The 54,540-nt window shown below is 58.0% G+C and carries 58 protein-coding genes, 2 tRNA genes, 1 pseudogene, 1 riboswitch and 1 other annotated feature (1 of these 63 only partly in view); of the genes and pseudogenes, 26 read left to right on the top strand and 35 right to left on the bottom strand.

Features of this window, described 5'->3' with window-relative positions:
* The 9 genes from I6E39_RS01640 to I6E39_RS01600 all read right to left on the bottom strand — a co-directional run.
* Positions 1–929 carry the 5' portion of an S-layer homology domain-containing protein gene (locus tag I6E39_RS01640; protein ID WP_235379566.1) on the bottom strand. Its footprint begins 2,269 nt before the window's first position, so 929 of the gene's 3,198 nt are visible here — the first part of the coding sequence; the start codon lies at positions 927–929; its stop codon lies beyond the left edge, outside the window.
* Positions 930–1,088: 159 nt separating this feature from the next.
* A riboswitch (cobalamin riboswitch) is annotated at positions 1,089–1,313 on the bottom strand.
* Positions 1,314–1,383: 70 nt separating this feature from the next.
* Positions 1,384–2,391: an aldo/keto reductase gene (locus I6E39_RS01635; protein ID WP_235379565.1), complete on the bottom strand. Its 1,008-nt coding sequence runs from the start codon at positions 2,389–2,391 to the stop codon at positions 1,384–1,386.
* Positions 2,392–2,633: 242 nt separating this feature from the next.
* Entirely contained in the window at positions 2,634–3,437 is an 804-nt protein-coding gene (locus tag I6E39_RS01630; protein ID WP_235379564.1) for an ABC transporter ATP-binding protein, read from the bottom strand.
* A complete protein-coding gene (locus I6E39_RS01625) occupies positions 3,431–4,363 on the bottom strand; it encodes an ABC transporter permease (protein ID WP_235379563.1) in 933 nt (310 codons plus the stop codon). Before I6E39_RS01625 ends, I6E39_RS01630 begins: the two co-directional genes overlap by 7 nt.
* A 70-nt stretch (positions 4,364–4,433) precedes the next feature.
* Positions 4,434–5,543, bottom strand: a complete 1,110-nt coding sequence (locus I6E39_RS01620) for an ABC transporter substrate-binding protein (RefSeq protein WP_235379562.1) — start codon at positions 5,541–5,543, stop codon at positions 4,434–4,436.
* A 113-nt stretch (positions 5,544–5,656) separates the two neighbouring features.
* Positions 5,657–5,901, bottom strand: a binding site (T-box leader).
* Positions 5,902–6,032: 131 nt separating this feature from the next.
* Positions 6,033–7,229, bottom strand: a complete 1,197-nt coding sequence (gene coaBC, locus I6E39_RS01615; RefSeq protein WP_235379561.1) for a bifunctional phosphopantothenoylcysteine decarboxylase/phosphopantothenate--cysteine ligase CoaBC — start codon at positions 7,227–7,229, stop codon at positions 6,033–6,035.
* Positions 7,230–7,390: 161 nt separating this feature from the next.
* Complete coding sequence (gene udp, locus I6E39_RS01610) at positions 7,391–8,170, bottom strand: uridine phosphorylase (RefSeq protein WP_235379560.1); 780 nt, start codon at positions 8,168–8,170, stop codon at positions 7,391–7,393.
* 136 nt (positions 8,171–8,306) lie between these two features.
* Entirely contained in the window at positions 8,307–9,617 is a 1,311-nt protein-coding gene (locus I6E39_RS01605; RefSeq protein WP_235379559.1) for an alpha-amylase family glycosyl hydrolase, read from the bottom strand.
* Positions 9,618–9,790: 173 nt separating this feature from the next.
* Complete coding sequence (locus tag I6E39_RS01600; protein WP_235379558.1) at positions 9,791–10,696, bottom strand: LysR family transcriptional regulator; 906 nt, start codon at positions 10,694–10,696, stop codon at positions 9,791–9,793.
* Positions 10,697–10,808: 112 nt separating this feature from the next.
* Here I6E39_RS01600 and I6E39_RS01595 point away from each other — a divergent pair, with 112 nt between their 5' ends.
* Positions 10,809–12,146, top strand: coding sequence for an MATE family efflux transporter (locus tag I6E39_RS01595; protein ID WP_235379557.1), 1,338 nt, complete (start codon positions 10,809–10,811; stop codon positions 12,144–12,146).
* 30 nt (positions 12,147–12,176) lie between these two features.
* On the opposite strand, the gene I6E39_RS01590 is transcribed toward I6E39_RS01595, so the two are convergent.
* The 6 genes from I6E39_RS01590 to I6E39_RS01565 all read right to left on the bottom strand — a co-directional run bounded on the left by I6E39_RS01590 (position 12,177) and on the right by I6E39_RS01565 (position 17,075).
* On the bottom strand, positions 12,177–12,545 hold the full coding sequence (locus tag I6E39_RS01590) for a sulfite exporter TauE/SafE family protein (protein ID WP_235379556.1): 369 nt from the start codon (positions 12,543–12,545) through the stop codon (positions 12,177–12,179).
* Positions 12,542–12,898 (bottom strand): sulfite exporter TauE/SafE family protein, encoded by a 357-nt coding sequence (locus tag I6E39_RS01585; protein ID WP_235379555.1) that lies wholly within the window; start codon positions 12,896–12,898, stop codon positions 12,542–12,544. The genes I6E39_RS01590 and I6E39_RS01585 overlap by 4 nt, the downstream gene beginning before the upstream one ends.
* An 87-nt stretch (positions 12,899–12,985) precedes the next feature.
* Positions 12,986–13,249, bottom strand: coding sequence for a metal-sensing transcriptional repressor (locus tag I6E39_RS01580; protein WP_235379554.1), 264 nt, complete (start codon positions 13,247–13,249; stop codon positions 12,986–12,988).
* A complete protein-coding gene (locus I6E39_RS01575) occupies positions 13,246–15,831 on the bottom strand; it encodes a heavy metal translocating P-type ATPase (RefSeq protein WP_235379553.1) in 2,586 nt (861 codons plus the stop codon). The genes I6E39_RS01580 and I6E39_RS01575 overlap by 4 nt, the downstream gene beginning before the upstream one ends.
* A gap of 232 nt (positions 15,832–16,063) precedes the next feature.
* Positions 16,064–16,138: transfer RNA gene (locus I6E39_RS01570), tRNA-Thr, on the bottom strand.
* A 163-nt stretch (positions 16,139–16,301) separates the two neighbouring features.
* Entirely contained in the window at positions 16,302–17,075 is a 774-nt protein-coding gene (locus tag I6E39_RS01565; protein WP_235379552.1) for a phosphoenolpyruvate-utilizing N-terminal domain-containing protein, read from the bottom strand.
* A 267-nt stretch (positions 17,076–17,342) separates the two neighbouring features.
* Here I6E39_RS01565 and I6E39_RS01560 point away from each other — a divergent pair, with 267 nt between their 5' ends.
* The 7 genes from I6E39_RS01560 to I6E39_RS01530 all read left to right on the top strand — a co-directional run bounded on the left by I6E39_RS01560 (position 17,343) and on the right by I6E39_RS01530 (position 25,803).
* Positions 17,343–18,524: a pyridoxal phosphate-dependent aminotransferase gene (locus I6E39_RS01560; protein ID WP_235379551.1), complete on the top strand. Its 1,182-nt coding sequence runs from the start codon at positions 17,343–17,345 to the stop codon at positions 18,522–18,524.
* A 418-nt stretch (positions 18,525–18,942) separates the two neighbouring features.
* A complete protein-coding gene (locus I6E39_RS01555; RefSeq protein ID WP_235379550.1) occupies positions 18,943–19,638 on the top strand; it encodes a hypothetical protein in 696 nt (231 codons plus the stop codon).
* 87 nt (positions 19,639–19,725) lie between these two features.
* Positions 19,726–21,123 (top strand): Trk system potassium transporter TrkA, encoded by a 1,398-nt coding sequence (gene trkA / locus I6E39_RS01550; RefSeq protein ID WP_235379549.1) that lies wholly within the window; start codon positions 19,726–19,728, stop codon positions 21,121–21,123.
* Positions 21,120–22,556, top strand: a complete 1,437-nt coding sequence (locus tag I6E39_RS01545; protein ID WP_235379548.1) for a TrkH family potassium uptake protein — start codon at positions 21,120–21,122, stop codon at positions 22,554–22,556. Before trkA ends, I6E39_RS01545 begins: the two co-directional genes overlap by 4 nt.
* A 203-nt stretch (positions 22,557–22,759) precedes the next feature.
* Complete coding sequence (locus I6E39_RS01540; RefSeq protein WP_268842145.1) at positions 22,760–24,853, top strand: sodium-translocating pyrophosphatase; 2,094 nt, start codon at positions 22,760–22,762, stop codon at positions 24,851–24,853.
* Positions 24,854–25,042: 189 nt separating this feature from the next.
* Positions 25,043–25,492 (top strand): helix-turn-helix domain-containing protein, encoded by a 450-nt coding sequence (locus tag I6E39_RS01535; RefSeq protein ID WP_268842144.1) that lies wholly within the window; start codon positions 25,043–25,045, stop codon positions 25,490–25,492.
* Positions 25,493–25,494: 2 nt separating this feature from the next.
* Positions 25,495–25,803, top strand: a complete 309-nt coding sequence (locus I6E39_RS01530) for a sporulation initiation factor Spo0A C-terminal domain-containing protein (protein WP_235379545.1) — start codon at positions 25,495–25,497, stop codon at positions 25,801–25,803.
* A 9-nt stretch (positions 25,804–25,812) separates the two neighbouring features.
* Here I6E39_RS01530 and I6E39_RS01525 read toward each other — a convergent pair whose 3' ends face one another.
* Positions 25,813–26,703: a tocopherol cyclase family protein gene (locus I6E39_RS01525; protein WP_235379544.1), complete on the bottom strand. Its 891-nt coding sequence runs from the start codon at positions 26,701–26,703 to the stop codon at positions 25,813–25,815.
* Between the two features lie 118 nt (positions 26,704–26,821).
* On the opposite strand from I6E39_RS01525, the gene I6E39_RS01520 reads away from it, so the two are divergent.
* A complete protein-coding gene (locus tag I6E39_RS01520; RefSeq protein ID WP_235379543.1) occupies positions 26,822–26,989 on the top strand; it encodes a hypothetical protein in 168 nt (55 codons plus the stop codon).
* A gap of 155 nt (positions 26,990–27,144) precedes the next feature.
* Complete coding sequence (locus I6E39_RS01515; RefSeq protein ID WP_235379542.1) at positions 27,145–28,698, top strand: helicase HerA-like domain-containing protein; 1,554 nt, start codon at positions 27,145–27,147, stop codon at positions 28,696–28,698.
* A 259-nt stretch (positions 28,699–28,957) separates the two neighbouring features.
* Here the strand turns inward: I6E39_RS01515 and I6E39_RS01510 are convergent, their stop codons facing one another.
* Positions 28,958–29,410, bottom strand: a complete 453-nt coding sequence (locus I6E39_RS01510; RefSeq protein WP_235379541.1) for a DUF3842 family protein — start codon at positions 29,408–29,410, stop codon at positions 28,958–28,960.
* A 206-nt stretch (positions 29,411–29,616) separates the two neighbouring features.
* Between I6E39_RS01510 and I6E39_RS01505 the strand changes: the two genes are divergently transcribed.
* Entirely contained in the window at positions 29,617–30,660 is a 1,044-nt protein-coding gene (locus tag I6E39_RS01505) for a LacI family DNA-binding transcriptional regulator (protein WP_235379540.1), read from the top strand.
* A gap of 291 nt (positions 30,661–30,951) precedes the next feature.
* Here I6E39_RS01505 and I6E39_RS01500 read toward each other — a convergent pair whose 3' ends face one another.
* Positions 30,952–31,683: a sulfatase-like hydrolase/transferase gene (locus I6E39_RS01500; RefSeq protein WP_235379539.1), complete on the bottom strand. Its 732-nt coding sequence runs from the start codon at positions 31,681–31,683 to the stop codon at positions 30,952–30,954.
* Positions 31,684–31,859: 176 nt separating this feature from the next.
* Between I6E39_RS01500 and I6E39_RS01495 the strand changes: the two genes are divergently transcribed.
* The gene (locus I6E39_RS01495) at positions 31,860–32,276 is read left to right on the top strand and encodes a hypothetical protein (protein ID WP_235379538.1); all 417 of its coding nucleotides are present in this window, start codon (positions 31,860–31,862) and stop codon (positions 32,274–32,276) included.
* 1 nt (position 32,277) lies between these two features.
* Positions 32,278–32,487, top strand: coding sequence for a helix-turn-helix transcriptional regulator (locus tag I6E39_RS01490; protein WP_118445563.1), 210 nt, complete (start codon positions 32,278–32,280; stop codon positions 32,485–32,487).
* A gap of 388 nt (positions 32,488–32,875) precedes the next feature.
* Here the strand turns inward: I6E39_RS01490 and I6E39_RS01485 are convergent, their stop codons facing one another.
* The 4 genes from I6E39_RS01485 to I6E39_RS01470 form a co-directional block, all read right to left on the bottom strand.
* On the bottom strand, positions 32,876–33,031 hold the full coding sequence (locus I6E39_RS01485) for a hypothetical protein (RefSeq protein ID WP_235379537.1): 156 nt from the start codon (positions 33,029–33,031) through the stop codon (positions 32,876–32,878).
* A gap of 209 nt (positions 33,032–33,240) precedes the next feature.
* Positions 33,241–34,002, bottom strand: coding sequence for a rolling circle replication-associated protein (locus I6E39_RS01480; RefSeq protein WP_235379536.1), 762 nt, complete (start codon positions 34,000–34,002; stop codon positions 33,241–33,243).
* A gap of 208 nt (positions 34,003–34,210) precedes the next feature.
* Positions 34,211–34,591: a coiled-coil domain-containing protein 124 gene (locus I6E39_RS01475; RefSeq protein ID WP_235379535.1), complete on the bottom strand. Its 381-nt coding sequence runs from the start codon at positions 34,589–34,591 to the stop codon at positions 34,211–34,213.
* The gene (locus tag I6E39_RS01470; RefSeq protein ID WP_235379534.1) at positions 34,588–35,091 is read right to left on the bottom strand and encodes a hypothetical protein; all 504 of its coding nucleotides are present in this window, start codon (positions 35,089–35,091) and stop codon (positions 34,588–34,590) included. Before I6E39_RS01470 ends, I6E39_RS01475 begins: the two co-directional genes overlap by 4 nt.
* 106 nt (positions 35,092–35,197) lie before the next feature.
* On the opposite strand from I6E39_RS01470, the gene I6E39_RS01465 reads away from it, so the two are divergent.
* Entirely contained in the window at positions 35,198–35,485 is a 288-nt protein-coding gene (locus I6E39_RS01465; protein WP_235379533.1) for a tyrosine-type recombinase/integrase, read from the top strand.
* 459 nt (positions 35,486–35,944) lie between these two features.
* On the opposite strand, the gene I6E39_RS01460 is transcribed toward I6E39_RS01465, so the two are convergent.
* The 7 genes from I6E39_RS01460 to I6E39_RS01430 form a co-directional block, all read right to left on the bottom strand.
* Positions 35,945–36,031 (bottom strand) — tRNA-Leu (locus I6E39_RS01460).
* Between the two features lie 85 nt (positions 36,032–36,116).
* A complete protein-coding gene (locus I6E39_RS01455; protein WP_235379532.1) occupies positions 36,117–36,494 on the bottom strand; it encodes a DUF3783 domain-containing protein in 378 nt (125 codons plus the stop codon).
* Between the two features lie 66 nt (positions 36,495–36,560).
* On the bottom strand, positions 36,561–37,844 hold the full coding sequence (locus I6E39_RS01450; protein WP_235379531.1) for an O-acetylhomoserine aminocarboxypropyltransferase/cysteine synthase family protein: 1,284 nt from the start codon (positions 37,842–37,844) through the stop codon (positions 36,561–36,563).
* Positions 37,845–37,988: 144 nt separating this feature from the next.
* Positions 37,989–38,516, bottom strand: a complete 528-nt coding sequence (locus tag I6E39_RS01445) for a GerMN domain-containing protein (protein ID WP_235379530.1) — start codon at positions 38,514–38,516, stop codon at positions 37,989–37,991.
* A complete protein-coding gene (locus I6E39_RS01440) occupies positions 38,513–40,006 on the bottom strand; it encodes a sensor histidine kinase (protein ID WP_235379529.1) in 1,494 nt (497 codons plus the stop codon). Before I6E39_RS01440 ends, I6E39_RS01445 begins: the two co-directional genes overlap by 4 nt.
* Before the next feature lie 27 nt (positions 40,007–40,033).
* The gene (locus I6E39_RS01435; protein ID WP_235379528.1) at positions 40,034–40,738 is read right to left on the bottom strand and encodes a response regulator transcription factor; all 705 of its coding nucleotides are present in this window, start codon (positions 40,736–40,738) and stop codon (positions 40,034–40,036) included.
* 19 nt (positions 40,739–40,757) lie between these two features.
* Positions 40,758–41,159 (bottom strand): ComEA family DNA-binding protein, encoded by a 402-nt coding sequence (locus I6E39_RS01430; protein WP_235379527.1) that lies wholly within the window; start codon positions 41,157–41,159, stop codon positions 40,758–40,760.
* A gap of 117 nt (positions 41,160–41,276) precedes the next feature.
* Between I6E39_RS01430 and I6E39_RS01425 the strand changes: the two genes are divergently transcribed.
* Positions 41,277–42,641, top strand: coding sequence for a D-alanyl-D-alanine carboxypeptidase family protein (locus I6E39_RS01425; protein WP_235379526.1), 1,365 nt, complete (start codon positions 41,277–41,279; stop codon positions 42,639–42,641).
* Positions 42,642–42,809: 168 nt separating this feature from the next.
* Here the strand turns inward: I6E39_RS01425 and I6E39_RS01420 are convergent, their stop codons facing one another.
* The 4 genes and pseudogenes from I6E39_RS01420 to I6E39_RS01405 form a co-directional block, all read right to left on the bottom strand.
* Complete coding sequence (locus I6E39_RS01420; protein WP_235379525.1) at positions 42,810–44,825, bottom strand: TRAP transporter permease; 2,016 nt, start codon at positions 44,823–44,825, stop codon at positions 42,810–42,812.
* Positions 44,826–45,000: 175 nt separating this feature from the next.
* Entirely contained in the window at positions 45,001–46,056 is a 1,056-nt protein-coding gene (locus I6E39_RS01415) for a TAXI family TRAP transporter solute-binding subunit (protein WP_235379524.1), read from the bottom strand.
* A 440-nt stretch (positions 46,057–46,496) separates the two neighbouring features.
* Positions 46,497–46,739 carry a TIGR03905 family TSCPD domain-containing protein gene (locus tag I6E39_RS01410; protein WP_235379523.1) on the bottom strand — a complete coding sequence of 81 codons (243 nt, stop codon included), beginning with the start codon at positions 46,737–46,739 and terminating at the stop codon, positions 46,497–46,499.
* An 84-nt stretch (positions 46,740–46,823) separates the two neighbouring features.
* Positions 46,824–46,988: pseudogene (locus I6E39_RS01405) on the bottom strand (sporulation initiation factor Spo0A C-terminal domain-containing protein); the annotation flags it as partial.
* Between the two features lie 486 nt (positions 46,989–47,474).
* Between I6E39_RS01405 and I6E39_RS01400 the strand changes: the two are divergent.
* From I6E39_RS01400 to I6E39_RS01365, 8 genes are all read left to right on the top strand, one after another.
* Positions 47,475–47,735 (top strand): hypothetical protein, encoded by a 261-nt coding sequence (locus tag I6E39_RS01400; RefSeq protein ID WP_235379522.1) that lies wholly within the window; start codon positions 47,475–47,477, stop codon positions 47,733–47,735.
* Positions 47,736–47,784: 49 nt separating this feature from the next.
* Positions 47,785–47,967, top strand: a complete 183-nt coding sequence (locus I6E39_RS01395; protein WP_235379521.1) for a hypothetical protein — start codon at positions 47,785–47,787, stop codon at positions 47,965–47,967.
* 160 nt (positions 47,968–48,127) lie between these two features.
* Positions 48,128–48,565 (top strand): hypothetical protein, encoded by a 438-nt coding sequence (locus I6E39_RS01390; RefSeq protein ID WP_235379520.1) that lies wholly within the window; start codon positions 48,128–48,130, stop codon positions 48,563–48,565.
* A gap of 45 nt (positions 48,566–48,610) precedes the next feature.
* The gene (locus I6E39_RS01385; RefSeq protein ID WP_235379519.1) at positions 48,611–49,075 is read left to right on the top strand and encodes a hypothetical protein; all 465 of its coding nucleotides are present in this window, start codon (positions 48,611–48,613) and stop codon (positions 49,073–49,075) included.
* Between the two features lie 105 nt (positions 49,076–49,180).
* The gene (locus tag I6E39_RS01380; protein ID WP_235379518.1) at positions 49,181–49,786 is read left to right on the top strand and encodes a hypothetical protein; all 606 of its coding nucleotides are present in this window, start codon (positions 49,181–49,183) and stop codon (positions 49,784–49,786) included.
* Positions 49,786–49,992 (top strand): GIY-YIG nuclease family protein, encoded by a 207-nt coding sequence (locus tag I6E39_RS01375; protein ID WP_235379517.1) that lies wholly within the window; start codon positions 49,786–49,788, stop codon positions 49,990–49,992. The genes I6E39_RS01380 and I6E39_RS01375 overlap by 1 nt, the downstream gene beginning before the upstream one ends.
* A 492-nt stretch (positions 49,993–50,484) precedes the next feature.
* A complete protein-coding gene (locus I6E39_RS01370; RefSeq protein WP_235379516.1) occupies positions 50,485–50,625 on the top strand; it encodes a hypothetical protein in 141 nt (46 codons plus the stop codon).
* 193 nt (positions 50,626–50,818) lie between these two features.
* Positions 50,819–51,508, top strand: a complete 690-nt coding sequence (locus I6E39_RS01365; RefSeq protein WP_235379515.1) for a DUF1281 family ferredoxin-like fold protein — start codon at positions 50,819–50,821, stop codon at positions 51,506–51,508.
* 252 nt (positions 51,509–51,760) lie between these two features.
* On the opposite strand, the gene I6E39_RS01360 is transcribed toward I6E39_RS01365, so the two are convergent.
* Positions 51,761–51,973, bottom strand: coding sequence for a helix-turn-helix domain-containing protein (locus I6E39_RS01360; protein ID WP_235379514.1), 213 nt, complete (start codon positions 51,971–51,973; stop codon positions 51,761–51,763).
* Between the two features lie 244 nt (positions 51,974–52,217).
* On the opposite strand from I6E39_RS01360, the gene I6E39_RS01355 reads away from it, so the two are divergent.
* The 3 genes from I6E39_RS01355 (at position 52,218) to I6E39_RS01345 (ending at position 53,573) form a co-directional block, all read left to right on the top strand.
* Positions 52,218–52,496, top strand: coding sequence for a hypothetical protein (locus I6E39_RS01355; protein ID WP_235222425.1), 279 nt, complete (start codon positions 52,218–52,220; stop codon positions 52,494–52,496).
* A 61-nt stretch (positions 52,497–52,557) separates the two neighbouring features.
* The gene (locus tag I6E39_RS01350; RefSeq protein WP_235379513.1) at positions 52,558–52,866 is read left to right on the top strand and encodes a DUF6809 family protein; all 309 of its coding nucleotides are present in this window, start codon (positions 52,558–52,560) and stop codon (positions 52,864–52,866) included.
* Positions 52,867–53,009: 143 nt separating this feature from the next.
* Positions 53,010–53,573 (top strand): tyrosine-type recombinase/integrase, encoded by a 564-nt coding sequence (locus I6E39_RS01345; protein WP_235379512.1) that lies wholly within the window; start codon positions 53,010–53,012, stop codon positions 53,571–53,573.
* A 62-nt stretch (positions 53,574–53,635) separates the two neighbouring features.
* On the opposite strand, the gene I6E39_RS01340 is transcribed toward I6E39_RS01345, so the two are convergent.
* Positions 53,636–54,540, bottom strand: a 905-nt coding sequence (locus I6E39_RS01340; protein WP_235379511.1) for an S-layer homology domain-containing protein, incomplete at its 5' end; no start/stop codon positions are given.

Genomic DNA, 54,540 nt, shown 5'->3' with positions numbered 1-54,540 from the left:
TTCTCTGTCACCGCCCGGCTGTCTGTGTTGGCGCCCTTGATGCTGTCCCAGGTCAGCAGTTCTTTGGCCTGTTCCAGCACCAGCTGATCTTGATAGGCCGCGTAGTCCTCGTCGGACAGGACAGTGACCACACAGACCGGCGGCACCAGACGGTTCGGACGGGCCTGGCCAGACGAGTCATAGGTAATATAGTTGCTTGAGTCAAACTGGGCCGTCAGCGTGTAGGTGCCCGGAGTCACAATGGACAGCTTTGCCGTTCCGTCCGCCCCGGTAGCCGCCTGGGCGTAAGTCTCCTCAAACAAACGCTCTCCGCGGATCTCTTCCGAGACCGCAAAGGTCCCATCCTTGGCATACACCCCGATGGGCGCGGTGGCCACCGGCTCCTCCGTCAGCAGCCAATTCTCGTCATATCCGCTTCCCATCAGCTTCAGTTCAAACTCCTCATCCACGCAGACCGTCTGACTGTTCCGGGTGAAATAGGAATACCGGTCGGTATACAGCTCCTGATCGCTGTACACAAAGGCCGTGATCCGGTCTCCTTCCGCCAGATATTCCTCTCCCACTGCGGCGGTGACGGCGTCATTGCGGTAGAAGCCGGTGGCCGAGGTCTCCTCGCCCCAAAGCTTGGTGACAAAGCCATCGGCGCCGTCCAGCCCATAGCCGTCCTCGCCGTCCGGGTAATAGGCGGCATGTGCCGCAGCCAGCGCCTCATCCAGGCTGTAATTTCCATCTTCATTCCGGTCCTCCACCGTGACCGGACGCTGCAGCATCAAGGCTCCGTCCTCACAGGTCCCCGGAATACCCTGGTCAAAAATGGACAGGGACACGGTGATCCCCGTCTTCGACGCCCAGACCGTCCCCGGCAGCAGGCCAAGCACCATGACCAGCGCCAGCAACAGGCTGAGCGCCCGCGTACTTTTTTTCCTCATAAAACACATCTTCCTTTCCCGGCGGCTCCGCCGCCAATCTACTCCGGCCAACCGCCAGGAAGGGCGAAAGCAAAAAGGCCGCGGCAGTCCATGACAACTGCCGCGGCCTTTTTCCGCGTTCCATTTGGTCGTACCGTTCCGCCCCTATCCCGGGGGCTCGGGTACAGTCTCCTTTGAGCAGGTCTTCTGACTTGGCGCGCTGGGAGCATTCTCTTCCCCTCCCGGCCGCGCTCTGCCTTCTCAGGTCTCCCCAATGGCCGGCTTTCGCCACGAGCGCGGCATCACGCGCTGACAGCGGCGGTACCGTCCGGGCTTCTCACCCGGTTTCCTATTCTCCTCCCCGGGCCGGACGCCCGGAAAGGCACTCAAAAGAGGTATTAGATTGTACAAGGGAAATTGTAGAAAAAATTTTTCTCCTTGTCAACCTCTCCCCGGGATTTTTCGTTCCGGTGCATTACAGGAAGGTCTGGTAGTCCCGATAATTCTCCTCCAGCAGACGGGGGGTATCCAGCCCGTAGGGGCATTTGGACTTGCAGCTGCCGCAGTGGCGGCAGTCCTTGATCTTCTCCATCTTGGTCTGCCACTCCGGCGTAAGCCAGGCCTGGGCGGGAGCCCGGCGCAGCATCAGCGACATGCGGGCACAGTTGTTGATCTCAATGCCGGCGGGGCACGGCATACAGTAGCCGCAGCCACGGCAGAACTCCCCAGCCAGTTCCTTCCGGTCCCGGCGGATGATCTCCCGGTACTCCTCCGTCATGGCGGGCGGCTCCCGGACAGCGCTCAGGAACTGGTCCAGCTCCCACTCATGCTGAACGCCCCAGATGGGCACCACATGGGGCTGCCCGGCCATAAACGCCGCGGCGGCCAGACCGTTCCGGATCAGGCCTCCCGCCAGCCCCTTCATGGCCACAAAGCCCATTCCGGCCTTGACGCAGTCGTCCAGCAGCATCTCCTCCTGGACTCCAGACAGATAGCTGAAGGGGAACTGGAGTAATGCATACAGTCCGGAATCAATGGCTTCCTGCGCCACCGCCAGGCGGTGGTTGGTAATGGCGATGCAGCGGATCTTTCCCTGGGCCCGGGCCTCCAGCGCCGCGTCGTACAGTCCGTCCTCTCCGCCGGGTCTGGGGCAGAAGGAGGGATTATGGAACTGGTACACGTCGATGTAATCGGTGTTCAAAGCCCGCAGGCTGGCCTCCAGGTGCTCCCGCATCTCTGCGCCGGTCCGGGCGTGGCTCTTGGTGGCGATGACCACCTTGTCCCGGATGCCTGCGAAGGCATAGCCCACCTTCTCCTCACTGTCGCTGTAGGCCCGGGCGGTATCAAAGTAGTTGATGCCTCCGTCCACCGCTTTCCGCAGCAGATAGGCGGCCTCGGTGCGGGAAATACGCTGGATGGGCAGACAGCCAAAGCCGTTTTTCTCCACGGTGATCCCGGTATTCCCCAGTGCGATCTTTGTCATGATTTTCCCTCCTCAAGGGTGGTTTTCTCTTATATTAAAAAGCCTGGACCGGCCCCTGTCAATAGTCCCCGGCGGAGAAATTCCCATTTCGTCCCCTGCCGGCGTCCCGCGGCCCATAAAACAGGCAGGTACTGGGAAACCGCAAACAGACCCTGCCATTTGAAGGTCTTGAATGGATGGATCGTTTGAACGGAAACGGTCAGGGCCGCCGCGGCATCCCGCGGCGGCCCTCAGCTTTCAGATCATTCCGACAGCAGGATCCGGTCGTTGTCCAGGTCCTTGCCCGCTCCGGCACGGAACCGCTCCAACAGGCCGCCTACCGTCATGCCGGCCCGCTCCTCCCCGCTGACGTCCAGCACGATGCGGCCTCCGTCCATCATCAGGGTGCGGTTGCCCAGTTCCAGGGCCTGGTTCATGTTGTGGGTCACCATCAGGGTGGTGATCTTGTTTCGGGCCACCACGTCCTTGGTGATATTCAGCACCTTTTCCGCCGTGCCCGGGTCCAGAGCGGCGGTATGCTCATCCAGCAGCAGCACCTTGGGCGGCACCATGGTGGCCATCAGCAGCGTCAGCGCCTGCCGCTGACCGCCGGAGAGCAGACCCACCGGCTGCTTCATCCGGTCCTCCAGTCCCATGTCCAGCAGAGCCAGCTGATCCTGAAAAAACCGCCGCTCCGCCTTGGAGGTGCGGCTGAAAAAGGCGTTCTGCTTCTTGGCGGTACGCAGATAGGCCAGAGCCAGATTCTCCTCAATGGTCATATGGGGCGCGGTGCCCCGCATGGGGTCCTGGAACAGCCGGCCCATCTCCCGGCTGCGCCGGTACTCCGGCTTGAATGTGATATCCTCCCCCGCCAGCACCACCGAGCCCTCGTCCACGTAGAAGCCTCCGGCGATGGCATTGAACAGAGTGGACTTGCCCGCCCCGTTGGAGCCCACGATGGTGACGAAATCTCCCGGCGCCAAATGGAGGGATACATGGTCCAGGGCCCGCTTTTCGTTGATGGTGCCGGAATTAAAGGTCTTGGAAATATCGTTCAGCTTCAGCATTGCTGGGTTCCTCCTTTTCTGCGGGCGGCCATCTTCTGGCGCTGGAGGGCGATCAGCTTCCGCCCCTGGGGTGTGGCAATGGCCACCGCCACGATCAGGGCGGACACCAGTTTGAAGCATTCCGTGGGGATATTGGCTCCAATAGCCACCGCCATAATCAGGCGGTAGAGGCAGGCCCCCAGCACCACGCCGAAGATCCGCTTGGGGATAGAGCCCCTGCCCATCAGGCTCTCCCCGATGACCAGACTGGCCAGGGCCACCGTCACCATGCCGGTACCCAGATTGATGTCACAGCCCGTATTCAGCAGGCCGTACAGGCAGCCGGCCAGAGCAGTGAGAGAGTTGGCCAGACACAGGCCCACGGTGATGGTAAACGCCGGATTGATCGAGGAGGCCCGGATCATGTCGGCATTGTCGCCGGTGGCCCGGATGGACAGACCCAGGCGGGTGCGGAAGAAAAAGGCGACGAACAGGCAGATCAGCAGCAGGATGGCCGCGGGAACGATGACCTTATACCAATTTCTCCACCACTCCGCGTCACTCAACCCCTTGGCCAGGGAAAAGAGGCTGTCGCTGCCATAGATGGACAAGTTGGAGGACCAGCCCATCACGGCCAAGTTTACGGTGTACAGGCCGGTATTGACGATGATTCCGGCCAAAATGCTCTCCACCCCCAGCTTGGTCTGGAGAAAGGCGGTGACAAACCCCGAACAGGCCCCCGCGGCCATGGCGGCGGGGAGGGCCAGGAAAGGATGGCCGGCCAGGGTGACGGTAGCGCCCACCGCAAAGCCCAGGGTGTAACAGCCGTCTGTGGACAGGTCGGCGATGTTCAGGATGGAGAAGCTGATGAACAGCGCCAGCGCCACGAGAGAGTAGATGGCACCCACCGCCAAAGCGGTCTGTATGGTCGTAATGGATAGCAGCATGGGAGTTCCTCCTTACGCGCAAGGGCGGGGTGTCGCGGTACGCGGCGCCCCAGACCCATCATGTTCCGATTCAGCTGAAGCTCTTGGCGGTGGTGATCTCCACCACGCCGATACCCAGGGTAGCGAAGGCCGCCTTCACGTCGTCCAGGCTCAGTCCGATGGCCTCACAGGTCTCGGTGTTGATGGTGGCGGCCTGGTGGGCCAGGATGACCACGGGAGTGGTGGCGGGATCGGCGCCGTTGACCAGCAGGTTCACCACCATGTCGGCGGTCTCAGCGCCCAGATCGTCGTAATCCACGCCGTAGCCGAAGAAGGCGCCGTTCAGAGCGAAGGAGTTGGCGCCGGTGTAGTGGGGGATCTTGGCGTCGTTGAGCTTCTCAAAAATGGACAGCTCGGCGCTCATCACGGTGTTGTCAGTGGGGGTGAAGATGGCCTCCACGCCTTCAGCAATCAGGGAGTCCACGGCGGAGTTGATCTCATCGGTGTTGGTGCCGGTCTTTTCCACATAGGCGATATTGTGCTCGTCCAGATAGGCCTTGGCCTCTTCAATGGGCTTCTTGGAGGAGTCCTCGGACTTGGAGTACAGCAGGCCAACCTTCTGGATGTCGGGGTCCACGGCCACCATCATGTCCATGATCATGGGGGTGTTCAGCGCGTCGCTGACGCCGGTGATGAGGCCGCCGGGGGCGTCCATATCGTCTACCAGCTTGGCGGTGACGGGGTCGGAGACAGCGGCGAAGATGACGGGGATCCCTTCCTCAACCACCACGGACTGCATGGCCTGGGCGGCCGGGGTGGCAATGGGAACCACCACGTCCACGCCGTCGGCTACCATCTGGGCGGCGATCTGGTTCAGGGTGGTGCGGTCGCCCTGGCCGTTGGCGGTGTAGTCCTTATAGTTGAAATTCACACCCAGCTCGGCGCTCTTGGCGTCCAGCTCTTTCTGGATGTTCTTTTCGATCTGATCCAGAGAGGCATGGTCCATAAACTTGACGATACCCACCTTGTACTCCTTGACCGCTTCGCTGCTGGAGCTGGAAGCATCCTGGGGCTGGGAGGAGGCGGAGCCGCCGGCGGAAGAGGTGCCGGAGCCGCTGCCGCCGCAGGCGGCCAGGGACAGGACCAGGGACAGGGACAGGGCGGCGCTCAGGATCTTCTTGACGATGTTGGTGTTTTTCATGGTGTTTACCTCCATATTCGGCCTCATTGGGCCCAGTTTTGTTTGGGTGGGTGATGGAGGGGCCGGTGCCGGCGGCCTGGCTTTCGGAGTATAAAAAAACAGCCCCTTATCCCACATGGGACAAGAGCTGCACTCCTGCGATACCACCCAAATTGACGTTAAAAACGTCCGCTCGCTTCACGCGCCATCACGCGTGCCCGATGGATAACGGGTGGGTCCCCGTCGGCATCTACTTGGCAAAGCCGTTCAAGCCGCCCTCGGAAGTCCATTCGCCTGACCGCTCCCCACCCTGATCCCACCATCCAGGGCTCTCTGAAGGTTTGCCGCGTCGGCTACTACTCTTCCTCATAGGTTTCAACTGCTCTTCAGTTGTTGGGCTAATTATAGCCGCCTGATCTTCCTTTGTCAAGGGCTTCCAGAGAAAAAATTTTCAGCACGATAACGTGATAAAGTGTAAAACAGGCCGTGGAACACTCCACGGCCTGTTTCTTACCTGTGACTTTGTTCAATGGCCCGGTCCAAAATGCGCCCGGCAGCTTCCTCTTTGGACATCAGAGGCAGTTCCTCCACACTGTCGGCGGTGATCAGGGTGAGCACGTTGGTGTCCACCCCAAAGCCCGCGCCGGCCACCTTCAGGTTATTGGCGCAGATCATGTCCACCTTCTTCTTGGCCAGCTTGGCCCGGCTGTTCTCCACCATGTCCCGGGTCTCCATGGAGAAGCCGCAGATGACCTGTCCCTCCCGCCGGTGTTCTCCCAGATACTTCAGAATGTCCTGGGTCCGCTTCAAGGGGATTGCAAGATCGGCGTCCTTCTTTTTGATCTTATCGTCGCTGTAATCAGCGGGGGTATAGTCCGCCACCGCGGCGGCCTTGAAGATGAAATCCGCCTGCTGACAGCGGCTGGCCACCGCCTCAAACATCTCCTGGGCAGAGCGAATGTCCACCACCTCTACAAAGGGGGGCTTTTCCAGGGCGGTGGGGCCGGAGATCAGGGTCACCTCCGCGCCGCGGAGCATGGCCATCTTCGCGATGGCATAGCCCATCTTGCCGGTGGAATGGTTGGTCAGGTAGCGCACCGGGTCCAGAGACTCCTGGGTCGGCCCCGCCGTGACCAGTACCTTCTTTCCCGCCAGATCGTGGGGCAGCGCTGCCGCACGCAGGATATGCTGGACCAGCAGGTCGGGCTCCGGCAGCTTGCCGGGGCCCACCGCTCCGCAGGCCAGGCGGCCGGAGGCGGGGGCAATGACCTCCCAGCCGTAGCGGGCCAGGGTGTCCAGGTTGTCCTGGGTCACCGGATTCTCATACATATGGGTGTTCATGGCAGGCGCGATCAGCTTGGGACAGCGGCAGGCCAGCACCGTGGTGGTCAGCATATCGTCGGCCAGGCCATGGGCCAGCTTGGCGCACACATTGGCGGTGGCCGGTGCGATGATCACCAAATCGGTCCGGTCCGCCAGGGCGATATGCTCCACCTGGTGGACAAAATTCCGGTCAAAGGTGTCCACCATGCACCGGTTGCCCGTTAACTGTTCAAAGGTCAGAGGGGCAATAAACTGGGTGGCATGCTCGGTCATGACCACCTCCACAGTGGCGTGAAGCTTGACCAGCGCGGACGTCAAATAGGCCGCTTTATAGGCGGCGATCCCGCCCGTCACCCCCAGCAGGATCGTTTTTCCCTTGAGCACAGTCATTCCTCCTTGGAGCATACCGCCCCATTATTGTTTTTATTATATAAAGTTCTTTGTCCGCTGTAAAGAGAAAGGTTGCATCATGGGATGCAGAAAGGAGCCCCCTGGCATAGCCAGGGGGCAACCAGCCATAACATGCCTACCGCGGGCCGGAGCGGTCAGTTCTCCCCCTTCCGGTCCTCCAGGATCAGCAGCTTCAGGGCCTCCACTCCCACCTGGATGGCGGCGGAGGTATCGTGAGATTCCTTTTGGTCCAGTCCGGCGGCTTCCCGCTCCTGGTTCCAGATCACATGGAACACCGAGCCGCAGCGCACCCGGCGGGAAGCCGCCACGGCAAACAGTGCGGCGGACTCCATCTCTGAGGCCAGCACACCAAGACGCTTCCATGCCTCCCACTTCTGCTCCAGCTCATAGGCCACAGGCATCCGGCCGGGGGAGTGCTGGCCATAGAAGGAATCCTTGCACTGGACCACCCCCGCGTGCCAGGGCTTCCCCAGATTCTTGCAGCCCTGGACCAGGGCCTGCACCGCCTGGTAGTGGGGGACGGCGGGCCACTCGATGGGGGCGTACTCCCGGCTGGTCCCCTCCATACGGACCGCGCCGGTGGCCACTACCACGTCGCCGCTCTGGACCTCCAGGGCGATCCCCCCGCAGGTACCCACCCGGATAAAGGTGTGGACCCCCAGATTGGCCAGTTCCTCCATGGCGATGGCCGCCGAGGGGCCTCCGATCCCGGTAGAGACCACGCTCACCCGTTCCCCAAGAAGGGTCCCGGTCCAGGTTTCGTACTCCCGGTTGGTCCGGACATGGACCGGATCGTCAAAGGCTTGGGCGATGGCACGGCAACGCCCCGGGTCCCCGGGGAGGATGCAGTAATTCCCCACATCTCCCGGCCCACACTGGATATGGAATTGTACCTGTCTCTCCTGCTCGTTCACTGCGGTAACCTCCCTTTAATCCAGCGGAGAAGCCCTCCGCCGTTCTCTGTTTCCTGACGTGCTCTCATGTTCTGCATTATGGGACATTATAGCAGATGCCCCTGTTCCCTTCAACCGGCTGTCTGGGTGTCCGCTTTTACCGCTCCATCTTCCAGAAAAATGCGCTGTAGGGCGGCAGTTCGCTGCCCCCGCCGAAGTCGTGGGGCTGGTCGGAGATCAGGTCCACGGCGGTGCCGCAGCCTGCGTCGAAATGGGCCCAGTAGGGCTGGCTGTCGGCATTGACCGCCACCAGCACCCGCTCCTCCTCCGTCTTCCGCTCGAAGATGGCCTGCTTGTTGGTGAGGACCACGTTCCGGTAGGAGCCCCAGCACAGAGCGGGGCTGTTTTTGCGGGCGGCGGCCAGCTTGGCGATCCAGTCGGTAAGTGCATTCCACTCCGGCCTCTCCAGGGCGGGCCGCAGGGCGTCGTCCCCCTCCCGCTTGTCCCCATGGGTGCCCCACTCGCTGCCGTAGTAGACCGCCGGCACCCCGGGCATCCCGAAGAGCATGGCGTAGGCCAGGGGCAGGTGGTTGGGGTCGGTCAGCTGGGTGGCGATGCGGGTCACGTCGTGGTTGTCCAGGAAGGACAGCAGGTGCGCTCCCTTATACAGGGTCCACTGCTCCGGCCCGAACTGCCGGGCCAGAGAGTGGCAGATCTCAAAGAGGTTCATGGAATTGAAGCTGGACCACAGCCCCTTGTAGCACTCGTAGTTGGTCACCGAATGGCACAGCTCCGGCCCCATCCAACGGTTGTAGTCCCCGTGGAGGGTCTCCCCCATGAGAACGAAGTCGGGCTTCAGCCCGTTGACAAAGGCCCGCAGCTGCTTCAGATACTCCGGCGGCAGGCAATAGGCCACGTCCAGCCGCAGGCCGTCGATGCCGAACTGGTCCACCCAGGCTCGAATGGCCTGGAACTGGTGGTCCACCACCGCCGGGTTCCACAGATTCAGCTTGACCAGCTCGTTGTGACCCTCCCAGGCCTCGTACCAGAAGCCGTCGTTCCGGTCGGTATTGCCGTCGAAGCTGATGTGGAACCAGTCCTTGTAGGGGCTGTCCCACTTCTTCTCCCGAACGTCCCGGAAGGCCCAGAAGCCCCGGCCCACATGGTTGAACACCCCGTCCAGCATCACCCGCAGGCCCGCGTCGTGGAAGGCTTTACACACCCGGGCCAAGTCCTCGTTGGTCCCCAGCCTGGGGTCCACCTTGAAATAATCGCGGGTATCATAGCCGTGGCAGTCACTGTCGAACACCGGGTTCAGCAGCACCGTGTCCGCTCCCGTCTTTTTGATATGGTCCACCCAGTCCAGCAGCTTCAGGATACGGTGGTCCTGTACTTCGTCGTTGTCCCTGGGCGCGCCGCACAGGCCCAGGGGATAGATTTGATAAATCACCGCTTGGTCAAACCACATATGACTTCTCCTTCCGCCCCGCCCAGACTCTGGCGCGGAACTACTCTTTACATAATCAAATACCATGTATTTCACATGTGGGCAGGCAAAGCCCGCCCGAGAAATAACTTTGCTATTTCGTAAGTTATTTGACTATATCATACCTGATATGACCCTGGGTGGCAAATGAAAAATTATTTCAAATAAGATTCCAACCGGGGATGCCGCCCCAGTTCCCGGTCCAGGCAGGCTAGAAAGGCCCGGATCAGCTCCGGCTTCCGCCGGCGGCCCAGCAAGTAGTAAATGATCTCGTCTGGCGGCCCCTCCTCCAGGGACCTGACCTCCGCCCCGGTGCGTTTTCCCAGGGCCTGGGCCACCAGGGCCGGAGCAATGGCCCAGCTGTCCGCCCAGCCCTCCCGCCAGCGGAAAAAGTCCTCCAACAGGGACATCTGGTCCAGAACCGCCCGGGGCTGGGCCCCGCCGGAAAACCAGAAGGAGTGCCACAGGTCGTACTCGGGGTTCCAGGGCAGCCGCAGTTCCCGGGCGGGATCCAGCTGGGAGGGATGCACCTTGGCGGGAAGGGGACTGCCCGGCCCGGTGACCAGCACCATAGGCTCCCGAAAGGCGGGGACGGTCTCCACCTGGGGATGGTACATGTCATCGGAGATCAGGGCCAGGTCCACCAGTCCCTGGGCCACATAATCGTAGGCCTCCTGGGAGTGGTAGTTGTGGAAGGTCAGGGCCCGCCCCGGGACCTCCTCCAGAAAATCACGGAACACCGGGGGCAGCAGGTAGGTGCTGACGCTGCCCACCGAGGCCACGTTCAGCGTCCGCTCCCGGTTCCGGCCCGCCACCTCCCGGGCCTCCTGCCATACCTGCCGCCATTTTTCCGCGACCTGGATAAAATCCCGTCCCTGGTCGGTCAGTTCCACCCGGCGCACTCCCCGCCCCCGGATTAGGAGGGGACAGCCCAGTTCCCGCTCCAGGGTCCGGATGTGCCGGCTGACCGCCGGCTGGGTGATGTACAAAGCCTGGGCCGCCCCGGACACGCTGCCCGTTTTGACCACGGCCAGGAACACCTCTATCTCCTGCTGCGTCATATTCTCCCTCCAAAATATAATCTATACATTATATTTTATCAGAAAAATCGGCATTTTACAAGAAGCCTCTCCCCCGCTATACTGGGACCACCAAACCCAAGGAGGTCCCGCCATGACGACCGCCCCCAATCTGACCCGGGGTCCTATCCGGCGCCAGCTCATCGCCCTGTCCCTGCCCCTTCTGGCCGGAAACATCATGCAGCAGCTTTACAACACGGTGGACGCCGTGATCGTGGGCCGTGTGGTAGGCGACGGCGCCTTTGCCGCCGCAGGGGTGGCCGGCTCGGTGATGAACCTGTTCCTCTTTCTCATCAGCGGCGGCTGCTCCGGGGTGGGCATCCTCCTCTCCCAGCTTCACGGGGCGGGGGACGACTCCTCCTTCCGCCGGGACTTCTTCCTGTCCTCCCTGTTCGGGGCCTTGCTCACCGTCGGATTGACCGGGGCGGCCCTGGCCGTTCTCTCTCCCCTGCTGGCCCTGCTCCAGACTCCGGCGTCTATCCTGGGCTACGCCCGGGACTACCTGCGGATCATCTTTCTTGGCTTTCTGGCCGCCTTCGCCTTCCACCAGGGGTCCGCCGTCCTCCGTGCCGTGGGCAACACAGGGGCGGCATTGGTCTTTCTGATGATCTCCATGGGGGTGAATCTGGCACTGGACCTGGCCTTTTTGGCCGGACTGGGCTGGGGGATCACCGGGGCTGCCTGGGCCACCGTCTTGTCCCAGGCTTTGGCCGCCGGGCTGTGTCTGGCCTATCTGGCTCTGTGCTTTCCGCAGCTCATGTTCCGCCGGGCGGACATGGTCTATGACGGCCCCCTGCTCCGGCGCACCGCCCACTTCAGTCTGGTGTCCGCCCTCCACATGTGCAACCTCTACATCGGTAAGCTGCTGGTCCAGGGGACGGTGAACAGCCTGGGCACCGGGGCCATCTCCGCCTATACCGCCGCCACCCGCATCGAGGGCTTCGCCAACTCCTTCGGGGACAGCGGACACACCGCCGTGTCCGTCTTTATCGGCCAGAACACCGGAGCCGGAGACCAAAAACGGGTCCGGGAGGGCTTTTTCACCGGGCAGCGGCTGCTGGCTGCTCTGGGCCTGTTCATGTCGTTGTTGATGCTGGTGGGCGCGGTCCCCTGTCTGAAACTGGTGCTCCCCTGCAACAGCGGGGCCAGCCTGGGCCCGGCGGTGGGCTATCTGCGGCTGGTGGCCTGCTTCTACCTGTTCAACTTCCTGGGCAGCGGCCTGGCCGGGTATTTCCAGGGACGGGGGCGGGTGAACATCCCCGTGATCGGGGCCACCGGACACATCACCTTCCGGGTCATTGTGTCCTTCCTGCTGGCCCCCGTTCTGGGCCTGCCCGCCATCGCTCTGGCCACCGGCCTGGGCTGGGTGGGCGTGGTGACCTTCTGGTCCCTGCTGTTCCGGCGGGCAAACGTGTCCGCCAAGCCTGCATGACCGTTTGCGGTGTCGGGGCAAGCCCCGGTCCTACTTCTCCTGATCCTTCCCGAACAGCTCCGTTACCCCCACCAGGACCAGAAAGCCGCCAAAGCATTTCCGCAGCAGCTCCACCTCCATCCCGGTGGCCAGCCAGGCGGCCAGGGCGGCGCAGACCAGCCCCCCTCCGATGGCGGGCAGCAGCACCGGCTTCTCGATGCAGCCGTTTTTGATATGGGCTGGCAGGGCCATCAGGCCGGCGGGCAGAAAATAGAGCAGGTTGATCCCCTGGGCCAGCCGCTGGTCCAGCCCGGCGAAGGCGGTCATATAGACCAACAGCAGGGTTCCGCCCCCCACGCCAAAGCCGGACAGCACTCCGGTAGCCGCCCCTACCGCCAGAGGCAACATCCAATCCCTCACAGAAAGCACCTCACTCCCCCATAGATCAGCAGCAGGCCAAAGGCGCGCCGCAGCCAGTCCATCCGCATTCCCCGGAACCACCGGCCTCCCGCCCATCCTCCCGCCGCGCCCCCGATCAGGTAGGGCAGGGCGGTCATCAGATCCAGCCCGCCCCGGAAAAAGTAGATGGCAACCGACAGGACGCACAGGGGCAGGATCACAGCCACCGAGGTGGCGAAGGCCTTTCTCTGGCTGAGGCCGCAGTACCGGGTGAGGAGGGGCACCAGCACCGATCCGCCGCCCCCTCCAAACAGGCCGTTGGTCAGTCCCGCCAATGCCCCGGCCAAAAGATAACGAAGCTTCGATTTTTGCAAAAAACCGCCCCCTTGTCCGGCTTAGTTTTCCGGTCTGGGGGCGGTTTATGTCATGGTGTGAAAAAGTCTTTTTTGTCTGCGGCGGGGTCAGTCGGCCAGCTTGTCCAGCAGGGCGGCCAGCTCGTCCAGCTTTTGGTCTGGTTGTCCGCTCTCCACCGCCTCCCGGACGCAGCAGTCCATGTGGGCCCGGAGCACCATGCGGTTGGCTTTTTTCAGAATGGACTGGGTGGCCATGAGCTGGTTGGACACGTCCAGACAGTAGCGGTCCTCCTCCACCATCTTCAGAATGCCGTCGATCTGGCCCCGGGCGGTCTTCAGCAGCCGGGTGACCTGGGCGTGGTCGGCCTTCACTGGACGGACACCACCTCATAGCCCGCCTGAGTGACGGCGTCGGTGAGGACCTGGTCCTCCACAGCCTTGGACAGGGTCAGGGTGGCGGACTTGCCCTCCAGGCTCATCTCCACGGCGGTCACCCCGTCAACGGCGGCCAGGGCCTTCTCCACCCGGCCAGTGCAGTGGGTACACATCATGCCCTCGATGATCATGGTCTTTTTCATAGGTTCATTTCCTCCTTGTATCGTTTCTTCCATCTTGGCTGGAGGGACGCGGGATACGTCCGCTCCGGTATCGTCACCGGTCTTTTCGCCGGGGACCTCTGACTTGAATTTACTCTTGAACAGCCGCAGCCGCAGGGCGTTGGACACCACAGTGACGGAGCTGAGACTCATGGCCGCGGCGGCGAACATGGGGTTGAGCTGCCAGTTCAGGGCTGCATAGAACACCCCCGCGGCCAGGGGGATACCCAGAGAGTTATAGAAGAAAGCCCAGAACAGGTTCTGCTTGATGTTCCGGATAGTGGCCCGGCTGAGCTCCACCGCGGCGGCGGCGTCCAGCAGGTCGGACTTCATCAGGACGATGTCGGCGGACTCGATAGCCACGTCGGTACCCGCCCCAATGGCCAGTCCCACATCGGCCCGGGCCAGAGCGGGGGCGTCGTTGATGCCGTCCCCCACCATGGCCACCTTGCCGCCCTCCTCCTGAAGCTGACGGACCACCCGCTCCTTGTCCTGAGGCAGCACCTCGGCCATGACCCGGGTGACCCCCAGTTCCCTGCCGATGGCCTCGGCGGTGCGCCGGTTGTCGCCGGTGAGCATGACCACCTCCAGACCCAGCTGGCGGAAGGCCGCCACGGCGGCGGCGCTGGTGGGCTTGGGGGTATCGGCCACAGCGATGAGTCCCAGCACCTTTTTCTCATCGGCAAAGTACAAAGGAGTCTTGCCCTGGGCGGCCAGTGCCTCGGCCTTGGCAGGGAAATCCCCCAGTTCCACCCCGGACTCCTCCATCATAGCCCGGTTGCCGCCCATACAGGTCCGGTCCCCCAGAGTCGCCCGGACGCCCCGGCCGTGGACGGCGGTAAAACCGCCCACTGAGGTGATGGGCAGCTTCCGCCTCCCGCTCTCCTCCACGATGGCGGCGGCCAGGGGGTGCTCCGAGGGCCCCTCCAGGCAGGCGGCCAGGATGAGCAACCCCTCCTCGTCCATATCGTCGGCGGGCAGGATGTCGGTGACCACCGGTTTTCCTTGGGTCAGGGTGCCCGTCTTGTCCAGTACCACCGTGTCCACGGCGTGGAGGGCCTCCAGCGCCTCGGCGGATTTGATGAGGATGCCGTTTTCCGCCCCCTTGCCCGTGCCCACCATGATGGCCACTGGGGTGGCAAGGCCCAGGGCGCAGGGGCAGGAGATGACCAGCACCGCCACCCCGGCGGTGAGGGCCTGAGTGACGCCGTGTCCAGTCAATAACCAGGCGGCGGCGGAGACCAGGGCGATGGCCATAACCACGGGGACGAAGACTCCGGCCACCTTGTCGGCCAGTTTGGCGATGGGCGCTTTGGAAGCGGAGGCCTCCTCCACCAGGCGGATCATTTGGGCCAGGGTGGTGTCCTCCCCCACCCGGCTGGCCTCAAAGGTGAAAAAGCCCGACTTGTTGATGGAGGCGGCGGCCACCTTGTCCCCCGGGCCCTTGTCCACGGGGAGGGACTCGCCGGTAAGGGCGGACTCGTCCACGGCGGAGGTTCCCTCCAGGATCACGCCGTCCACGGGAATGGACTGGCCGGGTCGGACCGCCACCCGCTCCCCCACCCGGACTTCCTCCACGGGGATCTCCAGTTCCATTCCGTCCCGCAGGACAGAGGCCGTCTTGGGGGCCAGATCCATCAGGCGGGTAATGGCCTCGGAGGTCTTGCCCTTGGACCGGGTCTCCAGGAATTTGCCCAGCGTGATGAGGGTCAGGATCATCCCGGCGGACTCGAAGTACAGGTCCATATGGTACTTAGCCACCCGCGCCATATCGCCGTGGCCCAGGCCCCAGCCCATCTGGTAGATGGCAAAGACACCGTAGACGACGGCGGCGGCGGAGCCCACAGCAATGAGAGAATCCATATTGGGCGCGCCATGCAGCAGCGTCTTGATTCCTACCTTATAATATTTATCGTTGAGGTACATAATGGGCAGCGTCAGCAGCAGCTGGGTCAGTCCGAAGGCCACGGCATTCTCGTGCCCCAGCAAAAAGGCGGGCAGGGGCGCCCCCATCATGTGGCCCATGGAGATATAAAACAGGGGGATCAGAAAGACAAAGGACCAGACCAGCCGGCGCTTCATGGCGGCCAGCTCCTGGGCCACGGTATCGTGGCCGGATTGGACCGGCGCTTTGTTTCCCCCGCCGCTCTGGGCCAGAGAGGCCCCGTAGCCCGAATCCACCACCGCTTTGATAATGTCGTCTGCGGACAGAATGTTCTCGTCGTACTGAACCGCCATGGAGTTGGTCATCAAACTCACATCGGCGGACTGGAGCCCCTCCAGCTTGCGGACGGCCTTCTCCACATGGGCCGAGCAGGCGGAACAGGTCATGCCTGTAATGTTGAATTTTTGCTTCATAGTTTATTTCCTCAAATCCTTACTCTCAGCGCGCCCGGTATACACCCCCCCGGGGTGGGGTATTTTTATTATAAAGCCGCAGTCACACTATGTCAAGGCTATCATTGGATCCGGCTGCTCCCTTTATGCAGGAAAAAGTCGGAGCAGGCGATATGACGCTTGCTCCGACGTATACCAAGATGTTTGCTTTGAAAAAGAAAACGCCGCCGCAAACGATATGTCTGCGGCGACGTGGAGCTAGTGGTGGGAATCGAACCCACGGCCTGCTCATTACGAGTGAGCTGCTCTACCCCTGAGCCACACTAGCATACCTGCGAAAGGCGAATCTTATTATATCCGGGAAAGGCTTCCCCGTCAAGAGCATATCTTCCCGATCCTTCATTTTCCCGGTCCATCCAGCTTTTTACCCGGCCGGAAAAGCAAAAAAACTCTGCCCGGAGCGGCCATTTCGCTTCCGCAGGGCAGGCCGCTCACACGGGCAGAGGCTCTTCCGCGGGGTGCTCCGCCGGCTTTCCTCCCGCCTGATACCGTATCCTCAGGGACTCCAACAGTTCCTGTTCCGGGTCCAGGTATACCCGGTGGTCAAACCCGTCCAGAAGGGCAAGGTGCCCGTCCCAGCACGGGTCCAAGTCCACCTCAGCCATTGCCGGGACCCGGTAAGCCCGCAGCAGCAGCGCCGTGTGGCTGTCCACGCTCCCCTCCCTGGAGATCAGGCCCAGCAGTCTCCGGTGGTTCAGGCCCATCACCTCGCTGGGCAAAAACTCGTCCGCCACCAAAATGGCCGGCCCCTCTCGCAGAGGCTCCTGGGGCCGTGCTCCCAGCAGCAGGCGCACCACCCGCCGGGCAATGTCCCGGATGTCCGCCGCCCGGGCCTGCATGTAAGGGCTGTCCATTTTCGCAAATGTGGAGGCAAACCCCTCCCCGGCAGCCCGGACCGCAAACTCCGCCGTGGTCCCCTTCTCCCGGATCATGGTCTGGATGGTGTCTACAAAGTCCCGATCCTCCAGCAGCATGGCATGGACGGCAAAAATCGACGCGATCTCGATTCCCACCTGATGGGCCGCCTGGTCATAAAAGGCGGCCAGTTCCAGTACCGCCCGGCGCTGGGCCTTATGAAAGCGGGCCGACTCCTCCTCCCGCGTCCGTTGTGAAAATTCCGCAATGTCCTGCGGTCGGTGCCGGAGGAACCGGAGCCGTCCGTAGGCGACCTGATCCAATATGGATTTCCCTTCCGCGATCACCATTCCGACATCCCCCCGTTTCTCCGGTTCATACTTGCATTATATCTGCCCCGCCCCCCTTTGTAAAGAGCGATCCCTCCTTTTTATTGTGCATTTTCTCCATTTTTTCGTTCCTGCTTTTTCCATTTTCGTCAATTAAGTATTTTCCCTCTGTTTTTTAGACATGGAATTTACTTTACTTCGAAAAAGTGTCGTGCTATAATAATAGAAACCACCGGCATGGCCGCCGCGGCGGTCCCACTATTTTGCTATAACAGGAGGTCGCTTCCTATGGTTTCTGAACGTATGCTGGGGCTGGGCACCGCCCGCTCCGTGATCCGCGAGCTGTTTGAGTACGGCAAGCAGCGCGCCGCCATTGTAGGCCCTGAAAATGTCTACGATTTTTCTCTGGGCAATCCCAGCGTTCCCGCACCCGACGCGGTGAATGAGACCGCCATCCGCATTCTGAAGGAGAACCCCGACGTCATCCACTGTTACACCAGCGCCCAGGGCGACGCCGCCGCCCGCCAGCGCTTCGCCGACTCTCTGAACCGCCGCTTCGGCGGGGACTACACCGCCGACCAGTTTTACATCACCGTGGGCGCCGCCGCTTCCCTGTGCTGCGTCTTCAACGGTCTCACCTGTCCGGGAGACGAGTTCATTGTCTTTGCCCCTTACTTCCCCGAGTACAAGGTGTTTATTGAGGGAGCCGGCGCCAAGATGGTGCTGATCCCCCCGGAGATCGAGCATTTCCAGATCGACTTCGACGCCTTTGAGAAGGCCCTGACCCCCAACACCAAGGGTGTGGTCATCAACACCCCCAACAATCCCTCCGGCGTGGTCTACTCCCGGGAGACCCTGGAGCGGCTGGCCGCTATCCTCACCGCCAAGGAGAAGGAGTATGGCCACCCCATCTACCTGGTCTCCGACGAACCCTACCGCGAGATCGTGTTCCAGGGCTTTGAAGCCCCTTGGGTCCCCCATATCTATCCGGACACCATTGTGTGCTACTCCTTCTCCAAGTCCCTGTCCCTCCCCGGTGAGCGTCTGGGCTATATTCTGGTCCCCGGCAACGTGACTGACTCCGCTCAGGTCTATGCCGCCGTGGCGGGAGCCGGCCGCTCTCTGGGCTATGTGAACGCCCCCAGCCTGTTCCAGCAGGTCACCTCCCTGTGCTGCGATCTGACCTCCGACCTGTCGGTATACGAGCGCAACTGCAAGCTGCTGGTGTCCTCCCTGCGGGAGATGGGCTACCACGTTGCCGAGCCCGGCGGAGCCTTCTACCTGTTCCCCCGTTCCCTGGAGCCTGACGACATGGCCTTCAGCGAGCGGGCCAAGCAGTTCGACCTGCTGCTGGTCCCCGGCTCCGGTTTCGGCGCTCCCGGCCACTTCCGTCTGGCCTACTGCGTCCAGACCGAAATGATCCAGCGGGCTTTGCCCAAGTTCCAGGCCCTGGCCGATTCCTATCGGTAAGGTCCGCCTTACACAGCCCACATATCAAAGGCTCCGCAGGCCCGCCTGCGGAGCCTTTCCTGTTTCCAAAAAACGTTATCCCCCGTCCGATCGACAATGCGTTGACCGGTCGGCCCACGCGACGGCAGCAACGCCCCCTTTTCCCTGTGGCAGGACGCCCGCACCTCTTTAGAAATTCCACCTTACCGCGTCATGTGGTCACAGCCGTATGGGTTCATATTTCAATCTGACCGCCGGATTTGACGTACTTCAGGTCTTTCCGGGCGAAAGCGCAACAGGACTCATGGTCCCTCCCTTGACCTTTCATTCATTTTATATTATAATAAATTAAATTTTCTTACATATCTGTTGTGGGATTTGTCAAAGACATTCCAGCGGGATCGCGCGCCATCCCCAATCCCAACGGGAGGTGACCACCATGAAACGCCCCGGGACTCTCGCCTGCATCTTCTGCCTGCTGGCAGGCCTTCTGGTCGGCGGCATTCTGTCCATGCCATGGGACCCGGACGCCCATGCCGCCCCCGGCTCCATGCTTCACGCCCCCGCCGGAAGCGCGGTCTCCGGTTCCTCCTCGGCCTCTGCCGCCCCTGTGCAGGCTCTGGATACTCAGGACAACTTCCCCCTTCTGGACACCGCTTTTTATCTGCTCCACACCATCAAGGACCGCGATTATGAGGCGCTGGCCTCTCTGGTCCATCCGGAGCGCGGCGTCACCTTCACCCCATATTCCACCGTGGATTTCAGCACCGACCTGACGTTCACTCCGGAACAGATCCGCAATCTGGCGGAGGACGATACTGTCTACACCTGGGGCATCACCGACGGCCGGGGCAGTCTCATCAACATGACTATGGAACAGTACTTCGCCGCCTTTGTGTTTAATGCGGACTATACCCAGGCCACCCGGATCGGCGTTGACCAGATCCTCATGAGCGGGAATGCCCTGGAGAATGTGACGGACGCCTATCCCGGATGCCGGTTCGTTGATTTCTCCTTCCCCGGCATCGACCCCGCCTATCAGGGAATCGACTGGTGCTCCCTGCGGCTGGTCTTTGCCCCGGGAGAGTCCAACTGGCTCTTGGTGGGCATCATTCATGGGCAGTGGACCGTCTGACCCCAGATTCATATGCGTCCCGCTCAAGGCCCACCTTGGGCGGGGCGTATTTTGCCTTGATACCAAACGCTGAAAGGATGCTCTGACATGAAAATCGTCATCGTGGGCAACGGAAAAGTCGGCTATTCCCTGGCGGAACAGCTGGTCCGCGAGAAACACGACATCACTGTGGTGGACGTGCGGGAGGACCCCCTCCGCCGTGCCGCCGACAGTCTGGACATTATGGTGGTCCGGGGCAACGGCGTGTCCGCCGACGTACTGCGGGAAGCCGGCGTGGTCGGCGCCGACCTGCTGGTCGCCGCCACCAACTCCGACGAGGTCAACATGATCTGCTGCCTCACTGCCAAAAACTTGGGTACCAAATACACCATTGCCCGGATTCGGAACCAGGAGTATACCGCCAGCCTGGCCGAGCTGCGGCGAAATCTGAAAATCGACACGATCATCAATCCTGAGAGCGCCACCGCCGTAGAGATCTCCCGGCTGCTCCGGTTCCCCTCCGCAGCCAATATTGAGACCTTCTGCCGGGGCCGGGTGGAACTGATGGGCTTCCGGCTCCAGGAAAACGATTTTCTGGTGGGCAAACCGCTCCACGCCCTGTCCGCCCAGGTCAAAAAGCTGTCCCTGCTGTTCTGCGCTGTGGAGCGGGGCGGTCAGATGATCATTCCCAACGGTTCCTTCGTCCCAAGCGTGGACGATAAATTGTATCTGATCGGCCGTCCGGACAGCCTGGACCAGTTCTTCCGGCTCCTGGGCCGGTATGCTCCCAAGGTCAAGCAGGTGTTCCTGGTGGGCGGCGGCAAGATTTCCATGTATCTGGCCAGTATCCTGGACCGGGCGGGCATCAAGCTGAAGATCGTGGAGTTGGACGAGAAACGCTGCCGCCAGATCAGTGAACGATTCCCCCGGGCCATGACCATCTGCGGCGACGGCACCGACCAGGAACTGCTGGAGTCGGAAAATCTCTCTTCCTATGACGCTTTTGTGGCCCTCACGGACCGGGACGAGGACAATCTGATCATCTCCCTGTACGCCATGCAGCAGGGCCTGCCCAAGATCATTACCAAGTGCAACCGGGAAAACTACGCCGGGATCGCCCGCTCCGTGGGACTGGACAGTGTGATCTCCCCCAAGTTCATCACCGCCTCCCACATTCTGCGTCTGGTCCGCGGCATGCAGAATTCCCAGGGCAGCGTGATGAACTCCTTCCACCGCATTGCCGGCGGCGCCGCAGAGGCCATGGAGTTTACCGTCACCGCCTCCACCCGTCACCTGGGCGTGGCGCTGAAGGACCTCTCCCTCCGTCCCGGCGTGCTGATCGCGGTCATCGTCCGGGGACAGGACATCATCATCCCGGAGGGCTCCACCGCCCTTCAGTCCGATGACAAGGTAATCATCATTTCCTGCAACAGCGGGATCACGGGTCTGAACGACATCTATGCCCCGGAGCGGTCCGCCTCCGGCACATCGGGAGGGCAGCAATGAATCTGAAGCTGGTCTTTAAAGTCGTGGGCCGCATCCTCCAGATCGAAGCGGCGGCCATGGTGCTGCCCCTGGCGGTGGCTCTTCTGTACCGGGAGGACCCTTCTCCCTTCCTGTGGAGCATCGCCATCGTGGCGGCGGCAGGCTTTCTCCTGGCCGCCACCCCCACCCGGCAGCACTTTTATATCCGGGAGGGATTTGCCGCCGTGGGCCTGATCTGGCTCATTACCGGCCTGGTGGGCGCCCTGCCTTTTTGGTTTTCCGGTCACTTTGCCTCCTTCGTGGACTGCGTGTTTGAGTCCTGCTCCGGCTTTACCACCACGGGGGCTTCCATTCTGACCAATATTGAGGCTCTGCCCAAGGGCATCCTCTTCTGGCGCTCCCTCACCCACTGGATGGGGGGTATGGGCGTACTGGTGCTGGCCACTGCCGTTCTCCCCTCTATGGGCATCCGCTCCCACTATCTGACTCAGGCCGAAAGTCCCGGCCCCGTCTTCTCCAAGCTGGTGCCCAAGCAGTCCCAGAGCTCCAAGATCCTGTACAGCATCTACTGCGCCCTCACCTTGGCGGAGGTAGCCTGTCTGAAGCTGGCCGGTATGCCCCTGTACGACGCTTTTATCCACGCCTTCGGCACCGCCGGCACCGGCGGCTTCTCCAACCGGAACGCCAGCGTGGGAGCTTACGGCAGCTTCGCCATCGACATGATCATTTCCGTCTTCATCCTGCTGTTTTCCCTGAACTTTGCGGTGTACTTTCTCCTGCTGACCAAAAAGTTCAAGGAGATCCTTCAGAGCGACGAGCTGCGCTTTTTCCTCATCGCGGTAGCCGGTGCCACGGTACTGATCTCCATCAATATCTACCCCATTTATTCCAACCTGTTGGAGACCTTCCGGTATGCCTTCTTCCAGGTCTGCTCCATCATCTCCACCACCGGTTTCTCCACCACGGACTGGTCCTTCTGGCCCAACTTCTCCCACGCGGTGCTGGTGCTCCTTATGTTCTGCGGAGCCTGCGCCGGATCCACCGGCGGCGGTATGAAGTGCTCCCGGGTCCTGATCCTGTTCCGGTCCATCCGGCGGGAGATCCACCGCATCATTCATCCCCGCTCCGTGGAGGTCATCAAGCTGGACGGAAAGGTGGCCGACGAGGACACCGTCCGCTCTGTTCTGATCTTCATCGGCTGCTATCTCCTGGTCATTCTGTCCGCAGCCCTGGTGATCTCTCTGGATGGTTTTTCCTTTACCGTCTCCTTTACCTCTGCCCTCACCTGCGTCAGCAATGTGGGTCCCGGTCTTGAGGCGGTGGGTCCCGCCGGGAACTTCTTCGCCTTCTCCCACCTGTCCAAGCTGGTCATGTCCCTTTGCATGATCATCGGCCGTCTGGAGATCTTCCCCGTGCTGGTCCTGTTCAGCCGCTCCACCTGGCGCCGCGCTTGATCCCGTCTTCCCCTTCAGCAAGCCCCGTTAAGTCGAGGCTTGCTGAATTTTTTTAGGAATTTATCATGCAGTACCAGAAATTATTTACTTGCATTTTTGGGATTATATGCTAAAATACTACCATAACTTTGTGCTTGACTTTGTTCAAGCCCATCGAATCATTTCCTTCGTGTGTAAAAGGAGCGTGCAAGACTGTGAGTAACATGTTTTGGATCGGATTAGTCGGTGCACTGGCAGCACTGCTGTTCGCAGGGCTGCAGCGGAAAAAGGTATTGTCCTTTTCCGAGGGCAACGACACCATGAAGAAGATTGCCTCCGCCATTCGGCAGGGCGCCAACGCCTACCTGAAGCACCAGTATGTTACGGTGGCAAAGGTCTTCTTTGTGGTGTTTTTGATTCTTCTGGCACTGGCCGCATTCCATCTTCTAGACAACTGGTTCATCCCCTTCGCCTTCCTGACCGGCGGTATCTACTCCGCGCTGGCCGGCTTCGTGGGCATGAAGATCGCCACCGCTGCCAACTCCCGGACTGCCCAGGCCGCCAGCGAGAGCCTGAACAAGGGACTGAACGTGGCTTTCTCCTCCGGCGCGGTCATGGGCTTCACTGTGGTGGGCCTGGGTCTGCTGGACATCTCCGTCTGGTTCCACATTTTGAAGTACATCGCCGGCTATGACGCCCCCAAGATCGCGCAGACCATGGTCATGTTCGGCATGGGCGCCTCCTTCATGGCCCTGTTCGCCCGAGTGGGCGGCGGCATCTTCACCAAGGCCGCCGACGTGGGCGCCGACCTGGTGGGCAAGGTGGAAGCCGGTATCCCCGAGGACGATCCCCGCAACCCCGCCACCATCGCCGACAACGTGGGCGACAACGTGGGCGACGTGGCCGGCATGGGCGCTGACCTGTACGAGTCCTATGTAGGCTCCATCCTGGCCACTTTTGCTCTGGGCGTGGCCGCTTACCCCGACCACTCCTGGGGCGCCATGCTGCTGCCCATCGCTCTGGCCGTGGTGGGTATCCTGTGCTCCATCTTCGGCTCCTTCCTGATCCGGACCAAGGAGGGCGCTACCCAGCGCGAGCTGCTGGGCACCCTGCGTAAGGGTACTTACACCGCCGCCGTTCTGGCCGCCATCATCGCCGCCCCGCTGACCTATTTCATCCTGGGCAACTGGGGCGTATATGTGGCCATTCTCTGCGGTCTGGCCGGCGGCTGCGCCATCGGCTACTTTACCGAGTATTACACCTCTGACACCTACAAGCCCACCCAGGGTCTGGCTGACGCCACCGAGACCGGCGCCGCCACCACCATCATCGGCGGTCTCTCCCTGGGCATGCTGTCCACCATCGCCCCCATCCTCATCGTGGGCGGCGCCGTCATCATCTCCTTCCTGGCCGCCGGCGGCTCCATGACCACTTCCGCCGCCGACTACGCCTCCCGCTTCTCCCAGGGCCTGTACGGCATCGGCATCGCCGCGGTAGGCATGCTGTCCACTCTGGGCATTACCCTGGCCACCGACGCCTACGGCCCCGTGGCTGACAACGCCGGCGGCATCGCCGAGATGTCCGGTCTGGGCGAAGAGGTCCGCGAGCGCACCGACGCTCTGGACTCTCTGGGCAACACCACCGCCGCCACCGGCAAGGGCTTCGCCATCGGCTCCGCCGCCCTTACCGCCCTGGCTCTGCTGGTCAGCTATGTTGACATCGTCAAGGGCAAGATGAGCCATGCCCCCGACCTGTCCCTCACCAACCCTGCCGTTCTGGTGGGTCTGTTCATCGGCGCCATGCTCACCTTCGTCTTTGCCGCCTTCACCATGAGCGCGGTCCAGCGTGCCGCCCAGTCCATCGTGGTTGAGGTCCGCCGTCAGTTCCGGGAGATCGCCGGTATCATGGAGGGCGAGACCGATCCCGACTACGCCACCTGCGTGGGTCTGTGCACCAAGGGCGCCCTCCACGAGATGGTGAAGCCCTCCCTGCTGGCTATCATCGTTCCCATCCTCACCGGCCTGATCCTGTCTGTGGAAGGCGTGGTCGGTCTGCTGGGCGGCGTGTCCGTCACCGGCTTCGCCATGGCCGTCTTTATGTCCAACGCCGGCGGCGCCTGGGATAACGCCAAGAAGTACATCGAGGCCGGTCACCACGGCGGCAAGGGCTCCGACTGCCACAAGGCCGCTGTCATCGGCGACACCGTGGGCGACCCCTTCAAGGACACCTCCGGCCCCTCCCTGAACATCCTGATCAAGCTGGTGTCCACCGTGTCCATCGTGTTCTCCGGACTGATCGTCAATATCCACCTTCTGTAACAATCTCCATCTCTTTCTCCTATCCCGCCTCGGGACCGTCAGACGGTTCCGAGGCGGGAATATTTGCGGTCAAAAAACGATGTACCGCAACCCTTGACCGCCGCTCTGACTGGCACGGAACTCAAACTTTCTCTCTTAATACAGTGTGCGCGCGGTAGAATTCTCAGATCATGCCCCCCGTTTTCCCCCATGGCCAGAATATCGGGCCTGTATTCCGGGAATTCGGGCACACATTTCCCCGTTTTTCCGCTATCTTTACATATAGAGGAGGGGAAATTCGTGGAATCCAGTCACAATCTATTAAATGATTTAAAATCCTACAGAATTCTCCAGAAAATGACGCAGCTTGAATTTGCACAGGCAGTGGGCATTTCCAAATCCACCCTGCAGGAGATCGAGTACGGAAAACGTCCCAATCTGGATCCCGTCCAATGTATCTCTCAGCATCTGGGCGTGCCCCTTCCCGTTCTGCTTTCCGGCTCCGTCCCGCCCTCACAGTCGGAGGTCATCACCCAACTGAGCCGCGACTTCGACCGGTTTGCCCGGTGCTCCGAAGCGGCCCAGGAGGAACTGCTGCACTCCACCCTTCACATCAGCCAGTCCCCCTCTGTCATCAAGGAAGAACATGGAGATGGATGAACATGAGCTGTCACGATACATTAAAACGCCTGGGCGTCACACCCAACTACATCGGCTATCACCAGACCATCAGCGCAGTGGAGCTGGCCCGTCGGGACCCGGACTCCCTCTTCCTGGTCACGAAGAGCCTATACCCCATGGTTGCCAAGCCCTACGGCACCAGTTGGAAAACATTGGAACGAAACATCCGCTCCGTTGTCTCCATGGCCTGGGAACGCAATCCTGATCTGGTCCGGGAGCTTGCCGGCTATCCCATGGAGGACAAGCCCCGGGCCGCCCAGTTCATTGCCATTCTGGCCGATCAGCCGTGACCTGTCCCGTCAGTCCGAACCGGCGTACTCAAAGCTGGCCCGGTCATCCTCGTGGTCGAATACCAGACGCTCCCCTTCCCAGAAGCGGTAGCGGACCCTGGCGCATAGGCTCTCCCGGATCACACGGCTCATGCTCCCCCGCTCCGGGGCCATCAGCTCCGCCGGTGCCCGGTCCAGCACCTCCACCGTCAGCCGCAGTTCCCCCTGGCGGATCGAGGCCCCCGCCTCGGACCAGGCCTCAATCCGCACCCCGCGGTAGGTGGCCAGCCGGTAGGAGCTTCCGGCAAAGCAAATCTCCCCGATGCAGCCGGTAAAGCTCCCCACCGGCAGGGGGATGCGGGCCAGAGACAGCATCAGGCTCCCCCGCTGCCGCTCCTGCCAGGAGCACTGGGTCCACAGATATTGGGAGGGGAAAGAGCGTCCCCGGTCCGTCTCTGCATACCCCTTTCCCCGGGAAAAGAAGCAGGGCGCGCCGTTAAGGGACACCATCCCATCCACCCTGTGCTCCATGCTGAGGACTCCGTGGACGCAGGGCAGGCCGGGAGCAAACCGGAAGGGGCCCATGATATCCGACGTCAGAGGGTGAAAGGGACCGTACCGCAGATCCCCCCGCAGAGAGAATCCCGGCTCCTCCAGTTCCAGATGGAGCCCCTCTTGGGAAAACCAGTTGGCTCCCACCCGGACCTGAAACCGGTCCGGCCAGGCCTGGAAGGACCGGGCCGGAAAGGTAAAGAGCTTTCCCGCTCCCCGGGTGACCACCTGGATGGACGCGCTCTCCGTCCCCCGCCGGTCCCGGTGGAAGGCGGGGATCACCGCAAATTCCCCTTCTGCCCCCTGGTGTTTCAGATACCAGCCCTCAAAATAAGCGCCCCGCCGGTCTGCCCCGTGGTAATATTTCATTGTACTCCCCCTTTTGCTCCGCACCTGGACCTTTCCCTCTAGTGTGCGTCCTTCTCCGGCCCTCTATTCCGCTGATATCCCGGCACCGCCGGGGCATACTGTTCCGGGGGTGAGCACATTGGGCAAACCGAAATATCGAAACACGGTTGAAGACCTTCGGCTCAGTCCGGAGCTGCGGCTGTGTCCCAAATTCGACGCGGTAAGCATCGCCAGCTTCCCGGTCGCCTCTCTGGACAAAATGGGTGTGCGGGTGGCGGACAACTGCGCCGAAGAACACATTATGTGACCCCGTGTTTCCCTAGTGGGCGGTTCGGAGCACTCCGGGCCGCCCACCGGCGTTTTTCTTCTGAAAACACATCAAAACAGGTGGACGCTCATCCATTCCCCGTGCTACAATAGAGCCATCCTAATGCCCGCCGCGTAAGAGGGAGGCTTTTTGACATGTACTTACAGGATCTGCATAAAATCTGGCTCGCCGCCGGGGACGTTCCCATCTATCTGGAGCCCTCCATGGCCAACCGCCACGGCCTGATCGCCGGCGCCACCGGCACCGGCAAGACGGTCACGCTGAAGGTGCTGGCCGAGTCCTTCAGCGATATGGGTGTGCCCGTATTCCTTTCCGACATCAAGGGCGATCTGTCCGGCATGTGTCAGCCCGGTCACGAGACCAAGCACATCCGCCGCAGCATCGACACCATGGGAATCTCCGGGTTTGACTATGCCGCCTATCCCACCCGCTTTTGGGACGTCTACGGCAAGCATGGACACCCCGTCCGCACCACCATCTCAGAGATGGGCCCGGAGCTGCTCAGCCGCCTGCTGGGGCTGAACGAGACTCAGAGCGGTATCCTCCGCATCGTCTTCCGCATCGCCGACGACCGGGGGCTGCTGCTGATCGACCTGAAGGACCTGCGAAGCATGATCCAGTATGTGGGGGACAACGCCAAGGAATTCAAGCTGACCTACGGCAATATCTCCAGCCAGTCGGTGGGTGCCATCCAGCGCGCCCTGCTCCAGCTGGAGGACGAGGGCGGCGACTTGTTCTTCGGCGAGCCCGATCTCGATCTGGCCGACTGGATGGACTGGGCCGAGGACGGCCGCGGCGTACTGAACATCCTGGAGTGCCAAGAGCTGTTCCAGCACCCCCTGCTGTACGCCACCTTCCTGCTGTGGATGCTGTCTGAGCTGTACGAGATGCTCCCCGAGGCAGGCGACCTGGACAAGCCCAAGCTGGTCTTCTTCTTTGATGAGGCCCACCTTCTGTTCAAGGACGCTCCCAAGGCTCTGGTGGAAAAGGTAGAACAGGTGGTCCGGCTGATCCGTTCCAAGGGGGTCAGCGTCTGGTTCATCACCCAGAATCCCTCCGATCTGCCCGACAGTGTTCTGGGCCAGATCGGCAATCGGGTCCAGCACGCCCTGCGGGCCTATACTCCTAACGACCAAAAGTCTCTGCGGGCCGCCGCCCGCTCCTTCCGTGCCAATCCGGCGTTCGACACCGAGCAGGCGCTCCAGGCCCTGGGCGTGGGCGAGGCGCTGGTCTCTCTGCTAGATGAGAAGGGCGTCCCCGCCGTGGTCCAGCAGGCAGGTATTCTGCCCCCGCGCAGCTCTATGAGCGCCGCATCAGCCGAGGAGATAAAACACGCCATCACCGGCAGTCCCCTGTATCAGAAGTATGCCCAGACAGAGGACCGCCGCTCCGCCTATGAGGTGCTGGAGGAGGTCCGGGAGGAACAGGAGGCCAGGGCGGAAGCCGAGGCCCGTCAGGCCGCCTGGGAGAAAGAACAGAAGGCGCGGCAGGCTGCCTGGGAAAAGGAACAGCGGGCCATGGAGCAGGCCTATCGCCAGACCACACCCCGGCGAGCCGCCTCCAGCCGCAGCACCAGCCGCAGCCGGCAGACGCCGCTGGAAAAGGCCATCAATTCCACCGCCAACACCGTGGGCCGGGAGCTGGGCAAGCAGATCGTTCGCGGGTTGTTCGGCACGCGCCGCCGCTGATGTGACACTCACCGGCTGTCAGGCTTGGGAACACTACAAACAACGTTGCCGCAAATGATATCCGTTTCTGGCGGCATGACAGGCGCAAATACGTTTCATGTAGCCCTCCGGGGCCGCGGTGCGGGCGGCAACGGCTCGTCTGGGATGAAAGCCCCCTCGGTCACTTCGCTCCCAAGCGGCTGACCGTCTTGAAACGAAACAGGGAAGCATCCGCTTGTGCAGATGCTTCCCTGTTTGGCAGATGTGCCCGCTTTTGATTTTATGTATCATGGTCCAAATAACGTACCGGGCTTTTACCGTTTCCCCCATTCAAGTCAGCCGCCATCTGCTGAACCAGCTGTGCAGCCAACGTATTCAGCTGCATCCCTCTCGTTCCGGCGACTGTGATCCCACAGCTGTTCACAGGGATCAAATACTTGGGTGCTCTGCAGCCTCCCACCGCCTCCGCCATGGCCGGAGTCACCTCCCCAAGCATGGCATGGGCCGCTATGATCCCAACAGGACCCAGCACCGCATCCGCGTCCGTTACATTTCGGATAACCGGGTTTTCTCCGGACGCCCCAAAGTCACATCCTCCCTTCAGCATATTCGCCGTCGCAATACTGTTGGTCCCAATTCCATAGATCCGCGCATCGGCAAAGCTGTCCCGGATCAGCTCAACGAGCATCCTTCCCAACCGCCCGCCCTGTCCATCAATCACTACGATCTTCATGTTCACTCACTCCAGCATAAACTTTTTTGACTGCAGCGGCAGCGGGGTTGCGCCTGGCACGCCGAGTCTTTGAAACGCCCGGATTTTCTCGCTTTTCATGGCAAGATCTGTAAAAACATGTTACAAACTTCCTCACGATTATGGTATAATGGAATATATATCTAATAGGATGGTACGACAATTCTTCGGATCGTTTTGGAGGCCACATGAAACTGAAGGATATTGCAAAAGCCGCGGGGGTTTCCACTTCCACCGTTTCCAGAGTCCTAAACGACAAAGACACGAAGGCCGCAAGTAAAGAAGTGAAGAACCGGATATGGGAGATCGTCCGGGAAACCGGTTTTGTCCCCAATGAGAATGCACAAAATCTCCGCCGTTCCGGCCTGTCACAAAAGCGCGACACCGATGGTAAGCACTACTATGCGATGATCTACGCCAGAAGCCAAGACAACAAAGATATGTTCTTTTCGGAACTTGCAAGTTCCATTGAACGGGAAGCCTATAAGAAGGACTATATCCTAAAGTGTTCCTTTTACGCGGAGGATTTGGGCGGGAAAGACTTTACATCCATACTGAAGGCATCCAAGATCAAAGGGCTGGTGGTGCTGGGACGCTTCGATCAGGAATGGCTGAAGACCATCGCGGAGGCGCAGAAGAACGTCGTCTATGTGGGGCTCAATCCTACCGGCAGCAAGCATGACGCCATTTTCTGCGACGGGTATAAAGCCAGCCTGAAGGCGATGGAAACGCTGTTGGAGCTCGGGCACAGAAAGATCGTTTATATCGGCGAACTGAACAAAGAGAGCCGCTATCGCGGTTATTGCGACGCGCTGAAAGCCGCAGGGATTCCCTGTGACAGGAATCTGATCGTCAATGCCAAACAGGGCTTGGACGGAGGATACTACGGCGCCAAGGAACAACTGGAACGAAACGTAGCTTTCACGGCCATGTTTTGCGCCAACGACGCCACCGCCATCGGCACGGTGAAAGCCATGCAGGAGAGCGGTTATCGCATCCCGGAGGATGTATCCGTCATCAGCATTGACGATATCGAGCTTGCGCGCTATACCATCCCAATGCTGACCACGGTCCATGTCCCCATCGACGAATTGGGAAAACAGGCGGCAAAGACATTGATCGACCGGATTGAAAACGGACACACTTTGCCCGTCAAGATAGAATTCCCATTTTCTCTTTGCCTCCGAGACAGCTGCACGCTGGTGGGCAAGGGCACAGGGCCGTCCAGATAATGAAGGACATACGCACCGCTGCAGCAAAACGGCGTACATGCGCGGGTCTGAGGCCCGTCCAGAAAACACGCAGCTTACCCCGTGCTCCCTTTGACCATGACGAGGCCATTGGCCTGTGTTCCAGAATGTCCACAAGTTTTGTCAAAAACGGTGTTCTTTTCAGATGATAAGGATCAGGAAAGCAAAGCCTCCGGCAGAAGCATGGAGTATTAAACAGAGTGGCGCAGCTTACGCTGCGCCACTTCATTTTTTAACGTCTCTATTTGCAGAAACCAGAAGTAAAGAGCTCCGTCAGGAAAATACATGCCCATACGGATGGATGACGGCGTTTCTGTGCTCTGCTTTTTGAATATACGCGGTCAATTTGGCGCGGAGCGTTTCGCGGATCTCATAGTAGTCCGGATCGTCGATCAGATTATGCAGCTCGTAGGGATCATTGTAAGTGTCAAACAGATACTGGTCCACATAATCATCGCTGTAAGGGACCGCTTTTCTGAGCGTGTTGCGGTAATGGTTGGTGTCAAACCTCGCTCCCATATCCAGCACTTCCTGAACATGGGGGGCGTGCACACAGTACTTCCAGCGCTCGGTACGGATTCCGCGCGCCAGTTCCGCTTCGCTGATCTGATAGAATACACAATTATCCCAGCCGTCGCCGCGCATCAGCTGATGGAGCGGAGGTTCTTGGAACGTGTCGGGAGCAGAGACGCCGGCCATCTCCAGGATGGTGGGCGGGAGGTTGATCAGGCTGACCGGCTCGGTCTTCGTGATACCGCCTCTGAAATCGTCAGTTCCTTTAATGATGAGCGGGATGCGGAGACAGGAATCAAAACACTGGCGTTTATGCTCGCCGTTCATAGTCTGGAAGTGATCGCCATGGTCGCTGCAGTATATGATAACAGTGTCATCATAGATGCCCTTTTGGCGCAGCGTGTCGACCAGCCGTCCAACGTTTTGATCCAGCGCATGGCAGCTGCCAATGTAGTCCGCATAGCGGCCGTTGTCCCAGTCTCCTTTGTACATACCGTGCTTCAATGCTCATGTGCGGTAAAGTCACACACAAGAATTTGATTGACGGCAGCCCCTATTCCGAAAAATGAAAGTTAAAAATATTTCACTTTCCCTATTGACATACGCAAATAGGAGTGATATATTTATAACATCGCAAGTGCGAAATATATAACACAGAGGAAAGAAATATGAATAAAAAAGTATCTTTAAGAGAAATTGTTGGAACAAAAATAATCTACGCAATCATTCTTGCATCTTACTACTGGATGTGGGCAAGAACGGATTGGAAAGACTGGTATCCAACTTTACAGCTTGTACTTGGCTGTTTCCTTGCTGCTTTTTTTGCATTTCAGCAAATGAGAATTACGAAATACAAAAAGGAAGGTGTTGATGAAATGGCAGAGCGAAACTTGAAACGGTGTGACTCATTTTGTTTGAAGATTTTTGTTGCTGTTATGGTTGTAGTTGCTTGGGGCTGTGCTATTCTTGGTCATGTTAATGCTATCAATATGGGAATGATTGGATGGATTATTGTTTTGTCTATTTTGATTTTATCTATCATTCGGACATTGATGTTTGTGATTATAGATAGCAAGGGGGTATGATATGGCTCTTGTTACAAAAATTAAAGAATATCGTGAGCAGGCAGGATATAAACAAAGCGAACTTGCAGAGCTTGTTGGTGCGAGACGAGAAACAATCGTTCACCTTGAAAATGGCAGATATAATCCGTCCCTTAAATTAGCTATGGATATTGCAAAAGTATTCCATGTGACTGTTGAGGACTTGTTTGAATTTGTTGATGAAGAAAAATGAGGTATCTGCAACGGTTATTTTCACGATGAACGCTGGCCCTATCTGCGCGAACTGTACGAGATGTTTCAGCACGACTATATGCAGATTCTGCCTGATATGAACCGATACGGCGAGTATTTCGCCACCAACCAGGAGTCCATCCTTTTTCTAAAATAAGGTAATGCTTTTATCCTGGGCCGCGGCCAAAACGATCCCCGCCGTGCTTTTGGGAAGACACGCCTTCTTTTCCCCAAGCCCGCCTGCAACAGGCAGACCCGCAATTCCAAAACAGCTGAATTTTTCCTCCCCTGCATCCAGGAGAAAAACAGTTGGACCCCGCTTCCCAGTTTTGATCCGAAAAAACCGCCTGAACACCATGTTCAGGCGGTTTTTTGACTTGTTTGGAATGCTATCTGGTGGTTACAGCCCCGTCCCGTGCCCGGATCTTCAGCTTCATGGCTGTGTATTCCCGGTCGGTGATGATCCCTTTTGCCAACAATGTCTGATTGAAGTAAACCAGCATCCCCTGCTGGTAGGCCTGTTTTCTGGAACAAGAAGCGGACATAACGCAACACTCCTGTACTCCTTGTAAGGATATATGGCTGCAAGCTGCCGGAAGAGGTGCAACGCCTCCGTTTTCTGATTTATCCTGTCCAGACAAGTCTCAAAAAATACTCGACATTCATCTCCCATGAATTTCCATGTCCGCTCCATGTTCAGGGTACAAAAGGATACACCAGTCACACTTTTTCGATGTTTCCTTGGTCTTTCGTATCACCTCCCTCTTATTTGATGGCACGAAAAAAGGGCCTGACCGTTTTTAGTCAAGCCCCGCAGATAATGAGGCACCCGGTATTTGATATAGCTGTAACTGCCGTACTCCGTGACCTTCTCCTCCCGCTCCAGTATGTGACAGCCGATGGGGGCGGCAAGGGCCGTATCATCCGGTGCGAAACAGGTCTCCACCTTCGGCTCCCCCAGGTTCTTACTCCTGGTCCACATCTGAGCGCCCACCGGACGGCCCTCCACGCTCTCTTTCGTCAGGTACAGGGCCAGGGTCTCATAGTCCCGGTCCCGCACGTATTCCAGGTCTATAATGTCCCCGTAGGGCCACAGGCTGCGGATGGTCTCAATATCCCGCTCCGTGGCGTTGATCACCAGGTGGTGGTGTAACCGGGCCTCCCCGTGCTTCTCCTCCGTGGTGTAGACATATTTCAGCTCTTGCCCCCTGGCCTTCCTGTGCTCCCGAAGCTGCCGCAGGAACTTGCGCACGTTCTTCACCGCCCCGGCCCGCTTTGCCGGGAGATCGGCGTCCCGGTAGGTCAGGGTGACAAACAGGTCCTTTCCCACAAAGTTGGCCGCCAGCAGCATTTCCAGCCGCCCACGGGCGGTTTTGTCGTTCATGGCCTTCTGGGCCGCTGTGGTCATGCGGGACTTCTCCGCCCTGGCCCTCGCCCCGTCCCGGGGCTCCGGGGCCGTGTATAGGATGGTCTTGACGATGCACCCCGCCGTGATGGTCTTTTTTCGCTTTGCCATGTGCCAGCGCCTCCTGTGGATAAAATAAGAGCCAGGGCAACGGCTCCCCATGGAGCGGGAACAGCTGCTCCCACTCGTTCACCGTTGGCTCTGGCTCAGGCGCAAAGGCTCAGGCGCTGGCACATGTATGCACTTGCCGTCAGTGAAGGGCCGGGCCCTCCCCGGCTTTTGTATCCTGCACTGGCCCTCAAGGCTCTGGCATGTTTTGTCAATCCGGGCCGTCCGGCCCCAGCAGGTCCACCCCGTTCAAGGGGAACCTGTAATATTTCCCGGTGCTGTTCCAGAACCAGGTATCCCGCCACACTCCATCGTGGTCCAACAGGATCACCTGCTCCTTGTTGGCGTCGATGATGCCGCCCCCAGTCGGTCCGCCTGTCCAGCTGCTGCAATAGACCGGCTGGCCGTGCATCTGTTTCAGGTGGTTCAGAGTCAGGGGCGGATTCTCCATCCGCACTGCTGCGTACCGCAGAGCCTCCAGGGCAAGGGCCGACATACTCCGCTCCGGCTCCTTCAGGGCCAGTTGGCTCAGCTGCTTAAAATACTTGACGCCCGCCCGATACTCATCCTCTGTATTCGTCAGATAGTTCATACTGCTTTTTCTCCTTTCTGTTCCGGGCGGATCAGCCCGGCCGATGGGGACCACATACGACCGCATGGCACCGGGTCCCGCTCCGCCTCCAGCGCCGGGCGCATGAGGAGGGCCGCAAGGGCTTTCATAGCCTCGCCATGTACCGCCTCCACCGTTACAGGACCATGCTCCCACAGGCCCGCCAGCGAGGCCACAGAGGCCGCGTGGAGGGCCACAACGACCCTGTGGACCGGGCAGCCGTCCCCGCCGTTCTCCCAGCCTGTGGCCCGGATGTAGCGCAGCCGCTGGCCTTGCTTATCCCGTACGGCCCGCAGCCAGTCCCGGACCTGGAGGTCCGCCAGCTTCCGGGAGGGAGCCTTTGTGCCTTCTCCGTAGGTAAGCGTCACCAGCTGGGCCCCTTCCCGGAAATTGGCCGCAAGCAGCCCCTCCAGCTTCTCCCTGGAGTTTCTGAAATTAGCCCGCCGCTGCACAGGCGGAGTGTTGGTACCTCGCTGCCCCATGTGGTCCTCCTTGCTGTCTGGAGCGGGACAGAAGGCCTGTCCCGCTCCGTCATGTAACTGCCTCTGACTCTGTTATTTCACCCTGGAGACCGGATTTCCCACATCATTGGGGTCCCAAGCCTCCAGAGGAGCCGGACCGATACACTCAATCATCTGCCAGGAGACCGGACAGCGCTTTCTGGGCGTCCACCACTTCCGACACCTGAACGCCTCGCTGCTCATCAACAGCGGCGCAGACGTGCGCACCGTCTCCGCCTCCCTGGGACACTCCCAGGTGACCACCACCCTCAATATCTACGCCCACACCTTCGCAGAGGCACAGGCCCGTGCCGGGGAGGCCGTGGCCGAGGCTCTGGCCCTGGGCAGCACTAAGAAGGCGAGTGGCAGCGCATGAGCCAGCACCCATATAAAACACCTTGGAGCGGGACCGCCGTGCAGAACGGCAGCTGTCCCGCTCCTCTTTTGTGTCCAATTCGGACACCGCCCAAATCCGGCAAATCCGCAGACGTCTGCGCATTTGGAGCGGTTCAAATTACCACACGTATGGTAATTTGGGAAAAGAGATCCTCCGTGGCTCAAATCCGTCAACGTTGACGGATCTCCCCAGCTCCCCAGTAAATCCGAAAGCGCTTTCGGATTTGGATCAGGAACACACAGGCCCTTCAAAACGGTCAGCGCTGGCCGTTTTCATCCCCTCGAATCGCCCTCCAAAATCCGTCAGCGCTGACGGATTTGACGGCTAAAATGCCCGTTTTTCAGACCCTAACGGCCAAGTAACGGCCAAACTGCCCTTTGGTGCAAAAAGAAAAATCCCGGAACCCTTGCAAATACAGGGGTTTCGGGATTTTTTCGGTGGTGCGGCTGACGGGAGTCGAACCCGTACGCCCATCCGGACACAAGCACCTCAAGCTTGCCAGTCTACCAATTCCAGCACAGCCGCAAAGCGCGGTTTTTTCAAACCGCTAGATTATTATACTGTCCCTGCCGGGATTTGTCAACGGGATTTTTGCAATCCGCCCTTATTCCTAAGCTTTTTGTTGGGCTGCGATGGCCTCTCGTTCCTTCAGCAGCTCCTCATAGAGCTGATGGGTATCCCACTCCCGGTTGGTCTCGGTCATGACCGCCTTTAAGGGAATGGGAGGCAGCTTGGCCACACGGATGACCTCCAGCACCTGATGAAGAAGGGCATCGCCCAGGCCGCAGAAGACCAGCATAGCCTCGGGAATGGCCTCGCCAGCCTCAGCGGAAGCCTCGCCCTTCCCCTCGGCCAGTTCGGCCAGAGAGACATGGTAACGATCGGGTCCCACGGGGCGCATTCTCAGGCGCAGCATGGCAAAGATCTGGCGCAGCTTGGAAAACTCCGGGCCGGAACAATTATACATCAGTATGGTGCCTGATTTCATGGTTTTCGTCCTTTCTTCAGGGAGCGGACGGCCCTTCTAGGCCGTCCGCTCCCTTCTTTTCTTTTGTTACACCTGGGCCAGAGCCTGCTCGATATCCGCGATGAGATCAGCGGCGTCCTCAATACCGCAGGACATACGCACCAGGTCGGGAGTAATGCCGGCGGCCACCAGTTCCGCATCGTTCATCTGCCGGTGGGTGGCGGAAGCGGGGTGGAGGCAGCAGGTCCGGGCATCGGCCACATGGGTCTCGATGGCGGCCAGTTTCAGGTGCTTCATGAAGGTCTCAGCGGCCTTGCGCCCGCCCTTGACCCCGAAGGACACCACGCCGCAGGTGCCGTTGGGCATGTACTTTTGGGCCAGGTCATAGTACTTGTCCCCCTCCAGACCGGGATAGGTGACAAAGCTGACCTTGGGGTGGTCCTTCAGGAACTTGGCCACAGCCAGACCGTTCTCGCAGTGGCGGGCCATCCGGACGTGAAGACTCTCCAGACCCAGATTCAGCAGGAAAGCGTTCTGGGGGGACTGGATGGAGCCAAAGTCCCGCATCAGCTGGGCGGTACACTTGGTAATAAAAGCGCCAGCCTGGCCAAACTTTTCTGCATAAGTGATGCCGTGGTAGCTGTCGTCGGGGGTGCACAGGCCGGGGAATTTATCAGCGTGAGCCATCCAGTCAAACTTGCCGCTGTCCACGATGCAGCCGCCCACCCCGGCACCGTGGCCGTCCATATACTTGGTGGTGGAGTGGGTGACGATGTCGCAGCCCCACTCGAAGGGACGGCAATTGACGGGCGTGGCAAAGGTGTTGTCGATGATCAGGGGCACGCCGTGGGCGTGGGCGGCCTTGGCGAAGCGCTCGATATCAAAGACGGTGAGGGCGGGGTTGGCGATGGTCTCGCCAAAGACAGCCTTGGTATTGGGGCGGAAGGCAGCCTCCAGCTCCTCGTCAGTACAGTCGGGCTCCACGAAGGTGAACTCAATACCCATCTTCCGCATGGTCACATGGAACAGGTTATAAGTGCCGCCATAAATGGTGGAGGAGGCCACCACATGGTCTCCGCAGTTGGCGATATTGAAGACAGCGTAGAAGTTGGCCGCCTGACCGGAGGAGGTGAGCATGGCGGCGGTACCGCCCTCAAGGTCGCAGATCTTGGCCGCCACATAGTCGTTGGTGGGGTTTTGGAGCCGGGTATAGAAGTAACCATCGGCCTCCAGGTCAAACAGCTTGCCCATATCCTCGCTGGTGGCGTACTTGAAGGTGGTGGACTGGATGATGGGAATCTGGCGGGGCTCTCCGTTGCCGGGGGTATAGCCGCCCTGGACGCATTTGGTATTGATCTTGTAATCGCTCATGAGGACTCCTTCTTTCTATTAGCGTGTAATTTAGCTTACTGGTGTAAAGCTCATTTGTCAATATGATTCTTGGTTCAAACTGGGGCGCGGCCCAGTTTTTGTGCCATGGCCGCCGCTCCGTTCTCCCCTTCCCCACTGTCCGGATCATCCGGTCTCCTCCTGCGTCCCGTCCGCCAGGTAGTCGGTCAACAGCGCCTCCTCCGCCGTCAAAACCTGATGGCTGCGGTAGTGGGCGGCGTGTCCGCCGGAAATGATCTCCACAGACTCGACTCCCTCGATCTGAGACAACGTCAGAACGATACAGTAGTCGGCCAGGGTCAGAGAAATATCGGTCAGCTCTCCGTAGCGCTCAGACAGGGTGACCTCCACTCTGCCAGGCTGCTCCGGATCAAAGCTGCAGTCCTGCATGGTGACCCCTCTGGGAAAAGGAGAACGCAGGTCTTGGGCGGCAGGACCTGCCAGGAGAGCCTGGACCAGTTCCGCCGGTGTGGGTTCCGCCTGCTCCTCGCCGGCGTAAGGTTCTGTTTTCAGGGCAGGCCCGTGCTTTTCCACACTGCTGGCCAGAAAATAGAGGACATACTCCCCGTTTTCGCCGTCCCCGCTCCTGCCGCACCCGGCTATTCCCGCCAGCACCAACAGGGCCAGGGCCAGAAACATCCACCGCTTTTTCATGGGATCTCCTCCTCCGGGTCCGGGACGTACTGGGGGAAGCCCACGGTAAAGATACTGCCCTCCGGGTTGCGGCGGCGGGCGGTGACCCAGCCGTCATGGCGGCGTACCGTGTCCCGGACAATGGACAGCCCCAGGCCGGTACCGCCGGCAGCCCGGGAGCGGGCCTTGTCCACCCGGTAGAACCGGTTGAACACCTTGGGCAGGTCCTCCTCCGGGATACCAATCCCAGTGTCCGCAACTTCAATGAGGATCTGGTCTCCGTCCTTATAGGCAGACACATAGACGTATCCGCCGGCAAAGTTATATTTGATGGCATTCTCAATGAGGTTGAAGCAGATCTGGTACAAGTCGTCGGTGGTGCAGCGGATCAGGCACCCCGGCCTCGGAGCGGACTGGATGGTGACCCCCGCGGTATCGGCCACCGGGAGCAGCATGTTCACCGCCCGCTCCACCACGCCGGCCACATCCACCGGCCCGGTCTTTTCCACCGGCAGGCTGTCCAGCCGGGTCAAGGCCAGAAGGTGTTCGGTAATGCGGGTGAGGCGCCTGGCCTCCTCCCCGATATCGTTGACAAAGTCGCGCACCGTCTCCTGGTCCATCTGCTGGTTCTGAAGAATAGAGTCGGACAGAAGCTGGATCGATGCCAGGGGCGTCTTCAGCTCGTGGCTGGCGTCGGAAACAAAACGCCGCCGCACTTCCTCCGTGGTCTGGAGGCGGTCGGTCAGCTGGTTGAACTCTTCAGCCAACTGGGCCAGCTCGTCTTTGCCCGCGGGCTGGAGCCGGTGACCGTATTCCCCCTCCCCCACGATCCGGATCGCACTGAGCAGCGCGGCGATCCGCGCGGTGAGTATCTTGGAAAACAGCGTACTCATGACCACCGTAACTGCGGCGATCACCAGGGAGATATTGCGAAGATTCTGCTGGAGGCTGAGCAGCAGGGCTCCCTGCGCCTCGTCTACCTCTAAAATATAGATGGCCCCAATGACCATGCCCCGGTAGACGATGGGACAGGCGGCCGTGGAGGTAAATACCTTATCGGAATACCGGGAGTAAAACACATCGTTCCCCCGCAGGGCTGTCACGATCTCCTGATACAATGCGTAGCGGTACTCCGGCTCCTCGGGTTCCTCCTGCTCCGGAGGGGGTGTCCCGCCCCAGTCGTCCCGGGTGCTGTCATACAGGATCAGTCCGGCGGGATCGGTGACCAGGATCCGGGTCAGCCCCATATTGTCCAGCATGTTCATGACCCGAACCACCTGATCGGCGGACAGGGACTCCAGCTCCATCAGGGCCGAAGCCATCACTGCCGCCTGGCTTTTCAGCGAATCCCGCTTGGATGTGAACAGCAGTTCCTGAGAGGCCATCACCGGGTAGGTGTTCATCAGCACCAGCACCACCGCGAAGATCACCAGATAGCTCATGGCATATTTCATCTGGAGCGAGGCAAACAAGGGTACTTTCTTGCGCCCACGCTTCTCCGTCCCGTCCATAGCCTCAACTCCTCCGGAAAAATGGACTCATCCGTTCTTGTCCTCCGCCCGATTGGACAGGTAATATCCCACGCCCCACTTGGTACGGATGTATTCGGGGTTGGCGGGGTCCAGCTCCAGCTTCTCCCGCAGACGGCGGACATGGACGTCCACCGTCCGGTAGTCCCCGATATACTCATAGCCCCACACCACATTCAGCAGGTTCTCCCGGCTGTACACCCGGCCCGGGTTCCGCATCAGCAGCTCCATCAGGTCGAACTCTTTGGCGGTCAGCTCCACCCGCTGGCCGTCCTTCCAGGCCGCCCGCTCCCCGGAGTCCAGGCGGATATGGCCCACCGTCAGCGTGCCGCCGGACTGCTTCTGCACCGCCGCGCCCGAGCGGCGCAACAGCGCCCGCACCCGGGCCTTCAGCTCCAGGATATTGAAGGGCTTGGTGATATAGTCATCGGCTCCGCACTCAAAGCCCATGATCTTATCCGCATCCTCTCCCTTGGCCGTCAGCATAATGACGGGCACGTTGGAGAACTCCCGGATCCGCATACAGGCCTGGAGACCGTCGATCTTTGGCATCATCAGGTCCAGGATGATCAGGTCAAAGCCCCCCTCCCGGGCCAGTTCCACAGCCTGCTCCCCGTCGTAGCCCGCTTCCACTTGGTAGCCCTCGTGCTCCAGATTGAATTTGATGCCCTTGACCAGCACCTGCTCGTCGTCCACCACTAAAATTTTGGCCATTTATTTCACTCCTCGCCCCTCAAGGGCCGTTCACTGTCACATACTCCCGCAGGCCGTCCAAGATTCCCTGACCGATGCCGGACACCTGGGTCAGATCTTCCACCGACTGAAAGGGGCCATGCTCCTCCCGGTAGGCCACAATAGCCTGGGCCCGCTTCTCTCCAATGCCGGGCAGCCGCTCGAGGTCGTACAAGTCGGCAGTATTCAGGTCAATGACCTCTCCCTCCAGCAGGCTGTCGGGGCGGCTGTTCGCCGGCTGACCGCTCTGGAACATCTCCGTCTGCTCCGTTCCCGGCCGGGCTGTGGTCACCTCGTAGGGGGCAGCCATATTCTGCCGGGCCAGAAACCAGCCTCCGGTAAACAGGAGAAACGCCGCTGTCAAGCTCAGGACCGCCTTTTCATACCGGGATATTCCAGTCATCTTTCTCCCCCCAGCTCTTGCGGACGGAGCCGTCCTTTGATATAATGTAATCCCTTCATTTCCTGCGGCGCCGTGCCGTATACATAATTAGTATAACATACATGCGGAGATTTTCCTATGAAAAAATATCGTACATTCTCGTTTCTGCTACTGATCCCCATGGTCCTTTCCATGCTGTGCGTCCCCTCCTTTGCTCTGGAAGAGCCGGAACTCCAGTGCCGCAACGCGGTGCTGGTGGACGCCAATTACGGCGAGGTGCTGTACAGCAAGGGGGCCTATGACAAGGCCTATCCCGCCAGCATCACCAAGGTGATGACCGCCCTGTTGGTGATGGAGGCCTTGGAGTCCGGTCAGCTGACCACGGACACTGTGGTCACAGTCAGCGAGCTGGCCGCCCAGAAATCCTATGCCAACGAATCCAGCGCCGACCTGAAGGCCGGGGAACAGCTGACGGTGGAGGAGCTGCTCTACTGCCTGCTTCTCCCCTCCGCCAACGACGCGGCCAAGGTCCTGGCCGAGGCGGTGGACGGTAGCATTGAGGAATTTGTGGCCCACATGAACCGGAAGGCTGGGGAGCTGGGCTGCCAGGGCACCCACTTCGTCAACCCCCACGGTCTCCACAACGATGACCACTACACCACCGCCTACGACATTTCGCTGTTCATGACCGCAGCTCTGGAATATGACCTGTTCCGCACCATCATCGGGACCGCCAGCCACACTGTTCCGGCCACCAATCTCTCCGGGGAGCGGCTTTACTACAACACCAACGGTCTGATCTCCAACCTGCACTATCTCGGCTATGTCTATGACAAGTGCATCGGCGGCAAGACAGGCTCCACCGACGAGGCGGGCCGCTGCCTGGTGGCGGCGGCGGAGGACGGAGACACTCTGCTGGTCTCCGTGGTCCTGGGTTCCGGCCCCATTGAGCAGCAGGGCTATGACAAGCTCAGACAGGGGCAATTCACCGAGAGCACCAAGCTGCTGAAGTGGGGCTTTCAGAACTTCGAGCGGGTGACCATCACCCGGGGCAGCGAGCCGGTGGACAAGGTAGCCGTTACCCTCTCCCGGCAGGCTGATGAGGTCAACGTGAAGCCCCAGGGCTCCATTACCCGCACCCTGCCCAAGGACCTGGATCTGGACAAGATCGAGACAGAGATCACTCTTTTCTCCCCCGAGGTAGAAGCTCCCGTTCAGGAGGGGCAGGTGCTGGGCACCATGAAGCTGTCCTATGAGGGCGAGGTCTACGGAACTTTGGATCTGGTGGCCGTCACCTCGGTGGAGCGCTCGGAGCTGCTGTACAAAAAGGCCCAGTTCATCGCCTTTTTCCAGAGCACCCGGGTCAAGCTGGTGCTGGTTCTGGTCTTGCTTGTGGTGGTCCTTTTGGTTTTGAAGCTGACCGTCTTCCGCAAGCGGCGGCGCTACCACTCCGGCGCGGGTGCACGGGCCCGCGGCAACTACCGGGGTACCCGCAGAAGATAAATACCATACTTTGCGTCAAAAAGCCTCTGCGGTTTTACGAAAACCGCAGGGGCTTTTTATCATGCTTTTCCTTTCCGCGAACCATTGGTCCCCTCATGGAACGGCAAGGCGTCCGGCCGCAGCCGGACGCCTTGTTTTTACTTGTTTCCGTATGAAATATTTCCTGGCTCAGGCCTGGACAGCTTTCTTGGCGCTCATGCGCTGATAGAAGTAGACACCGCCCACAACCACAAGACCCACCACATCGGTGAGGGTACCGGGGATCATCATGCACAGGCCGCCGGCCGCGATGGCCACCCGGAACAGGGGGTTCATATGCTTGAACAAGAAGCCGTTCAGAGCCGCAGCCACACCGAAGATACCCAGCAGCGAGGTAATGCAGATCTGCACCACGGAGACGGGGATCATAGCGCCGCTGATGCCCACAGACTCGAACTCAAACAGCATTGCGGGGCTGAACGCAAAGATATAGGGCACGATGAACGCGGCGATGGCCAAGCGGGTGGCGTTGAGGGCCGTCTTCATGGGAGGCGCCTTGGCGATGGCGGAGCCGGCGTAGGCGGCCAGGGCCACGGGAGGCGTGATGTCGGCCACGATGCCGAAGTAGAACACAAAGAAGTAGGCACACACAGGAACAATACCAATGCGCTTATCCATCAGGATGGGGGCGCAAGTAGAGGCCATGATGCAGAAGTTAGCGGTGGTGGGCACGCCCATGCCCAGGATGATGCAGCAGATCATGGTCAGGAACAGGGCAATGATAGCCTTGCCGCCGGAGACCTTGACGATGGTGGTGATCAGCGTGGACGCCAGACCGGTGGTGGTAATGCAGCCGGCAACCAGACCGGCCATGGCACAAGCCACCGCCACGGTGATGACGCTCTTGCCGCCGGCCTCCAGGGCGTCCAGGAACTTGGTGACGGTAAACTGCTCAGAGGGCTCGTCGATATTGGCGGCCTTGTTCACAAAGTTATTGATGATGCCCACCACGATGGTGACCACGATGGCGATGGCGGCGGACATCTGCATGGTACGGGCTTGGGTAGCCACCAGGGCCACCAGCACCACCAGAGGCAGCAGCAGGTAAATCTTGGGCAGCAGCTTGCTGATCTTGGGGAGTTCGCTTCTGGGGATACCTTTCAGCCCCAGCTTCTTGGCCTCCAGATGGACGGCAATGTAGATGCCGGTGAAGTACAGCACGGCGGGCAGGATGGCCTTCAGGGCCACCTGAGCGTAGGGGATGCCCATGTACTCCGCCATCAGGAAGGCGGCGGCGCCCATGATGGGGGGCATGATCTGACCGCCGGTGGAGGCGGCAGCCTCAACGGCGCCGGCAAACTCGCCCTTGTAGCCGGTCTTCTTCATCATGGGGATGGTGACGGAGCCGGTGGTCACGGTGTTGCCCACGGAGGAGCCGGACACCATGCCGCACAGGGCGGAGGAGATGACAGCCACCTTGGCGGGACCGCCGGCAGAAGAGCCGGCCACGCAGTTAGCCAGGTTGATGAAGAAGTTGGAAATGCCGGTGCGTTCCAGGAATGCGCCAAAGATAATGAACACTACGATGTACTTCTGACACACGTTGATGGGGGTGCCCATGACGCCGCTGGTGGTGTAGAACAGGTCATAAATCACCTTGCCGAAGCGGACGCTGGAGAACGTGTAAATCAGCAGGGCGCCCAGCACACACAGGATGGGGATACCCACGCTGCGGCGGCACAACTCCATCAGCGCCAGAATACCGACGATGGCGAAGACCACCATCTTGGGGTCCTTGGTCACGCGGGTGGCAAGCTGAATCACCGAGTTGGCGTTGGCCGCGAAGTAGAAGAAGGGAAATGCGCCCACGACCATAATGAGAATATCGTACCAGGGCATGTAATTGACCTTGGTGATACCCTTTTTAATGGGGTAGTGCAGATAGCCCATGATCAGGATCAGGCCCAGGAAGATGTTCAGTTTCTGCTCGGGCAGAGTGGGCCAGCCCTTCAGCGTAGAGAAGATACAGTAGCAGGAGAAAGCGATGCCGATAATGCGAACAGCAGTCCTCTGCCAGCCCTCCCAGATGCGGGTATTGGATTCTCGGTCATACTTTTTCATGACCTCCTCAACATCAGCAGCGGTACCTACTCCAGAATCCTCTTCCAATTCCGGTTGTACCAATTTTTCTTTTTCCTTATCCATGTGCGTTCTCCTTTCTCCAAGCGGTTTTTCGAAACAACCACGGAACACATGCCTCCGCGTCCCGCCAAGGCGCGGACGCATCTGCTTCGAGGCCTGCCGGATTGAAAATTGTGGCTGCGGCGGGTGACCCGCCGCAGCCACCAGGCTTATTGCGTGATAAAATCGTTTTTCCTGCTTACTTGGCGGGGACGGTGATGCCCTTGTCAGCGAAGTAAGCCACAGCGCCGGGGTGATAGCCAATGGCAGTCACGGAAGCGGCGAAGTCCAGGTCCAGCTCAGCGGCCTTGCCGTGAGACAGGTTGGGGATATCCTCGAAGGTGCCGTACAGGAAGTTGTACACGTCAGCCTCGGACACGTCGTCACGGGCGATGACCACAGCGCCCACGGCCACGGTGGTGGCGTCCTCAGCGGTGCCGTACACGTCCTTGGCGATGGTGTTGGGGCTGTAGTAGGGGGAGGACTCGATCAGCTTGTCGATGTGCTCCTGATCCAGGCTGACCAGGGAGATCTCACGGCCGGAAGCCAGGTCGGTGACAGCGGTGGTGGGAGCGCCGGCCACGATGAAGGCGGCGTCGATCTGGCCGTCCTTCAGAGCCTCGGCGGAATCACCGAAGGACTGGTAGGTGGGAACGATGTCCTTCTCCACGTCCAGGCCATACACGCCCAGAACGTCAACGGCGTTGAAGTACACGCCGGAACCGGCAGCGCCGACGGAGACCTTCTTGCCGGCCAGGTCAGCAACGGTCTTGATGCTGGGGTCGACAGTGACGATCTGGACCTGCTCCATGTACAGGTTGGCCACGGTGGAGAAGCCGGTGCAGGCGCCGGTCTCAGCGAAGGTGCGCTCGCCGTTGAAGGCGTACACCATAACGTCGGACTGCACGAAGCCCAGCTGGGCGTCGCCGTCTTCCAGCGCCTGGATGTTGGCGGCGGAACCGCCGGAGCTGATGGCCTTGACAGAGGTGCTGGTCAGGTCGCCGACCTTGTTGGCGATGACGTTGCCAAATCCATAGTAAGTACCGGTCTCACCGCCGGTGGTGAAGGTCAGGCTGGTGCCGCCATCCTTGGGCGCGAGGCCATCGGAAGCGGGCTGGCTGGCAGAAGCGCTGGCGGAGCCGCCGGCAGAAGCGTTGCCGCTGGACGCGGCGGGCTTGTCATTGCCGCCGCAGCCGGCCAGGGCCAGGCTCATAATCATCGCGGCAGCCAGGGCGAGAGCAAGTTTCTTCTTCATGTTTCATTCCTCCAATTCATGATTCGAGTTGCTTCGTCACAATGTTTTCTCTTAGGGAACTACAGTTATTATACTGTACCTTGGACAAAAAAGCAATAGGCTTTTCTGACTTCCTTTTCACATTTGCACAATTTCCTTCGTTTTCAGGGAAAATATGCAGATATCCTCCCCTTGCGCTCTATATTTTGCAGGATATTCGTCATTTTTCTCCGTTTTACCTGTTCATATCCTCGTTTTGCACGTCCCGCCTCCACTTTTCCCCTTTTCCGACCGGCGTTTCAAGGTGTCCTCCACCGGCGGACGGCTCCAACAATCTGATATGCCGGCTCCGTTATTCTAATGCGCCGGTGGAAAAAATTTCGCAAAAAAACAGGCGCCGGCAGTTTTAGAAACGTGCCGCGCCTGTTGATTTTTTGTCATTCATTGGTCTCCAATCCAGTTTACACGCAGGTCTTCAATGCCTGGGCGATCTGGTCCGGACAGGAAGTAGCTTTCATCCCGCAGCGGATCCCCTCCATGCGTTGGATAGCCTCCTCTACTTTCATTCCCTTCATCAACGCGGAAAGTCCCTGCAGGTTTCCACTGCAGCCTCCTTCCACATCCAGGGAGCGGATGATCCCGTCCTCTACCTCAATGGTAAATTTTCTGGAGCAAACGCCTCGCGGCGTATATTGAAACGTCATATTCTCGCCACCTTTCTCCGGCATTTTAACACAGGCGGAGAAAAAACTCAAGGGGCGGTTAGCCATACCGGGGCGGCCTTGGAATCAGAAGCCGTTTTTCTTTCTTTGCAGCTGGAGTCGGTCGGCGATCATGGCGATGAACTCGCTGTTGGTGGGCTTGCCCTTGGCGTTGGAGACCGTGTAGCCGAAGTACTTCTGCAGGGTCTCCAGGTCGCCCCGGTCCCAGGCCACCTCGATGGCGTGGCGGATGGGTGTGCCTGTCGGCCCACAAAAAACGGCTTCGCTTCAAAACAGATTTGTTGCTTAATTTGCTGGTATGAACCACGACTGTTCATCGGGTTGTCCTAATGCTATCAGATGTTTTTGAATTCGTCAACTTCTAAGCCTATAAACTCTCAAAATTTGAAGTTTATTGGGGTATTTAAGTATAAATTGATCTCAACCATCAACTTTTGAAGACTTTCTTCAACTTTCCAACAAAAATTGAGAACTTTATAGTGTCCAGGAGTTAGAAACGAGTCTGCCGCAAGCCCTGCCCCCATGCCACCTTGAGTCCCGCTCCAAAGTTCGGTTTCCCCCGCCATCAATCAGCCTTAAACGAGAGGCTGATTTTTTCTTTTTATATTTCTTTGATGGTATAGTTATGTGCCATGTCAAGAGATGTAGTTTGGTATACTGGTATCAGAAAACAGGGGAACACAAAACCCAAACAAAATAACAAAGGAGAATACGAAAATGAAAAAGAAATCCAAGACTGGAATGACCGTTTCTGACTACAAGAAAATCCATGATATGATTATCGCCCTCTCCATCGATGCAGACGGTTATGGACTGTTCGATCGAATCAGTGAAGAAGATGTTGAAAAGTGCAAATGGATTGCCGCCATTCTGGAAACGCTGAACGATGTTCCTCTGAGCAGAGTTGAACACATTTTTGAGCAGAAGGAAATTGAGTTTGATTACGAAGAGTTCTGGTGCAAAAACTACAACGACTAATAGATTATATCCCTACAGGCTATTTTTAAGAAAGAAAAGGAGAATAACAATGAAGAAGTTTTTTACTGAAGAAGAGTTTGACGGTATGTCCGAGATGGTCTGCATGGCAATTGACGAGCATGGTTGGCTGTGTGACGATGGTCATTGGCTGACCGCCGAGGAACTGGCTCAGTGGACTGACGAAATGTTTGTGGAAGCATTCGCTCTGATCTATCCCCATCATGTTAAATAACCTCATCAACACCAAGTAAACAATTCCAAAAGGAAAAACAACACTGGTTCGTTTTTGTGCCAGGTTAAGAAATCAGGTTTGCTATACTAATATCAGAAACAAGGGGAACACAAAACCCCACAAAAAATCAAAATCAAAATATTAAAAGGAGATTACTACTATGACTACCAAGAATGCTATCCGCTACATCAACGACAACGAGGCTCAGGTTACCAAGGCTTTTGCCAAGAACGCTTCCATCTTCGGCACTGACGAGTTCAAGCAGTGGCGCGAGTACCTGACCTACTACCCCAACGCCAAGATGGTGACCAAGAAGATCAAGACCAACCCCGACAAGGTGAACATCACCAAGAACATGACCTACGAAAACATGGCTGCTTTCATCCGCGAGCAGGACGATGCCGAGGCTGTCATGGCAGAGTTCCAGAAGCAGATCAATCTCTCCAAGGTCAAGGCTAACCCCTACCGCGCAGTGCTGGCATGGTTCAAGAAGAAGTATTCCGATGTCAATGATTACATGGATTTCTTCGAGGAACTGGCTGCTAAGAACGCCGCAGAGAACGACATGTTTGCCGTTCCTACCGCTGCGAATCTCTAATCCGCCAACAAATACGAATCTAAATTAAGAAAGGAATTATGAATTATGGCTACTACTAAGAAGATTTCCGGTTATCGGATTGACTTTACTACCGACACTCTGATTATGAACTACAAGTTCTACGCCGCCTCTCAGCAGTATGGCTCTCCCGAATACAATCTGGTCAAGAGCATTACGAAAGACTTCCCTAATCTGACTGTCAGCGTTCAGGCTGGTCGAGAAGTCACTACCGCCAACAAGAATAAGCGTATGACCTATGAGAACATGAAAAAGCACATCGAAGCCTACGAGAATTCCGCCGATCTTCTGGACGTTTTTGAAACCGTCAAGGCTCTTTCCAAGCCGCTTGCCAATCCCCATAAGTTTGTTGCCGATTGGTTCAGAGCGCAGTTTCCTGATTACGCGGCAGTTCCTATCTTCAAAGACAATAAACTGTTTGTCCTTCCCAAGAAACCCGAAGAGCCCAACCCCAAGGTTTACAAGTTCAAGAAGACTAAAGAGGCTTCCTAATCCAGATGCAAAAAGCTGAGAGCTGTCCCCAAAACGCCTGTTTTTGATTTAATAATTAAAAAATGTTATAATATTTATATAAAACAAAAGAAAAGGAGATAGATTATGCCGTATACGGTTCCCAACCAGAGGGTTGTAACCATTCACCGAGAAAAGGCTCGATCCGACTTTCTCGGTATCAAAAATGAAAACTGGCAGTCCGCGGCGCGTGACCTCGGCGCTCATGCATTGCTGTTGTATCTGTACCTTGCATCAAACGCAGATGGATATGATCTTGCGCTCTCCCCTGCCGCCATTCGTCAGGCGGTAGGAATGGCACGATCAACCTACCACGATCAATTTGTAAGACTGATTGACAAAGGGTATCTGGTAGAAACAGGCGGAAACACCTATGATTTCTATGAAGTACCACAGACGCGCCCCGGAACACCCCTCAAAAAAGCGGTGTCGACAGACGGATTGAATTCTGAGGAATGTCCGAGCGCCGTCACAGACGGAGAGCCAGCCGTTCATTCTATACCGGGAGAGGATATAGAAATAAATAATACAACTATTCCAACAGATAACAACGGAATAAATAATAGGTATGGTCTGGAGATTACAAAGGAGGTAAAGATTCCAGAAGTGAAAGAAATACACATTAAATTACCAACAGCAGAGCCGAAAAAGACGCTCCTGCCAAAACCGGAAAAGAAGGAGTTTGTATTCTAATGGGCTACGCAGAAAATATGTATCAATGGCTGAAACGAAATGGGTATGCCGATAAATACGATCACGCGGGCATTTACTGCATCAAGATCGACAATATCATTGTTTACATCGGAAAGAGTACGAATATGCTCAGACGCGTGGCGGAGCATTACGCAGCCATCAAAGGACAAGAAACACGAAAATACCGCATCTTGGCGGAAGCATAGCGCAAAGGTCATTCCATCAACTTTGATGTGCTTTATGACGCAAAGGCACGCTATGCGTCTGCCATCAAAGAAGAGATCGGAGAAAAAGAGGGCGAATATATCAGGGCAAATCGTCCTGCTCTGAACACACAGATACCCAAAGCCGACAACTGGCGAAACTATGAAATCAATGAATTGGCAAGCACTATCACTCTATCCGAGATTTTACAGTAGCAAATACCGTAAATCCAAATAGAGCAGATTTCAGATAGAATGAGGGAGATTTGTCCCCCTCAATTTTTGTATGGAAAGGTTAGATAATATGAATTATTCAAAATTTCAAAATAGAAACATCCCCGAATACTACAACTGGATGCACTTGGACGGCTATACACCGTAGGAAATCCTATACGCTTGTCACAAAAAGATGCTGAAAGGCTATGATGACCGCATGGCAGCCGGGGAAGAAGCCGAGATCGGCGAAGTCAAGATCACAAGCGAGGTGAAGGTGAAATGAGTAGCCAGAAGGAAAAGGACAAGAAGAAAAAGAAACGTCAATCCCTATTGGAAGCGGAGCTGTTCAGGATCATGGAAAAGAGCCTGAAAGTCGCAATGGACAAGGCTCTGGACGATATATTCAGAGATTGGAAATAAAGCAAGGCGGGAGCCGTTCTGGAAAGAGCGACTTCCGCCTTTTTTCGTTTTCTGCCGTTTAACGACGAATATCCTAAAATAGTTACCGAATCGATTGAAAAAACGATCTTTTTTGATTTTTTAATAAAAATATATTATAATAAATACATAAAGTTAAGAAATAAAAAAATCAAAAAATGATAGGAGAAACAAAATGCCTAACTATTGCGACAACTACCTGTGGATTGATGGTCCTGCCGATGCTGTAAAGAACCTTATTGATTTTGTAAAATCCAATGAAAACAAGTTTGACTTCAACAAAATCGTACCTATGCCTGATTATATCTATCAGGGCCCTGTTGGCTCCGAAGAAAAAGCCCTCTATGGTGAAAACAACTGGTACGATTGGTCTTGTAAAAATTGGGGAACTAAGTGGAATAGCGTAGATGTTGAAGTCTATGATGACGAATTTCACTTCCTGACCGCGTGGTCTCCTTGTGATCCTGTTATTGCTGCGTTGGCAAGGCTGTTTCCCTCCATGCGCTTTACATACAGTTTTTATGAGTGCGGAATGTGCTTTTGCGGAAAGCGGATTTACGAAAACGGGAAAATAATTTTCTCTTTTGATGGAGATTACGCAGATAATCCTCTCTGCGAGGAAAACGATGAACAGGCCGACGAATACGCTCTTTCCGATCCTCTCTTCCCCATTAAAGATAGCGGCGTCTTTGAAGCAGTTCGGGATATTGAAAAACTTAGCGGCGTTACTCTTGGCAAGCTTTATTACAGGGAATATATGAATGGCAGAATCAGAGTGATGACTGATGGATGTTTTATCGCAAGTGAGAATTTCTCCTTTGAAGTTGTACCTGACCAGTTAACATCCGATTCCAAAGTTGCCTAAAAGATGTTCCATAGTTGAAGAAACTCTCTATCGTTCACAGCCAACAAAACCGTCTTCTGGATTAAAACCATCATTTAGCGGGAGCGTAGCCCACCCCAAATTTGAAACGGCAAGTAAAAAAATAATTTTTCCCGAAATAGCTAAGGATGTCCGCAAAAGGGTGTCAGTAATTCCCTGAACAAAATTTGCGCCAAAACAGGGCGATTTCTTTCTCTTTTGGAGCCTCCGCCGCCGTGCAGGAAACCAACTGTTTTATTGAACAGGCTCTTTCACATACTCCATCAGATCGGCAGGTTGGCAGTCCAGAACTTCACAAATCTTATCCAGTGCCTCTACTGGCAGGTGTTTGATGGCTCCAGTGCAGATTGCGGAGACTGTGGGCGGTCTGATGCCCGTCCGCTCCGCAAGCTCTTTCTGCGTCATGTCTCGCATGGCAAGCATAACCTTGACCTTGAACTTTATCATAGAAACCCTCCTTTTTCTACGAATGCATCATACTACGAATATCGTATTTGGTCAATACGGATAGCGAAAAAATCTTTTGAATTTCGTAAAATAAATTACGATAAACGTATTGACAAATTACGAATTTCGTAGTATTATATAGACAGTTAAGAGAGATCGGGTGGCTGCGACGGACGGGCCGAGGACGAATCGGATATTCCCTCTATAATCCCCCCGATCAAACGAAGAAAAGGAGAAATGAAAAATGAGCAAGAACGAAATGATTTCCATGATCGAGACCATGAACAACTACGACGATCTGGCTTCCAAGGCAAAGGCCAAGGCCGACGCCATCCGGGAGGCTATCAAGGAAGAGATGGTTCGGCAGAACACCGAAGAGTTGGTTGCCGGGGCTTACATCGTCCGCTTCACCAATGTGATCTCCAACCGCTTCGACAGCACCACCTTCAAGCGTCTGTATGCTGACCTCTACAAGGACTTCACAAAGCCCGTCAGCAGCCGCCGCTTCTCCGTATCCTGCTGATAAGAAAAACGCTCCACGGGCAACACAAAGCCCGTGGAGCGAGAAATAGGAGGGATTCAGGATGTATGTGCTGAAAGATTTGTGGGAGGGCAATATCACTCCCGCCGATAGAGGGTATCGAAAGGGAAGCCCGTATGCGAGGCTTATCCATCAGGCAAACGAGAGCGAGGACGAGTTTTACAACCACCTGTCCGATGCCGGGAAGCAGGCGTATCAAGTCTATTGCGATCAACAGGCACACGTTGAAGATGTGAAAGACTGTGATACCTTCATCCGTGGTTTTCGGTTAGGGGCAAGGATGATTCTGGATGTGGTGGGGGACTACAATTCTCCTATGGTTCAGATCAACGAATTGAATACGGCGGAGTAATTCTCCGCCGCACTCCCCCAAATTCGTATAATCCAGATAATACGAACACCAAAACCCAGCATTTATGCGGAAATCAGGCGGACGCCGCAAACAAACGAACTTGATCGCCTGATTTTACGAACTTTCTGCTTTTGGAGGCGGCTATGAACAAGAAGACAAAGGCTCTCACCACGGAGCAATACAAAGAGATTATCCAAACCATGAAAGAGGGCTTTTGCGGTTGCCGCCCCAATGAGCGTGTTGCGACGGCCCTTGTGTTGGAAGGGAATCTTGGCTTGCGGATTAGCGACATTGTAAAACTCCGCCTCTGTGACATCGTTTTGGACGGTGGCAGATACCGCCTTGAGATCGTGGAGCAGAAGACCGGGAAGAGGCGCATTTTCACGGTGCCTCTGGTGATCCAGCAGTACATCGAAAACTATTGCCTGCGGAACGGCATCCGCCGCGACGAACGGATTTTTCCTTTGACCGAAAGAGCCATCCAGAAGCAGTTGAAAATCGTCTGCGACTATCTGGGCTTTGAGGGCATCAGCACTCACAGCTTCCGTAAATGGTACGCTACGGAGATTTACAAAAACAGTGGCTACGACATTGCCCTTGTCCAGCGGCTTTTACAACACAGCTCCGCCGCCGTCACTCAGCGCTACATCGGCATTGAGCCGCAGAGGATTGAAGCGGCAATAGAGGGACATGCACAGCTTTTGTAATCTTTTTCTTTTAGATAGAAAAACAGGGAACCAAATGGCTCCCTGTTTTTTAGTATGTGGTATTACTCACTACTCAGAGCACGATACAGAAATGTCACAATCTGAGCGCGGGTGCAGTTGTTGTTAGGGCCAAAGGTAGTTGCGGTAGTACCGGCAGTAATACCGTTCTCGACGGCCCACAGAACCGCATCATAGTAGTAAGCCCCGACAGCAACATCGGCGAAGGGATTCACAGCTTCACCGGCGGGAGACTTCTGAGAACGCCACAGGAAGGTAACAATCTGAGCGCGGGTGCAGTTGTTGTTAGGGCCAAAGGTAGTTGCGGTAGTACCGGCAGTAATACCGTTCTCGACGGCCCACAGAACCGCATCATAGTAGTAAGCGCCATCGGCCACATCCTCGAAGGGCATCTCAGTGCTCTTAGGCTCGGGAGAACCAGCAGTACGCCACAGGAAGGTCACTGCCTGGGCACGGGTGCAGGTAACGTAGGGGCTAAAGGTCTTCGCACTTGTGCCGGAAGTAATTCCCTCACCATCAGCCCAAATCACGGAGTCAAAGAAATAATCATCTTCCGTTACATCAACGAACGGATTTTGGGGCTGCTCCGGTTTTGCAGGTCTGGAGGGTCTGGACGGTCTAGAGGGGCCGGGTCTCGAAGATCCAGAGGACGAATAGTTCGGATTCCTTGTGCCACAATCATTTGCGCAATATTCGCGGTTATTGCTAAAATCATGGCCAAGAGGATTGCCATCAGTTGCGCCACAGTGTTCACAGGTCTTGGGAGTATCGCAATCGGCGGCTACCCATGTGTGACCCAGAGCTTCGCCCTCGGTTGCGCCGCAAACAGAGCAGGTCTTGGGGGTATCGCAGTCGGCATCCTTCCAGTCATGGCCAAGAGGATTACCATCAGTTGCACCGCAGCGTTCACAGGTCTTGGGGGTATCGCAGTCGGCATCCTTCCAGTCAT

Source organism: Pseudoflavonifractor phocaeensis, assembly GCF_021531375.1.
Classification (GTDB): Bacteria; Bacillota; Clostridia; order Oscillospirales; family Oscillospiraceae; genus Lawsonibacter; species Lawsonibacter phocaeensis_B.
Note: the sequence above shows the minus strand (reverse complement) of the source record. Positions and strands in the feature narration are given on the sequence as shown.

What these genes read in the sequence shown, in the direction of transcription:
- I6E39_RS01635 (WP_235379565.1), bottom strand. Translation starts at nt 2,391, where the DNA reads ATGACAAAGATCGCACTGGGGAATACCGGGATCACCGTGGAGAAAAAC.
- I6E39_RS01630 (WP_235379564.1), bottom strand. Translation starts at nt 3,437, where the DNA reads ATGCTGAAGCTGAACGATATTTCCAAGACCTTTAATTCCGGCACCATC.
- I6E39_RS01625 (WP_235379563.1), bottom strand. Translation starts at nt 4,363, where the DNA reads ATGCTGCTATCCATTACGACCATACAGACCGCTTTGGCGGTGGGTGCC.
- I6E39_RS01620 (WP_235379562.1), bottom strand. Translation starts at nt 5,543, where the DNA reads ATGAAAAACACCAACATCGTCAAGAAGATCCTGAGCGCCGCCCTGTCC.
- I6E39_RS01605 (WP_235379559.1), bottom strand. Translation starts at nt 9,617, where the DNA reads ATGTGGTTTGACCAAGCGGTGATTTATCAAATCTATCCCCTGGGCCTG.
- I6E39_RS01600 (WP_235379558.1), bottom strand. Translation starts at nt 10,696, where the DNA reads ATGACGCAGCAGGAGATAGAGGTGTTCCTGGCCGTGGTCAAAACGGGC.
- I6E39_RS01595 (WP_235379557.1), top strand. Translation starts at nt 10,809, where the DNA reads ATGACGACCGCCCCCAATCTGACCCGGGGTCCTATCCGGCGCCAGCTC.
- I6E39_RS01575 (WP_235379553.1), bottom strand. Translation starts at nt 15,831, where the DNA reads ATGAAGCAAAAATTCAACATTACAGGCATGACCTGTTCCGCCTGCTCG.
- I6E39_RS01565 (WP_235379552.1), bottom strand. Translation starts at nt 17,075, where the DNA reads ATGGTGATCGCGGAAGGGAAATCCATATTGGATCAGGTCGCCTACGGA.
- I6E39_RS01560 (WP_235379551.1), top strand. Translation starts at nt 17,343, where the DNA reads ATGGTTTCTGAACGTATGCTGGGGCTGGGCACCGCCCGCTCCGTGATC.
- I6E39_RS01555 (WP_235379550.1), top strand. Translation starts at nt 18,943, where the DNA reads ATGAAACGCCCCGGGACTCTCGCCTGCATCTTCTGCCTGCTGGCAGGC.
- trkA (WP_235379549.1), top strand. Translation starts at nt 19,726, where the DNA reads ATGAAAATCGTCATCGTGGGCAACGGAAAAGTCGGCTATTCCCTGGCG.
- I6E39_RS01545 (WP_235379548.1), top strand. Translation starts at nt 21,120, where the DNA reads ATGAATCTGAAGCTGGTCTTTAAAGTCGTGGGCCGCATCCTCCAGATC.
- I6E39_RS01540 (WP_268842145.1), top strand. Translation starts at nt 22,760, where the DNA reads ATGTTTTGGATCGGATTAGTCGGTGCACTGGCAGCACTGCTGTTCGCA.
- I6E39_RS01535 (WP_268842144.1), top strand. Translation starts at nt 25,043, where the DNA reads ATGGCCAGAATATCGGGCCTGTATTCCGGGAATTCGGGCACACATTTC.
- I6E39_RS01530 (WP_235379545.1), top strand. Translation starts at nt 25,495, where the DNA reads ATGAGCTGTCACGATACATTAAAACGCCTGGGCGTCACACCCAACTAC.
- I6E39_RS01525 (WP_235379544.1), bottom strand. Translation starts at nt 26,703, where the DNA reads ATGAAATATTACCACGGGGCAGACCGGCGGGGCGCTTATTTTGAGGGC.
- I6E39_RS01515 (WP_235379542.1), top strand. Translation starts at nt 27,145, where the DNA reads ATGTACTTACAGGATCTGCATAAAATCTGGCTCGCCGCCGGGGACGTT.
- I6E39_RS01510 (WP_235379541.1), bottom strand. Translation starts at nt 29,410, where the DNA reads ATGAAGATCGTAGTGATTGATGGACAGGGCGGGCGGTTGGGAAGGATG.
- I6E39_RS01505 (WP_235379540.1), top strand. Translation starts at nt 29,617, where the DNA reads ATGAAACTGAAGGATATTGCAAAAGCCGCGGGGGTTTCCACTTCCACC.
- I6E39_RS01500 (WP_235379539.1), bottom strand. Translation starts at nt 31,683, where the DNA reads ATGTACAAAGGAGACTGGGACAACGGCCGCTATGCGGACTACATTGGC.
- I6E39_RS01495 (WP_235379538.1), top strand. Translation starts at nt 31,860, where the DNA reads ATGAATAAAAAAGTATCTTTAAGAGAAATTGTTGGAACAAAAATAATC.
- I6E39_RS01490 (WP_118445563.1), top strand. Translation starts at nt 32,278, where the DNA reads ATGGCTCTTGTTACAAAAATTAAAGAATATCGTGAGCAGGCAGGATAT.
- I6E39_RS01485 (WP_235379537.1), bottom strand. Translation starts at nt 33,031, where the DNA reads ATGTCCGCTTCTTGTTCCAGAAAACAGGCCTACCAGCAGGGGATGCTG.
- I6E39_RS01480 (WP_235379536.1), bottom strand. Translation starts at nt 34,002, where the DNA reads ATGGCAAAGCGAAAAAAGACCATCACGGCGGGGTGCATCGTCAAGACC.
- I6E39_RS01475 (WP_235379535.1), bottom strand. Translation starts at nt 34,591, where the DNA reads ATGAACTATCTGACGAATACAGAGGATGAGTATCGGGCGGGCGTCAAG.
- I6E39_RS01470 (WP_235379534.1), bottom strand. Translation starts at nt 35,091, where the DNA reads ATGGGGCAGCGAGGTACCAACACTCCGCCTGTGCAGCGGCGGGCTAAT.
- I6E39_RS01455 (WP_235379532.1), bottom strand. Translation starts at nt 36,494, where the DNA reads ATGAAATCAGGCACCATACTGATGTATAATTGTTCCGGCCCGGAGTTT.
- I6E39_RS01450 (WP_235379531.1), bottom strand. Translation starts at nt 37,844, where the DNA reads ATGAGCGATTACAAGATCAATACCAAATGCGTCCAGGGCGGCTATACC.
- I6E39_RS01445 (WP_235379530.1), bottom strand. Translation starts at nt 38,516, where the DNA reads ATGAAAAAGCGGTGGATGTTTCTGGCCCTGGCCCTGTTGGTGCTGGCG.
- I6E39_RS01440 (WP_235379529.1), bottom strand. Translation starts at nt 40,006, where the DNA reads ATGGACGGGACGGAGAAGCGTGGGCGCAAGAAAGTACCCTTGTTTGCC.
- I6E39_RS01435 (WP_235379528.1), bottom strand. Translation starts at nt 40,738, where the DNA reads ATGGCCAAAATTTTAGTGGTGGACGACGAGCAGGTGCTGGTCAAGGGC.
- I6E39_RS01430 (WP_235379527.1), bottom strand. Translation starts at nt 41,159, where the DNA reads ATGACTGGAATATCCCGGTATGAAAAGGCGGTCCTGAGCTTGACAGCG.
- I6E39_RS01425 (WP_235379526.1), top strand. Translation starts at nt 41,277, where the DNA reads ATGAAAAAATATCGTACATTCTCGTTTCTGCTACTGATCCCCATGGTC.
- I6E39_RS01420 (WP_235379525.1), bottom strand. Translation starts at nt 44,825, where the DNA reads ATGGATAAGGAAAAAGAAAAATTGGTACAACCGGAATTGGAAGAGGAT.
- I6E39_RS01415 (WP_235379524.1), bottom strand. Translation starts at nt 46,056, where the DNA reads ATGAAGAAGAAACTTGCTCTCGCCCTGGCTGCCGCGATGATTATGAGC.
- I6E39_RS01410 (WP_235379523.1), bottom strand. Translation starts at nt 46,739, where the DNA reads ATGACGTTTCAATATACGCCGCGAGGCGTTTGCTCCAGAAAATTTACC.
- I6E39_RS01400 (WP_235379522.1), top strand. Translation starts at nt 47,475, where the DNA reads ATGAAAAAGAAATCCAAGACTGGAATGACCGTTTCTGACTACAAGAAA.
- I6E39_RS01395 (WP_235379521.1), top strand. Translation starts at nt 47,785, where the DNA reads ATGAAGAAGTTTTTTACTGAAGAAGAGTTTGACGGTATGTCCGAGATG.
- I6E39_RS01390 (WP_235379520.1), top strand. Translation starts at nt 48,128, where the DNA reads ATGACTACCAAGAATGCTATCCGCTACATCAACGACAACGAGGCTCAG.
- I6E39_RS01385 (WP_235379519.1), top strand. Translation starts at nt 48,611, where the DNA reads ATGGCTACTACTAAGAAGATTTCCGGTTATCGGATTGACTTTACTACC.
- I6E39_RS01380 (WP_235379518.1), top strand. Translation starts at nt 49,181, where the DNA reads ATGCCGTATACGGTTCCCAACCAGAGGGTTGTAACCATTCACCGAGAA.
- I6E39_RS01375 (WP_235379517.1), top strand. Translation starts at nt 49,786, where the DNA reads ATGGGCTACGCAGAAAATATGTATCAATGGCTGAAACGAAATGGGTAT.
- I6E39_RS01370 (WP_235379516.1), top strand. Translation starts at nt 50,485, where the DNA reads ATGAGTAGCCAGAAGGAAAAGGACAAGAAGAAAAAGAAACGTCAATCC.
- I6E39_RS01365 (WP_235379515.1), top strand. Translation starts at nt 50,819, where the DNA reads ATGCCTAACTATTGCGACAACTACCTGTGGATTGATGGTCCTGCCGAT.
- I6E39_RS01360 (WP_235379514.1), bottom strand. Translation starts at nt 51,973, where the DNA reads ATGATAAAGTTCAAGGTCAAGGTTATGCTTGCCATGCGAGACATGACG.
- I6E39_RS01355 (WP_235222425.1), top strand. Translation starts at nt 52,218, where the DNA reads ATGAGCAAGAACGAAATGATTTCCATGATCGAGACCATGAACAACTAC.
- I6E39_RS01350 (WP_235379513.1), top strand. Translation starts at nt 52,558, where the DNA reads ATGTATGTGCTGAAAGATTTGTGGGAGGGCAATATCACTCCCGCCGAT.
- I6E39_RS01345 (WP_235379512.1), top strand. Translation starts at nt 53,010, where the DNA reads ATGAACAAGAAGACAAAGGCTCTCACCACGGAGCAATACAAAGAGATT.